General features: G+C 67.0%; 27 protein-coding genes and 1 tRNA gene. 17 read left to right on the top strand and 11 right to left on the bottom strand.

Annotated features, from left to right (window positions below; all coding sequences use genetic code 11):
• From KUG43_RS08735 to psaA, 4 genes are all read right to left on the bottom strand, one after another.
• A partial coding sequence (locus tag KUG43_RS08735; RefSeq protein WP_216908157.1) for an ExeM/NucH family extracellular endonuclease occupies positions 1-6,075 on the bottom strand: 6,075 nt, incomplete at its 3' end.
• 123 nt (positions 6,076-6,198) lie between these two features.
• On the bottom strand, positions 6,199-11,628 hold the full coding sequence (locus KUG43_RS08730; RefSeq protein ID WP_502988596.1) for a choice-of-anchor I domain-containing protein: 5,430 nt from the start codon (positions 11,626-11,628) through the stop codon (positions 6,199-6,201).
• Positions 11,629-11,993: 365 nt separating this feature from the next.
• Positions 11,994-14,222 carry a photosystem I core protein PsaB gene (psaB, locus tag KUG43_RS08725; protein WP_216908153.1) on the bottom strand — a complete coding sequence of 743 codons (2,229 nt, stop codon included), beginning with the start codon at positions 14,220-14,222 and terminating at the stop codon, positions 11,994-11,996.
• A gap of 20 nt (positions 14,223-14,242) precedes the next feature.
• A complete protein-coding gene (gene psaA, locus KUG43_RS08720; protein ID WP_216908150.1) occupies positions 14,243-16,546 on the bottom strand; it encodes a photosystem I core protein PsaA in 2,304 nt (767 codons plus the stop codon).
• Between the two features lie 500 nt (positions 16,547-17,046).
• Between psaA and KUG43_RS08715 the strand changes: the two genes are divergently transcribed.
• Together KUG43_RS08715 and cobJ are read left to right on the top strand one after the other, a co-directional pair.
• Positions 17,047-18,189 (top strand): hypothetical protein, encoded by a 1,143-nt coding sequence (locus KUG43_RS08715; RefSeq protein ID WP_216908148.1) that lies wholly within the window; start codon positions 17,047-17,049, stop codon positions 18,187-18,189.
• A 53-nt stretch (positions 18,190-18,242) separates the two neighbouring features.
• Entirely contained in the window at positions 18,243-19,964 is a 1,722-nt protein-coding gene (gene cobJ, locus KUG43_RS08710; RefSeq protein ID WP_216908165.1) for a precorrin-3B C(17)-methyltransferase, read from the top strand.
• Positions 19,965-19,982: 18 nt separating this feature from the next.
• Here the strand turns inward: cobJ and KUG43_RS08705 are convergent.
• Positions 19,983-20,056: transfer RNA gene (locus tag KUG43_RS08705), tRNA-Pro, on the bottom strand.
• 69 nt (positions 20,057-20,125) lie between these two features.
• On the opposite strand from KUG43_RS08705, the gene lipA reads away from it, so the two are divergent.
• Both lipA and KUG43_RS08695 read left to right on the top strand, forming a co-directional pair.
• Entirely contained in the window at positions 20,126-21,022 is an 897-nt protein-coding gene (lipA, locus tag KUG43_RS08700; protein ID WP_216908146.1) for a lipoyl synthase, read from the top strand.
• 50 nt (positions 21,023-21,072) lie between these two features.
• Positions 21,073-21,414, top strand: a complete 342-nt coding sequence (locus tag KUG43_RS08695) for a hypothetical protein (RefSeq protein WP_216908144.1) — start codon at positions 21,073-21,075, stop codon at positions 21,412-21,414.
• 20 nt (positions 21,415-21,434) lie between these two features.
• Here KUG43_RS08695 and gltB read toward each other — a convergent pair whose 3' ends face one another.
• Positions 21,435-26,039 (bottom strand): glutamate synthase large subunit, encoded by a 4,605-nt coding sequence (gene gltB / locus KUG43_RS08690; protein ID WP_216908142.1) that lies wholly within the window; start codon positions 26,037-26,039, stop codon positions 21,435-21,437.
• A 212-nt stretch (positions 26,040-26,251) separates the two neighbouring features.
• Here gltB and KUG43_RS08685 point away from each other — a divergent pair, with 212 nt between their 5' ends.
• From KUG43_RS08685 to KUG43_RS08645, 9 genes are all read left to right on the top strand, one after another.
• The gene (locus KUG43_RS08685) at positions 26,252-28,114 is read left to right on the top strand and encodes a phosphodiester glycosidase family protein (protein WP_216908140.1); all 1,863 of its coding nucleotides are present in this window, start codon (positions 26,252-26,254) and stop codon (positions 28,112-28,114) included.
• 19 nt (positions 28,115-28,133) lie between these two features.
• On the top strand, positions 28,134-28,469 hold the full coding sequence (locus tag KUG43_RS08680) for an AIR synthase (protein WP_216908138.1): 336 nt from the start codon (positions 28,134-28,136) through the stop codon (positions 28,467-28,469).
• Positions 28,470-28,555: 86 nt separating this feature from the next.
• Positions 28,556-28,930, top strand: coding sequence for a 30S ribosomal protein S12 (gene rpsL, locus KUG43_RS08675; protein ID WP_015109448.1), 375 nt, complete (start codon positions 28,556-28,558; stop codon positions 28,928-28,930).
• Between the two features lie 64 nt (positions 28,931-28,994).
• Positions 28,995-29,465, top strand: coding sequence for a 30S ribosomal protein S7 (rpsG, locus tag KUG43_RS08670; RefSeq protein ID WP_015109449.1), 471 nt, complete (start codon positions 28,995-28,997; stop codon positions 29,463-29,465).
• Between the two features lie 112 nt (positions 29,466-29,577).
• Positions 29,578-31,653, top strand: a complete 2,076-nt coding sequence (gene fusA / locus KUG43_RS08665; RefSeq protein ID WP_216908137.1) for an elongation factor G — start codon at positions 29,578-29,580, stop codon at positions 31,651-31,653.
• Positions 31,654-31,695: 42 nt separating this feature from the next.
• On the top strand, positions 31,696-32,925 hold the full coding sequence (gene tuf, locus KUG43_RS08660) for an elongation factor Tu (protein ID WP_216908134.1): 1,230 nt from the start codon (positions 31,696-31,698) through the stop codon (positions 32,923-32,925).
• Positions 32,926-33,056: 131 nt separating this feature from the next.
• On the top strand, positions 33,057-33,377 hold the full coding sequence (gene rpsJ, locus KUG43_RS08655) for a 30S ribosomal protein S10 (protein ID WP_216908132.1): 321 nt from the start codon (positions 33,057-33,059) through the stop codon (positions 33,375-33,377).
• Between the two features lie 139 nt (positions 33,378-33,516).
• Positions 33,517-34,185, top strand: a complete 669-nt coding sequence (locus KUG43_RS08650) for an LON peptidase substrate-binding domain-containing protein (protein WP_216908130.1) — start codon at positions 33,517-33,519, stop codon at positions 34,183-34,185.
• 3 nt (positions 34,186-34,188) lie between these two features.
• Positions 34,189-35,226 (top strand): methyltransferase domain-containing protein, encoded by a 1,038-nt coding sequence (locus tag KUG43_RS08645; RefSeq protein ID WP_286194568.1) that lies wholly within the window; start codon positions 34,189-34,191, stop codon positions 35,224-35,226.
• On the opposite strand, the gene pheA is transcribed toward KUG43_RS08645, so the two are convergent.
• Positions 35,192-36,037: a prephenate dehydratase gene (gene pheA / locus KUG43_RS08640; protein ID WP_216908128.1), complete on the bottom strand. Its 846-nt coding sequence runs from the start codon at positions 36,035-36,037 to the stop codon at positions 35,192-35,194. The two genes, KUG43_RS08645 and pheA, sit on opposite strands and share 35 nt — an antisense overlap.
• Positions 36,038-36,092: 55 nt before the next feature.
• Here pheA and KUG43_RS08635 point away from each other — a divergent pair, with 55 nt between their 5' ends.
• Complete coding sequence (locus KUG43_RS08635) at positions 36,093-36,605, top strand: DUF1997 domain-containing protein (protein ID WP_216908126.1); 513 nt, start codon at positions 36,093-36,095, stop codon at positions 36,603-36,605.
• Here KUG43_RS08635 and KUG43_RS08630 read toward each other — a convergent pair.
• From KUG43_RS08630 to KUG43_RS08620, 3 genes are all read right to left on the bottom strand, one after another.
• Positions 36,544-37,230 carry a ribonuclease HII gene (locus KUG43_RS08630; protein ID WP_216908163.1) on the bottom strand — a complete coding sequence of 229 codons (687 nt, stop codon included), beginning with the start codon at positions 37,228-37,230 and terminating at the stop codon, positions 36,544-36,546. The two genes, KUG43_RS08635 and KUG43_RS08630, sit on opposite strands and share 62 nt — an antisense overlap.
• A complete protein-coding gene (locus KUG43_RS08625) occupies positions 37,217-39,229 on the bottom strand; it encodes an Rne/Rng family ribonuclease (RefSeq protein WP_216908124.1) in 2,013 nt (670 codons plus the stop codon). The genes KUG43_RS08630 and KUG43_RS08625 overlap by 14 nt, the downstream gene beginning before the upstream one ends.
• Positions 39,230-39,605: 376 nt before the next feature.
• The gene (locus KUG43_RS08620) at positions 39,606-42,251 is read right to left on the bottom strand and encodes a TIGR03960 family B12-binding radical SAM protein (RefSeq protein WP_216908122.1); all 2,646 of its coding nucleotides are present in this window, start codon (positions 42,249-42,251) and stop codon (positions 39,606-39,608) included.
• 93 nt (positions 42,252-42,344) lie between these two features.
• On the opposite strand from KUG43_RS08620, the gene KUG43_RS08615 reads away from it, so the two are divergent.
• On the top strand, positions 42,345-43,571 hold the full coding sequence (locus KUG43_RS08615; protein WP_216908120.1) for an LL-diaminopimelate aminotransferase: 1,227 nt from the start codon (positions 42,345-42,347) through the stop codon (positions 43,569-43,571).
• A gap of 54 nt (positions 43,572-43,625) precedes the next feature.
• Here the strand turns inward: KUG43_RS08615 and KUG43_RS08610 are convergent, their stop codons facing one another.
• On the bottom strand, positions 43,626-45,482 hold the full coding sequence (locus KUG43_RS08610) for a hypothetical protein (RefSeq protein ID WP_216908118.1): 1,857 nt from the start codon (positions 45,480-45,482) through the stop codon (positions 43,626-43,628).
• A gap of 312 nt (positions 45,483-45,794) precedes the next feature.
• On the opposite strand from KUG43_RS08610, the gene clpS reads away from it, so the two are divergent.
• Positions 45,795-46,193 (top strand): ATP-dependent Clp protease adapter ClpS, encoded by a 399-nt coding sequence (gene clpS / locus KUG43_RS08605; protein WP_502988595.1) that lies wholly within the window; start codon positions 45,795-45,797, stop codon positions 46,191-46,193.
• A complete protein-coding gene (locus tag KUG43_RS08600; protein ID WP_353617980.1) occupies positions 46,194-47,021 on the top strand; it encodes a CPBP family intramembrane glutamic endopeptidase in 828 nt (275 codons plus the stop codon).
• Positions 47,022-47,182 lie beyond the last annotated feature (161 nt).

Here is a 47,182-nt window from a genome sequence, read left to right as displayed (position 1 = left end):
GGAGCTGGCGGGACGGCCCGTCAGGGTCGCCCGCAGCACAAGGCTGGCGGCCGCTGCGGTCTTGCTGGGGTCGGCCACCGTGAGGGTGAGTGGATCAACCCGATCAAAGACGGGGTTGAGATCCACTGTCCCCGCCGTGATCGACTGCAGGATCTCGCCATCCGCCGCCGCCCCCTGATCGCCAGCGCCGCCATCGCGCAAGGAGAGGTGCAGAAACTCCGCGGCACCATCGGCGTCAAGGTCATAGAAACGGGCGCCGCCGCCCTGACGTGGGTCGTAGGTCAACGGCGCCATCGCGCCGGTGGCGGGGTTGGTGGAGGAGGCCGTCCAGCGGCTGGTTGGTGTGTCGTTGAAGGGGGCTCCAACGGTGAGGGCGGCGAGCTCGAAGCTGACCGTCGCCTGGGCCAGACCGGGATCGAGATCGATGCCGAAATCAATGGCGCTCTGATCCTCAGGATCCAGTGGGGAGATGGTTGGCACCACCTGGAAGGGCCGATCAGCCTGGAACGTGCCACCGGTGATGTTGACGGCAACCACTTGGCTGTCGCCCCCGGGGGTGATGACCACAACGACCGGATTCCCAGGTTCGGAGGGAGGAATGGCGCCGATCGTCAGCGTCGGCGTAAAGGCGGTGACCGCCTGTCCATCGAAGAACCCCAGCCGCAGATTGAGGCTGGCCAGGTCGGCGGGGCCCAAGCCGGCGGGAGCGGTGATGCTGAGGGTTCTGTGGTCGGCGCGGATCCACGGCGGGCCCTCCAGGACGACCAGCCGCAGACTGTCGCCGTCGGCATCCAGGCCGAAGGCCCCGAGGTTCTGAAGCACCTGGACACCGGGAATCACGGTGAGGCCCGGAGGGGCCGATGGCGTGGCCAGCTCCGGCGCCGCATTGGCCTGGATGCCGGCAGCAGCAAAAGCTTGTTTGATCTGCGCCCAGCTGCCTTGAACCTGAATCCCATCGATCAAGGCCAGATCCTTGCCCACTTCGAAGTCCCTGATCTGCAGCGGCTCGGCTGTCGCCGCGGCGACGGAGCTGTCGATCAGGAACTGATCGGCCTCGTTGTCCGCCAGGGCCGTGGCCGGCGCCAGGCCAGGCGTCCTGGAGGGGTCGACCAGGCTGCCGCCGATGACGACGTCCTTGGCCTGGCTCAGGAAGAACTGGTCGGCTCCCCTGCCGCCCACCAGAACGTTGCCGCCCAGGCTGTCGCTGTTGAAGAACTGGTCGCTGCCGCCCCGGCCCTCGATGCGGGAGCCCACGCCGACGTAGACGCTGTCCGGCGCCTCTGAACCGATCACCGTCACGTTGGCGAGCTGGATGCCCTGCTCGGGCACGGCCCCGTAGGCGGCCGGATCGAGCAGGGTGACGTTGCCACCGTTATCCACCGCCGCGCCGAAGACCAGATCCAGTTCCTTCCAGCCTGGTTGCCAGAGGATCGGCCCGCCCTGCTCGGATGTCAGCGCCAGCTTGAAGTCGGCCGAACCGGTCACCGTCTCGATGGCCCAGGCGGGCTGGGCGGTGATCGGGTCGGTGCCGGAGAGCAGGTGGAACGCGCCGTCGACGCGATCGGTGCTGACGGTGAGATCGAGGAAGCCGCGCCGGTTCACATCGGCGTAGGCCAGTCCGCTGATGTAGCCCATGAACAGACCGTCGAGGCCGTCGACGGCGGGGTAGTTCGCCCGGATGTAGGCATCGGCGCCGGGGAGATACTTCTCCAGCCCGGGCGAGGTGACCCCGGGGGTGGCGAACTCCAGGCCGGCCAGGCTGCCGGCGGGGCCGGTGCCCGCGGTCATCGTGTCCAGCACGCCGGCCCAGGCGTTGTGGGTGTCGCCAGCCAGGCTGATCAGCCGCTTGCCCAGGGCCAGGGCGCTCTGCAGGATCGTTTCCCGCTCCACCCCGTAGCCATCCCAGGCGTCGAGGTTGTAGGGGATCTTGCCGGCTTCGGCGAACAGGGCTTTCTCTGCCGCAGACAGCTGATCGAACGGGGTCCCGGTGGCGAGCTTCTGCAGCGGGGCGGCGTACTTGTCGAGCAGGGCGGGGTTGCCGGCATCCAGCAGCAGCTCCGCCGGCACCGCCATCGACTGCATCAGCACCTGCTGGCCCAGCACCTGCCAGGCGGCGCTGGAGCCGGCCATGCGTTGCTGCAGCCAGGCCATCTGGGTGTCGCCGAGCAGGTCGCGGCTGGGGTCACCCCAGGCCTGCTGCACGGTGGCCAGCACCAGCTGCTGGGTGACCAGGGGTGCCAGGGCGGCGGCAAAGCCCGGGACCGCTCCCGGGGAGGAAGGAGGGGTCAGCCCCAGCTGGCTCGCATAGGCCGCCAGCTGGGCCGGGTCGGCGAGGATCGCGCCGATGCGGGCCTGCACGGCGGCGGCATCGGGGTACTCCAGCTGCTCATCGCGGGCGGTGAGACGGGTTTCGAGGATGTGCAGCGCCAGCACGTCGCCGAAATCGAAGGAGCGGTAGCCCTGGGTGAGCGGAGTGAGGGCGGTGGCGCCGTCCCCGCTCTGGCGCAGGCCGGGCTCCCTGATCGGCAGCCACTCGTGGTAGGCCTTCAGGGCGGCGTCGCGCCGGGCGATCCAGTCGCCCTCGCTGGCGCTCTGGTGGTTCTGGGCGCCACCGGCCCAGCTGTCGTTGGCGGTCTCGTGGTCGTCCCAGATGGCGATCAGTGGCGCCGCCGCCCGCAGGGCCTGCAGATTGACATCGGTGTGGTACTGGGCATAACGGAGCCGGTAGTCGTCGAGGCTGACGATCTCGCGCTCGGGCAGGAAGCCACGGTCGCCGGCGGCGTCCTCCGCCTCATCGAAGCCACCCGGGCCGTACTCGTAGATGTAATCGCCCACATGCACCAGGGCGTCGTAGGGGTTCACCGCATGGACGGCGGCGGCCCGGCCATAGGCGAGGAATTCCTCGGCGGCGGTGAAGTTGGCGCAGGAGAACACCGCCAGCCGCACCGGGCCGCTGCCCACCGGCAAGGTCTTGGTCTGCCCCACCATCGACTGCGCCGCTCCGGCGCGGAAGCGGTAGTGGTAAACGGTGTCGGCATTGAGGCCGTCAGCCTCCACCTTGACGGTCCAGTCGCGGGCGACGCTGGTGGTGAACACACCGCTGTCGACGATCGAACCGGCCTCGAAACCGGCGCTGCGGGACACCTCCCACTGCACGTCCACCAGTCCGGCGAAACCGGCGGGCGGTGTGATCCGGGTCCAGAGGATCACCGAATCGGCGTAGGGATCGCCGGAGGCAACGCCGTGGGAGAAGGCGAGTCCGGCGGGCAGCGCCCGGCCCAGATCCAGGTCCAGCAGCAGGGGGTCGTGGTCGGAGGTGCGGTAGGGATCGGGCGCGAAGAAATCGCGGGACGCCGCATTGCCGTTGCTGTTGGTGTCGAGGTTGTAGTCGCGGAAGGCGCCCTCGGCGGCGTTGATGCTCCAGTCGGAGGCGGCCACGGCCTGGCTGACCAGGGAGGGTGAGATCAGCATGTGATCCAGCGCCCCGCTCATGTCGACCGGGTTGAAGAAGGCGTAGCTCGAGGGGGGCTCGGCCGTGAAGGTGGGCAGGGCGTTGCGGAAGCCCGCCGCTTCCAGCACCCGGATCGGGTCCTCCTTGGCGTAGGCATTGATGTCGCCCAGCACCACCCAGTCACTGTCACCGTTGCCGGTGGGGTCGGTGCCGATCCAGCGCACCAGTTCATTGGCGGCGGCGGTACGGGTGGCATTGAAGGCCGACTGGCCATCCTGCTGATCCAGGTCGAGGCCGGCGGCACCGCCGCTGCCCTTCGACTTGAGGTGGTTGACGACCACATTGAGAACTTCGCCGCTGGCCAGTTCCCGGAAGCCCTGGGCCAGGGCCGGCCGGTTGAGCGGACTGCCGGTGGCGAGGGGGTCGGTGAAACTGGCGGTGTCCAGCACCTGGGCCGGACCGGTGGGGGCCACCGCCCGGCTGTCGTAGATCAGGCCCACCTTGATGGCGTCGCTGCCGATCAGGCCGGTGGGCACGAAGCTGTACAGGCGCCCTGAGCCACCGGGCTGGGCCGCGTTCAGCCGCGCCACGATCGCGGCCAGGGTGGCGTCGTCGGCGTCGTTCTCCAGCTCCATCAGGCCGATCACATCGGCCCTGAGGCCGACCAGCGCGGCGGTGAGCTTGGTGAGCTGGCGCTCCAGCTCCTCGGGCGTGTTGGCCCCGCGGGGGGCCAGACCGGTGTCCGTGAGGGCGCCGCCGGCGTTGAGGGTAGTGAAGGTGTTGAGCACGTTGAAGCTGGCCAGGCGCAGCTGCCCCGCCCCGGCCGGCGCCGGTGCCGGCGGACGGGGGTTGCCGGCCTCGAAGCTGAGGGGCGCCGTGGGCTGCAGCCGGTACTTGCCGAAGTCGAACCCGAGCACCCCCTCCACATCGGTGATGGTGTCGCCGCGGCGCAGCAGCTGGTCGCGCACGGGCGCCGCCGGGGTGGCCGCAGCCGCGGGCCGGTAGGCGCTGTTGCTGCCGTCATCGAGCACCAGCTCGCGGCGGGCGGTGGCCTGCTCGGCCGCAAAGGCCGCCGGTCCCGGCGCCATCACGTTGGTGGGCTGGAGCGGCAGACCGCCGGCACTGAGCTCCACCTCACCGAAGCGGAACTGGCCGAAGAGTCCGTTGACGCTGAGAGTCTCCGGGAAGCGCACCCACATGCCCTCATAGGGCTCCAGATCGAGGGCGCTGCTGCGCTGGGCCAGGAGGTCGGCAATGTCGACCCGCTGCGTGTCGCCGAGGCGGCCCTGTGCTTCCACCGTCAGGGCACTGACGGTGCTGATCACCGTCTGCCCGAAGCGCTCGGCCACCGTGCCGGTGAGCAGCACCCGATCACCGATCACCGCATCGACGTTGGTGCCCGTGAGCGGGTAGGCCACATACAGCCCCTCGGAGGTGAGGCCGCTGGTATCCCAATCCGCCGTCTCCTCCTGCAGAAAGAATCCGCCCAGCTCGGCCGAAGCCTGGAAGTCGGCCACGACCACGGCCCGCAGGGTGACGCTCTGGGCGACCAGCGGGCTGGTGGTGCCGCTGCCCTGCACGGCGGAGATCAGGCTGATGCGGTCGTTGTCGCTGATGCTGATGGCCGCACTGCCGGCTCCGCTGGCGATCGCGTGACCGGTCGGAGCCGTCAGCTCCACGACCAGGGTTTCGTTTCCTTCATCGAGGGCATCGTCGAGAAACTCGATCGCCAGATCCACGCTGCTGGCCCCAGCGGGGATCACAACGGAACCGGGCAGGGGGCTGGAGAGGTCGTTGGCCTCGGCGAGCCCCGCACCAATGACCAGGCTGATCGGCACCTCCAGGGCAGCCAGCGTCGAGCCGGTGCGACTGATCCGCACACTGGCCCCGTCGCCGGATTCGCTCGCCACCGCGTCGATGGCCTGGATCGACACCTCAGTCAGCACAGGCATCTGAGTCAGCGAAATGCTCAGATCGTCGATAGCAAGCCCGTGGTCATTACCGGCATCGTTGGTCTCCACCCAGCGCAGCCAGAGGGTGGCATCAGCCGCCCAGGGGCTGGCCGAGAGATCGAGGCTGCCGCCCAACGCACTCACCCGCCCGGCGCCGTTGCCATCGACCGCGCCCGCCGTGGTCCCGGTCACTGGCGAGGTCCAGTTGAAACCGCCGCCTGGCGTGGCCCAGGTGCTCACCTGCTCGAAGCTGGCGCCGAAGCCCCACTGCAGTTCCATGGTCTGGGCACTCGCGTTGCCGCCGTTGCGCCACTGCTCGCCGCTGAAGGAGAGATCCAGCCGGCCGATGGCGGACCCGCTGGCGTTCGACAGGGCCAGGGCGAACCAGCCGGCCACCGAACCGCCGGAGGGCGACCCGAAATAGGCACCACCGGAACCGAGCCCCCCCAGGGCACGGTCGCTGCTGGCGCTCGACCCGTAACTCACGAAGGCACCGGAGTTGCCGGAGCCACTGTCGGCGTTGTAGGTGGCAAGGGCGACCGGTGCCGCCGCCGGCTGGCGGAAGAGGTGCCAGCCCGGCAAGGTCACATCATTGGACCAGCTGTTCCCGGTTCCGGAGGCCGCCAGGGCGTCAAAGCTCTGGGTGTAGAGGCCTGTGAAAAGCGCTGGCATGGTCCGGATGGGGGTGCTGGTGAAGAAAGAGGCGGGAAAAGCTACGGATAAAACTCAGGGACTTCGCCTTGAAGCCAGAGCAAGCCGATCCCCTGAGAAGGGGAATCGGCCTACAGGAAACACTCAGACCAGGGCGAAGTGGCTCTGGTTGTTGAGCGCTGCGGCACTGATGTTGGTGAAGTGGCCGACGGCTGTTCCGGACACACTCAGCAGCGTGTCGGCTCCCACTTGGGTGAAGCCGAGATCGGCGAATGCCACCCCCCGCAGACCCACCAAGTCCTGGCCGGTGGTGAAGTCCATCACATACTGCTTGGCGGCCGGCAGGTCACCCGGCTCGCTCACTAGCCAGAACTGGTCGGAGCCAGCACCACCATTGAGGTAGTTGGTGCCGGCGCCAGCGAGGATGGTGAAGATGTCATCACCGGCCCCGCCCAGAGCCCGGTTGCCGGTGCTGCCGATGATGAACTCGTCTTCGCCACTCATGCCGCTGAGGCGGTTCTGGCCACCATCGATCGCCCAGATCTGGTCGCTGCCGCTGCCACCGGTGATCACATCGCGGCTGCCGGCATACACCACGTCGGCACCGGATCCGGTGAAGATCGTGTTGTCGAAGCCGCCCGTGATCGCCACATCGACTTCGTCGTTGCCGGTGCCGGTGAACACGGTGTCGAGGCGGCCATCGAAGCCGGGGACTGTGGACAGGCCCGGCAGGGTGGTGTCGTCCCCAGCGGTGCCGAGGCGGACTGGGTCAATCACCGCGTCGCTGCGAACCGCCAGGTTCTGCAGGCGGGTGTCGAGGGCCGCCGGAGTATCGGCCGAGGTGAACGGGTTGGCCGGAGAGTGGTTGGCCGCCAGATACTCGGCCAGGGTGTCCTGCTCGGAACCATTGGCCGCAAAGGTGGCCGTGCCGGTGGGGGGGGCTCCGGTCTCGGTGATGTTCACCCGGTTGGGGTTGGTCAGGCTGGAGAAGGGGTAACCGTCGCCGCCGCTGGCCAGGAAGTCCAGGGTCACCATGCGGATGGAGCGGCTGGGATCCCCCACCAGGGCACCACCACGGACAATGATGTCGAGATCGTTGCCGGCTTCGTCCTGGATCGCCAGGTTCACCACCCGGGAGCCGGCCGGACGGCTGAGGTCGTAGCTGAAGGCCATGCCGCCCACCTGGGGGAAGCGGCCCTGGTTGATGCCGGCAGCGATGCCGTACTCGATCAGCGCCTTCAGCTCAGCGGGTGAGACGCTGACCAGGGACAGGCCGTTGTTGAAGCTGAGGGCATTGGCGATGTCGTTGCGGGAGATGCCGCCCTCCGGCTTGACGACATTGCCCTGGGCATCGAACACCGCTGCGGTGGGCAGCAGTTCCGGGACACCGTTCACCGAGCCCGTGGGAATGATCGACTGGCCGATCGAGTTGCGGATGCCGCCGCCGTTCTTGAGCGACACCACCACGGTGGGATCGATCTGGCGGGCGTAGGCCAGGTTGGCGTCGGCCGTGAGGTTGCCGAGGTTGGTCTCCTCGCTGCGCACACCGGGGTTGCGGTTGCCGTTGAGGAACACCTCGCTGATGCCGAACCATTCCGATTCCTGGGCGACGATCACCTCGCGCAGGTTGTCGACCACCTCCTGCACACGGGCGTCGATGAAGGCTTCGGCATTAAGGGCGGCCACACCCGCGGCATCGGTGCGGAACGCTCCGCTGATGGTGGGGTCGTAGCTGGCGGGGATGATCACCCCCTGGCTGTCGAAATCGAGCACCAGACGGCCCAGATACTTGTAATTGCCGTCGGTGTTCACCACCGCCACCGGCTTGCCATCGGCGCCGGTCTTGACGAGCGGGTAGGGGCCCTGGACGCTGTCGCCGGGGCGGGTCAGATCGTTGCTGTCGAACAGGCGGGTGTTGGAGCCGCCGGCCACGATGATGTCCACGTGCCGCAGGCGCTCGGCCAGGGCCTGCTCGATGCTGATCTGCTGCATGTGGGCCAGCAGAATCACCTTGTTGAGGCCAGGGTTGGCGGCCAGCAGGGCATCCACATCGGCCTGGATCTCCGCAGCCAGGGCATCGAGCTCAGCGGCCGTTGGAGTGCCACCGAAGGGGACGGGGGCCACGCCCACACTGCCCGGGCTGGAGATGGTGCGCAGGGTTGGGGTGGTGGCCCCGACCACACCCACCGTCTGGCCGTTCACATCGAAAACGACACTGGCGGTGATGCTGTTGGGCTGGGGCGCCGGGCCGGCGGGCACCACCAGGCCCGCCAGGTTGGCGTCGGTGGCGAAGTTGAGGTTGCCGCTCAGGTAGGGGAAGGCGGTGCCGGGGTAGCCGGCGGCGGTATTGGCCCGGATCAGGTCGCGCACCACCGCGGTGCCCTGGTCGAACTCGTGGTTGCCGAAGGCGATCGCCTGGACGCCCAGGGCGTTCTGAATCAGCACATCGCCGCGACCGACGGCGCCGTAGGCCTGGGCGGAGGCCCCATAGAAGAGGCCTGGAATCCAGGCGTCGCCGCTGGAAAGGGTGAGCGTGTTGACGAAACCGGGGATGCCGTCGAGATCGATGTCCTGGGCCCGCAGGGCGTTGAGCACCCCGGACAGGCGGGGGGCGTCATCGAGGGCCGCAATGCCGCCCTCCTGATCGGCCAGGTGGAACAGCTGCAGCTTGAAGGCACTGCCGGCCGCCAGGGGTGCCGCCGTGGTGATGCTCACCTTGTCGTTGCCTTCGCTGCTGGCGATCACCCCCGCCGGCGCACCGGCGGCGCTGCGCAGGAAGGTGAGGCCCTCGACGCGCTCGGCGCCGGGGAACACCACCGGATCCACCGCCACCACGTTGTAGGGATCGCTCACATCGAAGACCGCCGCCACACTGGTGGTGGTGCGCTCCAGGGCCACGAAGGCGTAGGTGCGGCCGGCGACGGTGGCGATCTCCACCATCTCGGGCTCGGTGCCCTTGTCATCGTCGCGGTTGGAGGCCATCAGGCCGAGGCTGTTGGCCAGGTCTTCCAAGGCCGCACTGGAATCGAACACCACGTTGCCCTTGGCGTCATAGATGCGCAGGGAGCGGGAGCCGATGCTGAAGGGCTTGTCGATCAGACCGTCGCCGGTGATGTCGCCGTAGTCGTTGAGCAGGTTGAGACGGGTGCGGATGATGCCGGTGGCGGCGGCAAAAGCGTCATTGAGCGCGTCCACACCGGGGTGGTCCCGGAAGGGGGTGCCGTTGACCGCGGTGCTGGCTTCAGCCCGGGTGAGATCGAAGAAGATGTTGCCCCGGTCCGGTTCGTATTCACGGGAATCCCCTTCCCCCACCGCCAGCAGGAAGCTGCGTCCCTGGCCGTCGGTGAAGGTGGCGATGCCGTCCGGCATGGTGAGGCTGTAAAGCGGCAGGCCGGAGATCGGCCGGTACAGATTGCTGTTTGAGAGGCCGTCCCGGTCAGAGCTGTCGAAGCCGGCGCCATCGAAGCCCACCACGGTGAAGGCATTGCCGCTGGCGCCTTCGGTGCCGAAGTCGTTGTCGTAGTTGATCACCAGGGCGCCGTCATCGCGGATGGTGAGGCCTTCCGGCTTGTCGTAGGCCAGGCTGCCGCCGATGGAGGGCAGGTTGAACAGCTCGATCTTGTGGGCCAGGCGGATGCCGGCGTCGGCCAGGGCATCGGCACTGGAGGTGGTGAAGATCTGGGGCGTGGCGGGGTTGCTGTCGTGGTCCACCAGAGTGCGGCGGTTGTCGAGCAACTCGGGGCTGACCTGCCCGATCGCGCCCAGCCAGCCGTCAGTGGCCTGGTTGGCGGCGGTGGTGAGGGGCAGGGTGTCGGTGGCACCACGCAGATCCACCTCAAACACATGCTTGAAGCCGGTGAGGCTGCGGCTGCTGTCGCGCTCCATCACCAGGAACACGCCACGGGCGGCGTCGAAGGCGACATCGCCGATCTTGTCCTGGCCGTCGCGACCGCTTAGCAGGTAGAGGTGCTCCTTCACCGGGGCACCAGTGGCCGGTTCGATGGCCAGGATGCGAGTGAGTTCCGAGCGGCTGCGACCTTCGGTGATGCCGTCCCCGTTGGCATCCACATCCAGGGGGCTCTGCATGAAGGCATAGAGCAGGCCGTCGTTGGGGTTGAAGGCCATGCCCTCGATGCCCCGGTTGCTCCAGCGGTTGCCGTAGATGGCCGGCAGGCTGTCGATCGTTTCGGCGCCGATCGGGGTGGCGCCGCCCACGTTGTGCTGGGCCGCAAGCTGGGCCTTCTGGCCGGCGGGAATGTAGCGCTGGATCAGGTTGCCGCTGAGCGCATCAAAAATCGAGATCTGGCCGCGGTACTCATCGCCGACGGCGAACACCTGGCGGCTGTTGCCGCCGATGGTGAGGCTGAAGCGCGAGACGGTTTCCGAGTCGATGCCGAACGGGTCGTAGCTGAGCGGGGCGTTGGCGGCAGTGATCGGCACGTCATCCTTGATCGCCAGCTGGGGCAGGCCGGTGAGGGGGGTGCCGTCGGGGCGGTTGAGGCCAAGGCGGCCGAGCTCGGTGATGGCGCCGCTGGCGCGATTCATGCCCAGCTTGTAGATGCTGGGCTGGAAGTCGGGATCCAGGAACTGACGCTGACCAGCGATCAGAGCGCCATTGGGACCGCGATCGGTGATGGAGTAGTAAACATCCAACTCCGTGCCATTGACCGTCTCCTTGCCGGCGAAGAACAGACCGGACAGACCGCCGGCCAGCACACCAGCGGGCAGGTTGTCGGCGCCGGCGGCATACTCCAGCTCGTAGGTGAAATTCTCGGCGCTGGCAACGCCGCGGGACCAATCCTTGATGCCAGCGGAGAAGATGGTGCTGATCACCGGGGCGGCACCGGTCAGGTCGACAACGGCGATGGCGTTGTTCTCCTGCAGGGTGATCCAGGCAGTGTTGCCATCGGCACTGAAGGCGATGGCCTCGGGTTCGATGTCCTGGCCCACCGTGGTGGTGACACCGAGGCGCTCTCCGATGCGGATGCCACGGTTAATCAGCTCGGCGCGGCGGTTTTCCCAGGCGTCAAAGCCCACGGTCTGGACATCGGCGGCGGCGGGAGCCACGGGCGTGCTCGCCAGATAGCCGCTGGTGTTGATCAGGGAGATCGATCCGACGGGATCAATGGTGTACAGGGAATTCGGCTCCCCTTCGTTGGTCACCAACAGCTTGCGGCCGTCGCTGCTGAACTTGACCATGTCGGGCAGCGCGCCCACGGTCACGGTGCTGATGTGAACAGGCAGGGCCGGATTGCTCAGTTCGTAGAACTGCACGAAGCCGGGGTCGGTCTTGACCGCGTTCTGCACCGCAATGGCGAGCAGATTGCCGAACACGGCAGCGCTCTGAAGCGTCTCACCATTCCCAGTGGATGTGGCCCTTGCAACAGCCAGGGGACTGGCGGGATTGCGCAGGTCGGAAACAACAATGGCCCCGGATCCACCGCCTACGGTATAGAGATACCCCGTGGTTGGGTTGTAAGCAGAGATTTCAGCATTGGCCCCAAGATCTGCCAGTGAGATCACGCCATTTGACGCCTGGATAAAAGGATCCAGTGCGGAAAAGGTGAGAGCCATTTAAATAAGCTGCATTCACCTTAAATCTGACAGCTATGCCCTCATGCCAGGTTAAGCCCGGGCAAATAGGTGTTGAAGAGGTGGGGGGTGATCCACGGCCCCGTCACCTGTCGACGTATTCAGGGCGACGTGGGTGGTGGTGGACATGAATCGGAGCACCCAGGCGACCGACGGCTGGGAGTGACCAGGAGGGGGTCCACCATCCAGGTGGGCAGAAACACCGTCGCTGCCAAGCGTATGGATGCCGACACGCACAGGCAGCACCCAGGACCCCATGGCCATAAAAAACCCCCGGTGGTGACCGGGGGCAGGGGGTCCCTCGAAGACTCGAGAAGGGGCGTGAACGGTGCTCGGGAGCCGGAGGCTCAGCCGAACTTGCCTGACGTGGACGCGATCAGGAAGGCCGCGTACGTGAGGATGTAGCCGATCGTGAAGTGGGCGAGACCCACGACGCGGGCCTGAACGATCGAGAGGGCGACGGGCTTGTCGCGCCAGCCCACCAGGTTGGCGAGAGGCGTGCGCTGATGCGCCCAGACGATGGTTTCGATCAACTCCTGCCAGTAACCCCGCCAGGAGATCAGGAACATGAACCCGGTGGCCCACACCAGGTGACCGAAGAGGAACATCCAGGCCCAGACGGCAAGGTTGTTGGATCCCATCGGGTTGTACCCGTTGATCAGCTGGGAGCTGTTGAGCCACAGGTAGTCGCGGAACCAGCCCATGAGATAGGTGCTGGATTCGTTGAACTGGGCCACGTTGCCCTGCCAGATGGCGAGGTGCTTCCAGTGCCAGTAGAAGGTGACCCAACCCACGGTGTTCAGGGCCCAGAAGACAGCCAGATAGAAGGCGTCCCAGGCCGAGATGTCGCAGGTGCCGCCACGGCCGGGGCCGTCGCAGGGGAAGGAGTAGCCGAAGTCCTTCTTGTCGGGCATCAGCTTGGAACCGCGGGCATCCAGGGCACCCTTCACCAGGATCAGGGTCGTGGTGTGCAGACCCAGGGCGATGGCGTGGTGGACCAGGAAGTCACCAGGGCCGATCTGCAGGAACAGGGAGTTGTTGCCTGCATTGATGGCATCCAGCCAACCCGGCAGCCAGACGGCGCCGTTGTTGGGCCACGCTGTCGAGGCGATGCTGTCCGAATTGGCCAGCAGCACATCCATGCCGTACAGGGCTTTGCCACTGGCGGCTTGAACGAACTGGGCGAAGACAGGCTCCACCAGGATCTGCTTCTCGGGGGTACCGAAGGCGACCACCACGTCGTTGTGGACGTAGAGACCCAGGGTGTGGAAGCCGAGGAACAGGGAAACCCAGCTGAGATGGCTGATGATGGCTTCCTTGTGCTCAAGCATCCGGGCAAGAACGTTGTTCTTGTTGGCTTCCGGGTCGTAGTCGCGGATGAAGAAGATCGCACCGTGGGCGAAGGCACCGCACATCAGGAAGATGGCGATGTACTGGTGGTGCGTGTAGAGCGCCGCCTGGGTGGTGTAGTCCTTGGCGATGAACGCGTAGGACGGCAGCGCGTACATGTGCTGCGCCACCAGGCTGGTCACAACTCCCAACGACGCCAGGGCAAGACCCAGCTGGAAGTGCAGGGAGTTGTTGATGGTGTCGTAGAGGCCCTTGTGGCCTGCGCCCAAGGCTCCACCAAAGGGAGTGCCCTTCGGCGGGTTGTGGGCTTCCAGGATCTCGCGGATCGAGTGGCCGATACCGAAGTTGGTCCGGTACATGTGGCCGGCGATCACGAAGATGCAGCCGATGGCCAGATGGTGGTGGGCAATGTCCGTGAGCCACAGGGCTTCGGTCTGGGGGTGGAAACCACCCAGGAAGGTGAGGATCGCGGTGCCTGCTCCATCCGACGTACCGAACACCTGATTGGCGGTGTCGGGGTTCTGGGCATAGACGCCCCAGTTACCGGTGAAGAACGGAGCCAGACCGGCAGGGTGAGGCGAGACCGACAGGAAGTTGTCCCACCCGACGTGCTGTCCCCTGGATTCGGGGATGGCGACGTGGACCAGGTGACCGGTCCAGGCGATGGAACTGAAGCCGAACAGCACAGCCAGGTGATGGTTGAGCCGCGATTCAGCGTTCTTGAACCAGGCCAGGGAAGGCAGGAACTTGGGCTGGAGATGGAGCCAGCCAGCGAACAGGGCCCATGCCGAGAGGATCAGCATGAAGATGGAACCCTGGTAGAGCTCCATGTTGGTCGTCATGCCGATCGTGTACCACCAGTGGTACAGACCGGAATAGGCGATGTTCACCGGGGAGGAAGCGCCCGCCTGGGTGAAGGCGTCGATGGCGCCCTGCCCGAAGTGGGGATCCCAGATCGCGTGAGCGATGGGACGTACATGCAGCGGATCGGCGACCCACTGCTCGAAGTTGCCCTGCCAGGCGATATGGAACAGGTTGCCCGAAACCCAGAGGCCGATGATCGCCAGGTGACCGAAGTGGGTGGAGAACAGCTTTTGGTAAAGCCGCTCCTCCGTCATTCCGTCATGGCTCTCGAAGTCGTGAGCCGTGGCGATGCCGTACCAGATACGGCGGGTTGTCGGGTCCTGTGCCAGACCCCGGCTGAACGAAGGAAATTTCGTTGCCATTGGGAAAGGTCAGGTGGAGGTCAGCCGACCGCGATGAGTCGGGACAGGAAGAAGGCCCAGGTTGTCGCGATACCGCCCAGCAGATAGTGGGCGACACCGACGGCACGGCCTTGGGTGATGGAAAGCGCCCGCGGTTGGATGGCGGGAGCCACCTTCAGCTTGTTGTGAGCCCAGACGATGGACTCGATCAGTTCCTGCCAGTAGCCGCGGCCACTGAAGAGGAACATGAGGCTGAAGGCCCAGACGAAGTGGGCACCCAGGAACATCAGACCGTAGGCACTGGAGGACGAGCCGTAGCTGTTCAGCACCTGGGCGGCCTGGGCCCACAGGAAGTCCCGGAGCCAACCATTGATGGTGATGGCGCCTTGGGCGAAGTTGCCGTTGGTGATGTGCTGGACGGTGCCGTCGGCATTGACGGTGCCCCACACGTCGCTCTGCATCTTCCAGCTGAAGTGGAAAATGACGATCGACAGGGAGTTGTACATCCAGAACAGGCCAAGGAACACGTGGTCCCAGGCCGACACCTGACAGGTACCGCCACGGCCGGGGCCGTCGCAGGGGAAGCGGAAGCCCAGGTTCGCCTTGTCGGGGACGAGGCGGGAGCTGCGCGCGTAGAGCACACCCTTCAGCAGGATCAGCACGGTGACGTGGATCGTGAAGGCGTGGATGTGGTGGACCATGAAGTCGGCCGTTCCCAGGGGGATCGGCGCGGCGGCGACCTTGCCGCCAACGGCGACGATGGTGCCGTTGAACACTTCGCTCACACCAGCCAGCGCATTAGGAGCGGTGGTGCCGGCGGCAGCGGCGTGCAGACCCTGGATCCATTGCGCGAAGACGGGCTTCAGCTGGATCGCAGTGTCACTGAACATGTCCTGGGGACGTCCCAGGGCACTCATGGTGTCGTTGTGGATGTAGAGGCCGAAGCTGTGGAAGCCCAGGAAAATGCACACCCAGTTGAGGTGGCTGATCAGGGCATCACGGGCTTTCAGCACCCGATCCAGCACGTTGTCGATGTTCTTGGCCGGGTCGTAATCGCGGATGAGTGCGATGGCCGAGTGGGCACCGGCTCCGACGATCAGGAAGCCGCCGATCCACATGTGGTGGGTGAACAGCGACAGCTGGGTCGGGTAGTCGATACCGATGTAGGGATACGGCGGCATCGCATACATGTGGTGCGCCACGATGATCGTGAGCGAACCCAGGAGTGCGAGGTTCAGACCCAGCTGGGCGTGCCAGGAGGTGGTGAGGAATTCGTAGAGCCCATCGTGACCTTTGGGCGCGGGGAACAGCAGGGGATCGCCCTTCTGGCCCTCGAGAATTTCCTTGATGCTGTGGCCGATGCCCCAGTTGGTGCGATACATGTGGCCAGCCACGATGAACAGCACCGCGATCGCCAGATGGTGATGGGCGATGTCGGTCATCCAGAGGCTGCCGGTCACAGGATTCAGACCACCTTTGAAGGTGAGGAAATCGCTGTAGGCGGCCCAGTTGCCGGTGAAGAAGGCGGAGATCCCCGCGCCGAAGCCGGGGAACAACTGGGTCAGCAGATCCTGGTTGAGAAACTCGTGGGGGAGCGGGATGTCGGCCACCGAAGCGATGGTCTTGCCGTTCAACACCAGCGGGCTGCCGGCGTCGATGGCATCCATCAACTGGGTGGTGGGCAGCGACACGTGCAGCAGGTGGCCTGTCCAGGACAGGGACCCGAGCCCGAGCAGGCCGGCCAGGTGGTGGTTGAGCATGGACTCAACGTTCTGGAACCACTCCAGCTTCGGCGCTGCCTTGTGGTAGTGGAAAACACCGGCGTTGAGCATCAGGCCGGCCATCACCAGGGCACCGATGGCGGTGCACAGGAGCTGGAACTCACTGGTGAAACCCCAGGCTCTCCACACGTGGAAGAGGCCGGAGGTGATCTGGATGCCGTGGAAGCCGGCACCCACATCGCCATTGAGAATTTCCTGGCCGAAGATCGGCCAGACCACCTGGGCACTGGGTTTGACGTGCAGGGGGTCGGCCAGCCAGCCGGTGTAGTTGGAGAAGCGGGCTCCGTGATAGAAGGCGCCGCTCAACCAGATGAAGATGACGGCCAGATGGCCGAAGTGAGCGCTGAAGATCTTCCGGGAGACCTCTTCAAGATCGCTCGTGTGGCTGTCGAAATCGTGAGCGTTGGCGTGGAGGTTCCAAACCCAGGTGGTGGTTTTGGGACCTTTGGCGAGGGAGCGATCGAAGTGCCCGGGCTTGCCGAGAACATCGAAGTCGACGGGAACGGGGTTCCGGTCAACCATGTCCTTCGCCTTTTTCCCACGCTCTGGTGGGCTGATGGTCATCGAGACGTTCCTCGAGGGACGGGGTCGAGGTGGAGGTCCACCCCTTCGACGGACGCCGGAGACAGGTCATGCGACCGTTCCGGCCCCATCGGTGGGCCCCATGGCAGGGAAGACCCGACCATGGGCACCAGTCGTGAGGTGGGGGAAACCCCTTGCCACGACTGGGGCTTTGGGCCCCGAAAGGGGACCGCTGGCGGAAGTATAGGGGTCGAAAACAAGGCGAATCGGCCGCCAGTTACAAAGGTTTAATCCCAGCGGTTCCAAGGCTGCGACAGCGGTCTGGCCGCATGTTGTCAACAACGTAACAATCAGAAAATCCTTGGGTTTCTATAACCGCTTTCTGCATTGTTTGGCCATTTCGACAGCTGATCCGCCCCGTTCGGGCCCCGAAGCAGAATGGCGCCACTGTTGAGGCAGCCCGCGTGAGCGACAGGGGTCACAGGCAAGGAGCCACAGAGCGAGGGGCCGGGAGGGCCTGCCTCTGGGCCGGCCTGCTGACGATGGTGCTGCTGCTGGTGCTGAGCGTGGCACCGCCGGCCGCCCTGGCGTTCAACCTGCCGGGCCGCCGCACCCCGGCTGCGGACGCCACCCCCCTGGCGGTGGGGCGTTCCAGCCAGCAGGAGGTGGCGCCACCTCTGGCGGTGCAGCAGCTGCAGGAGGCCCTGGACGGGCGGCGGCCCCAGGTGGAGATCCTCTCCCCCGCCGACGGTGCCCTGCTGCCGGCCGGTCCCTGGACCCTGCAGTTGAAGGTGGAGGACTGGCCCCTGGTGGACGCCGGCCCCCTCGGCCTCGGCCCCCACCTGGTGGTGCAGCTGGATGGGGATCCACCTCTGACGCTCACAGACACCAGCACCACCATGCGGCCCCTGGAGCCGGGCAGCCATCGGCTCACCGTCTATGCCGCCAGGCCCTGGGGCGAGGCGGTCAAGGGCCCCGGGGCCCAGCGCCAGATCCGGTTGCACAGGGTCGCGGCCAACCCCTTGAGCCAACCCGCCCCGGGCAGCCCCCAGCTGATCGCCGTCAGCCCCCGGGGGACGGCGGCCGGCACGCCGCTGCTGCTCGACTGGCTGTTGCTGGAAGCCCCCCTGCAGAACCTGCGCAGCGGTGACGCCAGCTGGCGGCTGCGGGTCAGCCTCAATGGCGACAGCTTCCTGGTGGATCAACAGACGCCCCTGTGGCTGGAGGGCTGGCGCAGCGGCAGCAATGCGATCCAGCTCGACCTGCTCGATGGCCTCGGCGAGCCGCTCAACCCGCCGTTCAACAGCCTGGTATCGGAAGTGATCCTGGAGGCCGGCGCCGAAGCCCCCCGCTGGCAGGGGGGCCGACTGCAGCCCGCTGAGCTGGCCATCTTGCTGGGCGAGGCCCCACCGCCTGCCGCGCCGGAGCCGGAGCCGGAGACCGAGACCATGCCCGAACCAGCGCCAGAGCCAGAGACGGCGCCGGAATCTGCCCCCGACGTGGAGACCGAGGCCCAGATGGGAGCTGGGCCAGACCCCACAACCGGGCTGGGAAACGAGGTCCAGGAAGAGGGCGAGAACCCGGCCGAGATCGGTACGGCGACAGCGGACCATCCCAACCTATCGGTGCCCCCAACCATTGCTGAGCTGGCCGAGCCTCCCCTGGATGGGAGCGTGGAGCCGTGAACATCAGCCAAACCGCGATCATCGGCCTCGGCTTCGGGCCGACGGCCACACCGATGCTGCAACAGCTCACCGATGCCGGCATCTTGCGGACCGTACGCGGCCCGGAGGATGGGGCGGCGGCCGTCTGGCTGGCGGAGCACTGGGGGACCGCCGAAGCGGTGGTGGCCGTTGGGGCCTGCGGTCTGGTGACCCGGCTGATCGCTCCCCTGATCAGCGACAAGGACAGTGATCCGGCCGTGCTGGTGGTCGATCCCAACGGCCGTTTCGTGGTGCCGCTGCTGGGGGGCCATGCCGCCGGTGGCGATCGGCTCAGCCAGACGATCGCCGCCCTGGTCGGCGGCGAGGCCGTGCTCACCGGCGCCAGCGCCGCCCGAGGCCAGCTGCCCCTGGATGCCTTCGGCCAGGCCTGGGGCTGGCGCCGGGGCGGGGGCGACTGGCGCGGCCTGATGGTGGAATCGGCCCGCGGCAACCGGATCAGCCTGCGGCAGGAGAGCGGCAACAGCCTCTGGCAGACGTTGGAGGCCGCCGGCAGCACAGAGACGGCCGGCCCGGCAGACCTGGTGATCAGCCCCCACGGTGGCGATGGCTGCCGCTGGCATCCCCCCGCCCTCTGGCTGGGCCTCGGCTGCGAGCGGGACACGAGTCTGGCGGTGCTGGAGCGCCTCGTGTCGGAGGGACTGGCGCAGCAAGGGCTGGTCCCCGAGGCCGTGGCCGGCCTGGCCAGCATCGATCGCAAGGGGGATGAGCCCGCCCTGCTGGCCCTGGCGGAGCAGCGGGGCTGGCCCCTGCGGCTCTATGGCGCCCACACCCTGGCGGGGGTGACCGTCCCCCATCCCTCTGAGGCGGTGGCCAGGGAGATGGGCACGCCGAGCGTGGCCGAAGCCGCCGCCCTCCAGGCGGCGTCCCAGGCGGGGGGAGCGCCCCGCCTGCTGCTGGAGAAGACCATCGGGCGCGCCGGGGCCGGGGAGCGGGGTGCCGCCACCCTGGCGGTGGCCCTGGCTGGACGCCAGTGGGCCCCGCAGCGGGGCAGTCTGCACTTGGTGGGCAGCGGTCCGGGCGCGATCGCCCTGCTCAGTGGCGAAGCCCGCCAGGCGTTGGCCGCCACGACGGTGTGGGTGGGCTACGGGCTCTACCTCGACCTGCTTGAACCGCTCAGGCGACCCGACCAGCTACGCCGCGAGGGCCGCCTGACCGAGGAGACGGCCCGTTGTGCCGAGGCCCTCGACCTGGCCCGCCAGGGCCTCGACGTGGCGCTGATCTCCTCAGGAGACAGCGGCATCTACGGCATGGCGGGGCTGGCCCTGGAGCTCTGGCTGCAGCTACCCGTCCTCGACCGACCCGCCTTCACGGTGCACCCGGGACTGTCGGCCCTGCAGCTGGCCGCCGCCCGGGCAGGCGCACCGCTGATGCACGATTTCTGCACGATCAGCCTCAGCGACCGCCTCACCCCCTGGGAGGTGATCGAACGGCGACTGAGGGGCGCCGCCAGCGGCGATTTCGTCGTGGCCCTCTACAACCCCCGTTCCCTGGGCAGGCCCTGGCAGCTGGGCCGGGCCATCGAACTGCTGGGCGAAGGGCGACAGGCCAGCACGCCGGTGCTGCTGGCCCGTCAGCTGGGACGGGCTGAAGAGACGCTCAGCCTGCACACCCTGGGCTCCCTGCCCCAGGAGCAGGTGGACATGCTCACCCTGGTCCTGGTCGGCAACAGCTCGACCCGAGTCCAGGACGGCCGCATGGTGACCCCCCGGGGCTACCCGGGGGCGGCTCTGGCCTGAGGGCAGGCGTCAAAAAAATCGGGATGACAGGATTCGAACCTGCGGCCCCTTCGTCCCGAACGAAGTGCGCTACCAAGCTGCGCCACATCCCGATGGCCAAACTTTAGGGGATGGAGCGCAGCGACAGCCCTGCCTACAGTCCGCCCAGCCCAGCGACCCCCGTGACCCTCAGCGACCCCAGGCCCGCCCCTGCCAAGCCCCCCTGGTTGCGGGTCAAGGCGCCGCAGCGGGAGCGGATCGGGGCGGTGGCGGACCTGCTGGTCGACCTCAAGCTGAACACGGTCTGCCAGGAGGCCAGCTGCCCGAACATCGGCGAGTGCTTCGCCGGCGGCACCGCCACCTTCCTGATCATGGGGCCGGGCTGCACCCGGGCCTGTCCCTACTGCGACATCGACTTCGACCGCAGCGTGCGGGCGCTGGATCCCACCGAGCCCGAGCGGCTGGGGGAAGCGGTGCGGCGCCTGGGCCTGAGCCATGTGGTGATCACCTCGGTCAACCGGGACGACCTGGCCGATGGCGGGGCCAGCCAGTTCGTGGCCTGCATCGAGGCCGTGCGCCGCAACGCGCCCCTAACCACGATCGAGGTGCTGCTGCCGGATCTCTGCGGCACCTGGGAGGCCCTGGCGCTGGTGATGGCGTCGGCGCCGGAGGTGCTCAACCACAACATCGAAACCGTGCCCCGGCTCTACCGGCAGGTGCGGCCCCAGGGGGTGTACGAACGCTCGCTGGAGCTGCTGCGCCGGGTGCGGGAGGGCTGGCCGCGCACCTACACCAAATCAGGGTTGATGGTGGGTCTGGGGGAAAACGACGCCGAGGTGCAGGAGGTGATGGCCGATCTGCGCGCCCACGCCGTCGACATCGTCACGATCGGCCAGTACCTCTCCCCCGGTCCCAAACACCTGCCGGTGCAGCGCTTCGTCTCCCCTGAGGTGTTCGAAGACTTCCGCCGCCACGGCGAAACCGAGCTGGGCTTCCTGCAGGTGGTGAGCAGTCCGCTCACACGAAGCAGCTACCACGCCGGCGAGGTGCGACGCCTGATGCGCGAGCACCCCCGCTGATCAGAGCCCCCGATGCAGGATTGGGACATCGCCCGCCCCCTGGTTCGGTCATGAGCAAACTCGCCTCCCTCGGCCTGCTGGTGGGCCTGCTCGCACCAGGGGAGCCTGCCCTGGCTGTTCCGCACGTGTATTCGGACGTGGTGTTAGGGGTGAACGACCTGATGGCCTGCGTGGACAACGCCAAGAAGGTGGCCAGCAAGAACGGTTTCACCGACGATGTCCAGGTGATCGGCACCGGCAAGAGCCGTTCCATCTACGCCGACCACGCCAGCCTTCCCATGGCCCTCTCGATCAGCTGCAGCACCCATCTGGGTGCCGCATCGATTGCTGTGGCCGGCATGAACAACGACGACACCGTTGCGTCGTTCAAGCAGGTCTACGACGACTTCTGAGCCTGACCCGCAGCCCCGACTCAGGCCGCCACCGCTTCCCGTTCGGCCAGCCCCACGGCGGCCTTCTCGCTGGGGGGCACCAGCACCTGGAAGCGTCCCTTCCAGGTGGGCCAGTCGGCCAGGATCGCCGCCGCCCTGGTGCTGCCGGTGGCCTGAAGGTGGTCCTCCAACAGGGGCCGCAGCAGCGCTTCCTGCTCGGGGGTGGTGAGGGGCACCAGCTCCACCGACTCCGGATTGAGGCGGGCCGCCAGGCCACCGCTCTCATCGAGCAGGAAGGCCACGCCGCCGGTCATGCCGGCGGCCACGTTGCGGCCGGTGCCGCCCAGGACCACCACCACGCCGCCGGTCATGTACTCACAGCAGTGGTCGCCAACCCCCTCCACCACGGTGCGGGCACCGCTGTTGCGCACGGCAAAGCGTTCGCCGGCCCGGCCGAGGGCGAACAGCTCGCCGCCGGTGGCGCCATACAGACAGGTGTTGCCCAGGATCACCTGGTCACCGGGATCGGTGACACCGGCCGGAGGCACCACGGTGATGCGGCCGCCGTTGATGCCCTTGCCCACGTAATCGTTGGCCTCCCCCACCAGGCGCAGGTCCATGCCCTGGAGCACGAAGGCACCGAAGCTCTGGCCGGCTGCGCCGTGGAAGGTGAGGGCCAGCCCCCCCTGGAAGCCGGTGTTGCCGTGCAGGGCGGCGATCTCGCCGGCCAGGCGGGCGCCCACGCTGCGGTCGGTGTTGACGATCGGCAGCTGGCGCACCACATGGCCGTGGGCGTCGATCGCCGCGCGCACCTCCGGATCGGCGAGCAGCCCGTCCTCAAGCACCGGGCCGTTGTCGTGGGCGACGTCGTCGTGGCGAAGCCAGGAGCGGTCGGCGGCCGCAGGAATCGGATCGAGCAGGCAGGAGAGATCCAGGGCGCTGGTTTTGGTGAGGCGGACGGCGCGGTGCGCCAGCAGATCGGTACGGCCGATCAGATCCTCGAGGCGGGCCACGCCGAGCACGCTGAGCAGCTGGCGCACCTCCTCGGCCACGAAGACGAAGAAATTGACGACATGCTCCGGCAGGCCGGTGAAGCGCTTGCGCAGGGCTTCCTTCTGGGTGGCGACCCCCACCGGGCAGTTGTTGGTGTGGCAGACGCGGGCCATGATGCAGCCCTCGGCGATCATGGCGACCGAGCCAAAGCCGTACTCCTCAGCCCCCAGCAGGGCGGCGATCAGCACGTCCCAGCCGCTCTTGAGGCCCCCATCAGCCCGCAGCAGCACCCGGTCCCGCAGGCCGTTCTCCAGCAGGCTGCGGTGCACCTCGGTTAGCCCCAGCTCCCAGGGACTGCCGGCGTGCTTGATCGAACTCAGCGGCGAGGCTCCAGTGCCACCGTCGTGGCCGGAAATCTGGATCACGTCGGCGTTGGCCTTGGCCACACCGGCGGCGATCGTGCCGATGCCGATCTCGGCCACCAGCTTCACCGAGACCCGGGCGGCGGGATTCACCTGGTGCAGGTCGTGGATCAGCTGGGCCAGATCCTCGATCGAATAGATGTCGTGGTGCGGCGGCGGTGAGATCAGCGCCACGCCGGGCTTGCTGTTGCGCAGCCAGGCGATGTAGGCGTCCACCTTGGGGCCAGGCAGCTGGCCGCCTTCGCCGGGTTTGGCGCCCTGGGCCACCTTGATCTCCAGCTGGCGGCCGCTGCGCAGGTAGGCCGGGGTGACGCCGAAACGCCCCGAGGCGATCTGCTTGATGGCGGAGCAGGCGCTGTCGCCGTTCTGCAGCCCGCGCAAGGTGGGGAGGGTGGGGGAATGGCCCTCACCGTCGACGTCGTGGAGGGGGTGGTAGCGGGCCGGATCCTCGCCGCCTTCACCGCAGTTGCTCTTGCCGCCGATGCGGTTCATCGCCACCGCCAGCACCTCGTGGGCCTCGCGGGAGAGGGCCCCCAGGCTCATGCCGCCGGTGCAGAAGCGGCTGCAGATGCTCTCGACACTCTCCACCTGCTCGATCGGCAGGGGCACCGGGGCCGGCCTGAGTTCAAGCAGGTCGCGCAGGGCCGTCACCGGCCGGTTTTCCAGCAGGGTGCGGTAGGTGGAGAAATGGTCGTAGCCGGGGCCCGCCGCCACAGCGGCGTGCAGGGCCTTGGACATGTCCGGGTTGTTGAGGTGGAACTCCCCACCGGTGCGGTACTGCACAAAGCCCATGAACTCCAGCTTGGTGCGGTTCAGCTCCGGGTAGGCCTTGGCATGGAAGGCCAGGGTCTCGCTGGCCAGGTCGTGCAGGCTGAGGCCGGCCACCCGGCTGGTGGTGCCGGTGAAGGCCAGATCGATCAGATCGGCGCCGATGCCGATGGCCTCGAAGATCTGGGCGCCGTGGTAGCTGGCGAGCAGGGAGATGCCGATCTTGGAGAGGATCTTGCGCAAGCCCTCCTCGAGGGCCTTGCGCACGTTGGCCTGGGCCTTGTCGGCGTCGAGGGGAGGCAGTTTGCCCCGCTCGATCATCGACTGGGTGCGGGGGTGGGCCAGCCAGTGGCGGGTGGTCTCCCAGGTGAGCCACGGGCAGACGGCACTGGCGCCATAACCGATCAGGCAGGCCAGGTGGTGGGTGCTCCAGCACTGGGCGGTGTCCACCACCAGGGAACACTGCAGGCGCAGGCCGAGCCGCAGCAGGTGGTGGTGCACGGCGCCAACCCCCAGCAGGGGAGGAATGGCCGTGGTGCCTGCGCTGATACCGCCGTCTGTGCGGTCGGAAAGGACCAGGATCTGGATGCCGCTGCGCACGGCCGCTTCCGCCTCGAAGCAGAGACGGTGCAGGGCCTGCTCCAGTCCGTCAGGGCCGCTGGCCACCGGCAGGAGCGTGGAGAGGGTGGTGAGCCCGAGGCCAAAGGAGCCGAGTTCGTGCAGTTCGGCCTCGTTGAGCACCGGGGACGTGAGGTGCAGCACCGCGGCGCCGGAGGCATCGGGGCGCAGGGCCGAACCGCGCCGGCCCAGGTGCATCTCCAGGCTCATGACCAGCTTCTCGCGCAGCGGGTCGATGGGGGGGTTGGTGACCTGGGCGAAGCGCTGCTTGAAGTAGTCGTAGAGGAGGTGGGGCTTCGAGGAGAGCACCGCCAGGGGGATGTCATCCCCCATGCAATAGGTGGGTTCCTTGCCCTGGCCAGCCATGTCCTCGATCACCAGATCCAGGTCCTCGGCCGTGAAGCCGGAGGCGGTCTGCTGCTGCAACAGCTCCAGGTCGCCCAGGGAGTGCTGCGCCTGCCAGGCGCCGGGGGGAAGGCTGCGGCGATGGTCGAGCAGCCAGCCGGCGTAGGGCAGCCGCGCCGCGGTCTCCTCTTTCACATCCCAGTTGCGCAGCAGCCGGTGCTGCTCCAGATCCACGGCCAGCATCTGGCCAGGGCCGAGGCGCCCTTTCTCGATGATGCGGGATTCCTCCAGCTCCACCACGCCCGTCTCCGAGCCCATCACCACGTAGCCGTCGCTGGTGATGCAGTAGCGGGCGGGACGAAGGCCATTGCGATCGAGGGTGGCCCCGACCATGCGGCCGTCGCTGAAGACCAGCAGGGCGGGGCCGTCCCAGGGTTCCTGCAGGCAGGCGCTGTATTCGTAGAAGGCCTTGATCGCCGGCCGCTCGTCGAGCTCGGGCTGGTCGCGGAAGGCCTCCGGCACCAGGGTGAGCAGGCTGTCGGTGATCGGCCGACCACTGCGCACCATCAGTTCGAGGGTGGCATCCAGGTTGGCCGAATCGCTGAAGGCGGCGTTGACCAGGGGCCGCAGGTCCCGGGCGGCATCGCCCCAGACGGCCTCGAGATGGGATTCCGCCGCCCTGGCCCAGTTGATGTTGCCCAGCAGCGTGTTGATCTCGCCGTTGTGGCCCAGCAGGCGCATCGGCTGGGCCAGGGGCCAGCGGGGCAGGGTGTTGGTGCTGAAGCGGCGGTGGTACACCGCGAAGGCGACGCTGAAGCGTTCGTCCCGCAGGTCGGCGTAGAAGGCATCGAGCACCTCCGAACGCACCATGCCCTTGTAAACGACGGTGCGGCCACTGATCGAGGCGAAATAGAGGTCGGTGGTGTCGGCCCCCCAAACCTCCCGCACCCGATCGACGGCGCGGCGCCGCAGGCGGAACAGCAGCGATTCGAGGGCGTCCACATCAGCCATGACGCCGGGCACGGCATCGGGGGCCGCCAGCAGCCACTGCTCGATGGCCGGGGCGTTCTCCCGGGCCAGGGGCCCGAGCACCTCGGGGACGATGGGGACCTCCCGCCAGCCGAGGCTCAGCAGCCCGAGGCGCTCGGCCTCCTCGTCGCAGATCCGCCGGGCCTGGTCGCGCCGTTCTGCGTCGGCGGGCAGAAACAGCATCCCCAGTCCCCGCACCATGGCCGTGGAGGCGGAGGCCGCCGGCCAGACAGATTCCAGATAGCTCCAGGGGATCGCGGTGAGCAGCCCGGCCCCGTCGCCGGAATCTCCATCCCCGCCGCAGCCGCCCCGGTGCTCCATGCAACGCAGGCCGCGCAGGGCCTGCTGCAGCACCCAGTGGTTGGGCACCCCATCAAGGTGGGCCAGGAAGCCCACACCACACGCGTCCGTTTCTCCAGGGCCTGGGGACGAGCTGTCGCGATGGGGCCAGAGCGGAGCGGAGGAGGACATAGGCCGGGTTGGTGCTGCTGAAACGGAGCTGGAGATGGCTTGAAAGCAACAAGCCTAAAGAGGCCGGCAGGAAGGGCCCGCCGGGGAGCTGCCGTGTCACCCGTGCAGCAGCCGTGTCCGCGACGACAGGGCGAGCTGCCGATCCTAGGCAGCCGCCGCTGCCCCAAAGCAGCGGGACTAACTTTTTCCATGCAGCGGCAGGACCCCAATCCATGGCCAGGACCCTTCCGATCACCCTGGTCCTGCTGGCCCTGATCGGAGGCCCGCGGGTCACCGAGGCCGCCCCCCCGCCGGTGCCGCCGGCCCTGCCGGAGCTGGATCCCCCGTCGCGCCGCCGGCCGGAGCCGGTGCGGCTGGCCCCCTCGGCGGAGATCGGCGGCACCCGGCTGGAGCTCAACGGCCGCCGTCAGCAGGCCGCCTGGCGTTGGGGGGGCCAGGACCCACGCCAGCCCCAGGCGTTGTGGCTGCCCCTGGAAGTGCTGGAAGGCCAGCTGGGCTTCAGCAGCCGATCCAGGCCCGATGGCGCATTGACGCTGGAATGGTTCGGGCGGGAGCTGGTGGTGCCCGCCAGCCAGCAGCGCTCGCTGGCGGATGAGGTGGCCGTCGACGTGGCGGCGATCCTTCAGAACGTCGGAGTGGCGGTGGAGCGTCGCGGCGACCTGCTGCATCTGCGCCTGCCGGCTCCCCGCCTGCTCCAGGTGCGCAGCTCGGAGCAAGCCGGCTTCCGGCGGGTGGTCCTCGACCTTGATGGCCCCACCCTGGTACGCAGCAGCAGCGACGGCGGCGTCCAGCTGGCCCTGCTCAGCCGGGCCGACCAGCTGGCCCAGCTCACCGCCCGGGGCCTGCGCAGCGGTGCCGATGGAGCGGACCTGAACCTGAGCGTTCCTGGCGGCACCGCCCCCCTGCGCCTGTTCACCCTGGGGGAGCCCGCCCGGGTGGTCATCGACCTGCCCCTGAGCGGCACCACCGGCACGGCAGCGACGCCACCGACGGCTCCGGCGCCGATCGATCCGCGGCTGCTGGCGCTGCTGGGGCCCCAGCTGCGCTGGGACCAGCAGGTGCGCGCCGTGGGGGGGACCAGGGTCCAGATCAATGCCGTCAGGGTCGATCCCCGCAGCGGGCCGCTGGAACTGCGGACCCTCAGCCGGCCCGATGGCATGGCGGGCCTGAGCTCCCTGGCGGCCCTGGCCCAGCGCCAGGACGCCCTGGTGGCGATCAACGGCGGCTTCTTCAACCGGGTGCGCCGCCTGCCGCTCGGTGCCCTGCGGGACCAGGGCCGCTGGCTGTCCGGGCCGATCCTCAACCGCGGCGTCGTGGGCTGGGATCCCCGCAGCCTGCCCCGCTTCGGGCGCCTGCGGCTGGACGAATGGATCAGCGATGACCGTGGCCAGCGCTGGCCGCTGCTGACCGTCAACAGCGGTTACGCCCAGCGGGGCCTGAGCCGCTACACCGCCGACTGGGGCCGGCTCTACCAGGCCCTGACCGGCTCGGAAACGGGCGTGATGCTGAGCGGTGGCCGCGTGCAGCGGCGGATCGGCAGCCAGGAGCTGGCGGCGGGGGTGCCGCTGCGGCCGGAGGACACCCTGGTGGTGGCCCGTGCCGGGGCCGTCCTGCCCTGGAATGAAGGGGAGTCGTTGCGCCTGGAGAGCCGCCCCAGCGACCCGGTGGGCAACGCCGGCTCCGTGATGGGCGGAGGGCCGTTGCTGCTGCAGAACGGCCGCATCGTGCTCAACGGCAGCGCTGAAGGATTCGGGGACGCCTTCCTGCGGCAAGGGGCCCCCCGCACGGTGGTGGGCAGCGATGGCACCCTGTTGTGGCTGGTGACCCTGGAAGGCGCCGGGGGTGGCGCCGGGCCCACCCTTGCCGAGACCGCCTGGCTGCTGCAGCAACTGGGCCTGGTCGATGCCCTCAACCTCGATGGCGGCAGTTCCACCGGCCTGGTGATGGGCGGCAGCCACCGGGTCAAGGGCCGGGGTGTGGCCGGCTCGGTTCACAACGGCCTGGGGCTGGTGCCGGTCGGGGGCGGCGCGGCGACCACCGGCCTGGGCCCCACCAGCCAACGGCTGGCAAACTGATGCGATCCGCCACTGCACCGTGCCCCGGGGCCACAGCCTTCGCCTCACCCCCGCCGCCGCCGCCGAGCTGTGCCGCCAGGCGGCCGTGGCGGGCACCCCGGGGCTGATGCACCTGGAGCTTCTGGAGGGCGCCTGCGAAGCCTGGGCGATCCGGCTGCGCCCCGGTCACCTGGCCGGCACCCCCGTGGCCCGGGCCGACGGCATCACCCTCTATTCCCCAGCTGGGCAACTGCCGCTGCTGCAGGGCCTGCAGCTCGACTATCGGGGCGACCTCAGCGGCGGCGGGTTTCTGGTGCGTCCCGGGCCGGGCGTGCGCAGCTGTGCCTGCGGGGCCGCCTTCAGTCGCGAGACCTGAGGGGGGACGGCGACGAAGTAAGGTGTCGGATTGTCGAAACGGTCGGACAACCGACCTGTCCACACCGAGCAGCACCCCGGCCTTCGATGCCCACTATTCAGCAGCTGATCCGCACCGAGCGGCAGCGTCTCACCCGCAAGACGAAGTCGCCCGCCCTGCGCGCCTGCCCAGAGCGGCGTGGCGTCTGCACCCGGGTGTACACCTCCACCCCGAAGAAGCCCAACTCGGCGCTGCGCAAGGTGGCCCGTGTGCGCCTCACCTCCGGGTTCGAGGTGACGGCTTACATCCCCGGCATCGGCCACAACCTTCAGGAGCACTCGGTGGTTCTGATCCGCGGCGGCCGCGTCAAGGACCTGCCCGGTGTCCGCTACCACATCATCCGCGGCACCCTCGACACCTCCGGAGTCAAGGATCGGCGGCAGTCCCGCTCCAAGTACGGCGCCAAGACACCGAAGGCCTGAGCCTTTGTTCTCCCGGCTCTTCGCGGCCGGCCCAGCTCTCTCCCGCTTTTTCTCCCCCCGTTCCATGTCCCGCCGCAACGCCGCCGAGAAACGCCCGGTTCTCCCGGACCCCCAGTTCAACAGCCGCCTGGCCTCGATGATCGTGGCCCGGCTGATGAAGCACGGCAAGAAGTCCACGGCCCAGCGCATCCTGTCCGATGCCTTCACCCTGATCAACGAGCGCACCGGTGCCGATCCGCTCGACCTGTTCGAAACGGCGGTCCGCAACGCCACCCCCCTGGTGGAAGTGCGCGCTCGCCGGGTTGGGGGCGCCACCTACCAGGTGCCGATGGAAGTGCGTCAGGAGCGGGGCACCGCCATGGCGCTGCGCTGGCTGGTCAACTTCTCCCGGGCCCGCAACGGCCGGAGCATGGCCCAGAAGCTGGCCGGTGAGCTGATGGATGCGGCCAATGAGGCCGGCAGTGCCGTCCGCAAGCGGGAGGAGACCCACAAGATGGCCGAAGCCAACAAGGCCTTCGCCCACTACCGCTACTGAGCCGCCCAGAGGGGCCGGATCCCTGGGCTGATCCGGTTCCTGCAGATCGAACCAACGTCGTTCTGTAAAGTTACGCCCGCTTTTCGTCGACCCACCCCCGGAGAACTTTCCCGTGGCCCGCGCCTACCCCCTGGAACGCGTCAGAAATATCGGTATCGCCGCTCACATCGACGCGGGCAAGACCACCACGACCGAACGGATTCTGTTTTATTCCGGCGTGGTCCACAAGATGGGTGAGGTGCACGATGGCGCCGCCGTCACCGACTGGATGGAGCAGGAGCGCGAGCGGGGGATCACCATCACCGCCGCCGCCATCTCCACCAGCTGGAAGGACAACCGGATCAACATCATCGACACCCCTGGCCACGTCGATTTCACCATCGAGGTGGAACGCTCGATGCGGGTGCTCGACGGTGTCGTCGCGGTGTTCTGTGCCGTCGGTGGCGTGCAGCCCCAGTCGGAAACCGTCTGGCGTCAGGCCGATCGCTACAACGTGCCCCGGATCGTGTTCGTCAACAAGATGGACCGGACCGGCGCCAACTTCCTGAAGGTCTACGACCAGATCAAGGATCGCCTCAAGGCCAACGCCGTGCCGATCCAGCTGCCGATCGGTGCCGAGGGTGACCTCAAAGGCATCATCGATCTGGTGCGAAACAAGGCGATCATCTACACCAATGATCTCGGCACCGACATCCTCGAAGAGGAGATTCCGGCCGACATGAAGGACGAGGCGGCCGAGTGGCGCCAGAAGCTGATGGAGTCGGTGGCCGAAACTGATGAAGAGCTGATCGAAGCCTTCCTCGAGAACGGTGAGCTCACCCAGGAGCAGCTGATGCGTGGCATCCGCCTCGGGGTGCTGCAACACGGCATGGTGCCGATCCTCTGCGGTTCCGCCTTCAAGAACAAGGGTGTCCAGCTGGTGCTCGATGCGGTGGTCGACTACCTGCCCGCCCCCGTTGATGTGCCGCCGATCCATGGCCTCCTGGCCGACGGCAGCGAAGCCACCCGTGCCTGCGACGACAGCGCTCCCTTCAGTGCCCTGGCCTTCAAGGTCATGGCCGACCCCTACGGCAAGCTCACCTTCGTCCGCATGTACAGCGGCGTGCTGCAGAAGGGCAGCTACGTGCTCAACTCCACCAAGGACAAAAAAGAGCGCATCTCACGCCTGATCCTGCTCAAGGCCGATGAACGCGAGGAGGTGGACGAGCTGCGGGCCGGCGACCTGGGCGCCGTGCTCGGCCTCAAGGACACCACCACGGGCGACACGCTCTGCGTCGACTCCGACCCGATCATTCTGGAATCCCTGTTCATCCCCGAACCGGTGATCTCCGTGGCCGTGGAGCCCAAGACCAAGGGCGACATGGAGAAACTCGGCAAGGCCCTGCAGTCCCTCTCCGAGGAAGACCCCACCTTCCGGGTCTCCACCGATCCGGAAACCAACCAGACCGTGATCGCCGGCATGGGCGAACTGCACCTGGAGATCCTGGTCGACCGCATGCTGCGGGAGTTCAAGGTGGAGGCCAACATCGGTGCCCCCCAGGTGTCCTACCGGGAAACCATCCGCGGCAGCGCCAAGGGTGAGGGCAAGTTCGCCCGCCAGACGGGAGGTAAGGGCCAGTACGGCCATGTGGTGATCGAAATGCAGCCCGGCGAGCCGGGTTCAGGGTTCGAGTTCGTCAACAAGATTGTTGGCGGCATTGTTCCCAAGGAGTACATCGGTCCGGCGGAAGCCGGCATGAAGGAAACCTGCCAGTCCGGTGTGATTGCCGGTTTCCCCATGATCGATGTCCGGGTCACCATGGTGGACGGCTCCTATCACGACGTCGACTCTTCGGAGATGGCGTTCAAGATCGCCGGTTCCTTGGCCTTCAAAGATGGCGTCAAGAAGTGCAATCCCGTACTTCTTGAGCCGATGATGAAGGTTGAGGTCGAGGTCCCCGAGGATTACCTCGGTTCGGTCATCGGCGACCTTTCCTCCCGCCGCGGTCAGGTCGAAGGACAGTCCGTCGACAACGGACAGTCCAAAGTCCAGTCCAAAGTGCCTCTGGCCGAAATGTTCGGCTACGCCACCCAGCTCCGATCCATGACCCAGGGTCGGGGTATCTTCTCGATGGAGTTCAGCCATTACGAGGAAGTCCCTCGCAATGTGGCGGAAGCCATCATCTCCAAGAATCAGGGCAATTCCTGATCTTTCTTTCCATCCAACCCACCCCCCCGATTCTTTCCTTCCATGGCACGCGAGAAGTTCGAGAGGAACAAGCCTCACGTCAACATCGGCACCATCGGTCACGTTGACCACGGCAAGACCACCCTCACCGCCGCCATCACCAACGTGCTGGCGTCGCAGGGCATGGCCAAGGCCCAGGCCTACGACGAGATCGACGGCGCCCCTGAAGAGAAGGAGCGGGGGATCACGATCAACACAGCTCACGTCGAGTACGAGACCAACAAGCGTCATTACGCCCACGTCGACTGCCCCGGCCACGCTGACTACGTCAAGAACATGATCACCGGTGCCGCCCAGATGGACGGCGCCATCCTGGTGGTGGCCGCCACCGACGGCCCCATGGCCCAGACCAAGGAGCACATCCTTCTGGCCAAGCAGGTGGGCGTGCCCGCGCTGGTGGTGTTCCTGAACAAGAAGGACATGGTCGACGACGAGGAAATCCTCGAGCTCGTCGAACTGGAGATGCGCGAGCTGCTGAGCAGCTACGACTTCCCTGGCGACGACATCCCCGTGATCGCGGGTTCCGCCCTCAAGGCTCTTGAGTACATCCAGGCCGGCAAGAAAGCCGTGCGTGGCGAAGACGAGTGGGTCGACAAAATCCTCGACCTCATGGATGCGGTCGACGAGGCGATCCCCGAACCCGAGCGTGAGATCGACAAGCCCTTCCTGATGGCCGTCGAAGACGTCTTCTCGATCACCGGCCGCGGCACCGTCGCCACCGGCCGTATCGAGCGCGGCAAAGTGAAAGTGGGCGAAACCGTCCAGATCGTTGGTATCCGCGACACGCGCGAAACCACCGTCACCGGCGTGGAGATGTTCCGCAAGCTGCTCGACGAGGGCATGGCAGGCGACAACGTCGGTCTGCTCCTGCGCGGCGTCCAGAAAGAGGACATCGAGCGTGGCATGGTGCTGGTGAAGCCCAACTCCATCAAGCCCCACACCAAGTTCGAAGGTGAGGTCTACGTGCTCAAGAAGGAAGAGGGTGGTCGTCACACCCCCTTCTTCGCTGGCTACCGCCCGCAGTTCTACATCCGCACCACCGACGTGACCGGCCAGATCACGGCCTTCACCGCCGATGACGGCACCAACGTGGAGATGGTGATGCCCGGCGACCGCATCAAGATGAGCGCCGAGCTGATCTGCCCGGTCGCCATCGAGCAGGGCATGCGCTTCGCCATCCGCGAGGGCGGCCGCACCATCGGTGCTGGCGTGGTCTCCAAGATCGTTCTGTGAGGCTGATCTAGCCCTCTGGGGGGAGCGTCTCCTGAGAGAAGCTCCCCTTTTCGGAACCACCGGTTCCCCGTGCACCTCGACAATCCGTTTCAGCGGCGCTGCCGCCGCCCTTCGCCCGCGCTTCCCTTCCGATGACCGCTTCCATCCCCCAGCAGAAGATCCGCATCCGCCTGAAGGCCTTCGATCGCCGCATGCTGGATCTGTCCTGCGAAAAAATCATCGAGACTGCCGATCACACCGCTGCCACGGCGGTCGGTCCGATCCCCCTGCCCACCAAGCGCAAGATCTACTGCGTGCTGCGCTCGCCTCACGTCGACAAGGATTCCCGTGAGCACTTCGAGACCCGCACCCACCGCCGGATCATCGACATTTACAGCCCCAGCTCCAAGACCATCGACGCCCTGATGAAGCTCGACCTGCCCAGTGGTGTGGACATCGAGGTCAAGCTCTGATGCTGATGGGGCCATGCGGCCATCGCCCGGCGGGTCGGTGTTTCTAGGATCGATTCAAACTTGAGATGCTCTGGTTGATCCTTTCGTTGCCGTCCCCCGATCGCCCCTCTCCCCCTGCCGCCAGCGGCAACATCCGCGCGTGACTGATCTGGCCGTCAGGGAATTGCCCCTGTTTCCCCTGCCTGATGTGGTGCTCTTCCCCCAGGAGGTGTTGCCGCTTCACATCTTTGAGCCGCGGTATCGCATGATGCTGCGCACGGCGATGTCCGAGGATCGGCGCTTCGGCGTGGTGCGCTGGGACCCCCAGAGCAAACGCATGGCGGAAGTCGGCTGTTGCGCCGAGATCCTCCACTGCCAGGTCCAGGACGACGACCGCAGCAACATCGTCACGATGGGCCAGCAGCGCTTCCGGGTCCTCGACATCGTGCGCGATACGCCCTTCCGGGTGGGCATGGTCAGCTGGATCGAGGACACCGTGAGCGAGAGCCACGAGGAGCTCGAGACGCTCACCAGCACGGTCACCCGGGCCCTCAGGGACGTCGTCGACCTCACCGGCAAGCTGATCGGCAAGCCCTCGTCGCTGCCCGCCGACCTGCCTGATCTGCCGCGGGAACTCTCCTTCTGGATCGGCGCCCACCTCGGCGGGCCGGTGGCCGATCACCAGCAGGCCCTGCTGGAGATCACCGACACCGGCGAACGCCTGCGCCAGGAATACGAACTGCTGGACCAGACCCGACGGCAACTGGCGGCCCGCACCGTCCTCAAGGACACCTTCTCCAACCTCGGCGACGACGACAACGAGGCCTGAACCATGGCGAGTCTGTTCCCGGGCGGCGTCCTGCTGCCCCTCCTGGTGACGGGGGGTGTGCTTGTTGGGGTCCTGGTGGCCCGGCTCTGGCAGCGCCGCTCAAGGGCCTACCTGTCAGCGGCCAGCGTTGCCGCCGCCTACGACCGCTGGACGGACGACCGGCTGCTGGAGCGTCTGTGGGGCGAGCACGTGCATCTGGGGCATTACGGCGATCCCGCCGAACCACGGGATTTCCGGGCCGCCAAGGCCGCCTTTGTGCACGAACTGGTCCGCTGGAGCGGCCTCGACCGTCTGCCCCCCGGCAGCCGGGTGCTGGATGTGGGCTGCGGCATCGGCGGCAGCGCCCGTATCCTGGCCCGGGACTACGGCTTCCAGGTGCTGGGCATCAGCATCAGTCCGGCCCAGATCGCCAGGGCACGGGAGCTCACGCCCGCCGACCTGCCGGACTGCCGCTTCGCCGTCATGGACGCCCTGGCCCTGGATCTGCCGGACGGAGCTGCCGATGCGGGCTTTGACGCGGTCTGGAGCGTGGAGGCCGGCCCCCACATGCCCGACAAGCAGCGCTACGCCGATGAGATGCTGCGCGTGCTGCGGCCGGGGGGCTGCCTGGCGGTGGCCGACTGGAACCGCCGCGATCCGGCCGTCGCCCCCATGAACCGGCTGGAGCGTTGGGTGATGCGCCAACTGCTCGACCAGTGGGCCCATCCGGAATTCGCCAGCATTCCTTCCCTGAGGAGGAACCTCGAGACCAGCCCCTGGAACCGCGGTCTGCCGATCAGCACCGCCGACTGGACCGCGGCCACCCTGCCTTCATGGGTGGATTCCATCGTTGAGGGGGTGCGCCGCCCCGGGGCAGTGCTGGGTCTGGGGCCGCGGGCCGTGGTTCAGGGCCTGCGGGAAACCCCGACACTGCTGTTGATGGACTGGGCCTTCCGCACCGGTCTGATGCAGTTCGGCGTCTTCCGCGGCCCCTTGCCGCCCAGCGATGCTGACCAAGCCCCAGCGCTCAGGGCGTCTTCTCTTCGGCGGCGAGGTTGCTGAGGGGGTAGGCGCCGAACAGGGCCAGGTGTTCACAGAGGGGGGTCAGATCGGCGATCGCCCCCTCCAACGGGGAGGCTCCCTCGGGAAGTTCGAGATCGACGAAGAAGATGTACTCGCCCATTTCCCGCTTCGAGGGGCGTGACTCGATGCGGCTCATGTTCAGCCCCTGCCGGGCGAAACAGCCCAGCGACTCCAACAGGGCCCCGGGGCGGTTGGAGTGGAGCGAGAACGCCAAGCTGGCGTAGGGACCCCGTTGGGAGCGTTCCCCGCGCCGCAGCAACAGGAAGCGGGTGCAGTTGCCAGGTACGTCATTGATCGGGTAGGCCAGCACCTCCAGGCCATGCTCGGCGGCCGCCTCCAGCGAGGCGATGGCGCCCCGGAAGCGGCTGCCCCGCACCAATCGCGCCGCCTCGGCGGTGGAGCTGGTGGGCAGCTGCAACGCCTGGGGCAGCTGTTCCCCCAGCCACAGGCTGCACTGGGCCAGGGCCTGGGGGTGGGAGAGCACCTCACTGATCCCCTCCAGCGGACCACTCCCCAGCAGCGCATGGCGGATGGGCAGCACCAGGGCCCGGGCCACCGCCAGGTCCGGGTGCTCCCAAAGGGCATCCAGACAGCTGGTGACACCCCCCTCGACGGAGTTCTCCACCGGCACCACCGCCAGTTCGCAATCCCCTTCGGCCAGGGCCCGGATCACAGCGCGGATACCCTGCTGGGGCACGAACGCGACGCCTTCCAGGCCCTCCAGGCCCGCCAGTCGCTGCGCCGCCTGCTCGCCGTAGGTGCCGACGGGACCGAGAAAGGCAAGACGCATGGCGGGGGGCGGTCTGGGGTGATCGGTAGGATCATGGCCTGCCGGCCCGCAGGCCATGTCTCTGGCCTTCAGCGCCAGCCAGCAACTTGACCTTCCAGTGATCAGTGAAGCGGATCGCTTGCCCGCCTATCTGGACGACGAGCAGCGGGTGGTGCAGGCCCTGCTCGACCCCAGCCAGCTCGAACCCCTCGGCCCCGGCCGCTACCGCTACACCGTGAGCCAGGTGAAGGTGTTCCAGCTCCGGATTCAGCCCGTGGTGGAGCTGCAGGTCGTGCGCCGCAACGGGCGCCTGGAGCTGGAGGCCCTCGACTGCCAGCTCGAGGGGCTGGGACTGGTGGAGGATTTCCGCCTTGGCCTCTGCTCCTGGCTTGCCGCGGCCGACGGCGGCCTCACCGGCGAAGCCAGCCTCTCGGTGACCGTGAGCCGCCCCACCCTGCTGCAACTGATCCCCCCCAAGGTGCTGGAGGCCACGGGCCGCTCGGTGCTCGGCGGCATCCTGCTGGGCATCAGGACCCGGGTGAGTCAGCAGCTGCTGGGGGACTTCCAGCGCTGGTGTCGATCGAGCTGAGAAAACTGCGGCGGTGCAGGGGGGTGGGACCCAGTCGCAGGATCGCCTCCCGGTGCTGGGGCGTCCCATAGCCGGCATGGCGCTCCAGTCCGTAGCCGGGATGGCGCAGGGCCAGTCGAGCCAGCAGGGCATCCCGTTCCTGCTTGGCCAGCACACTGGCGGCGGCGATCGCCGCGCAGCGGCCATCACCCCGCACCAGGGTGGTCTGGGGTGCGGGCCACGGCCTCAGGGGCAGCACCCCATCCACCAGCAGCAGCAGGGGCGGCCGGGGCAGCCGCTGCAACGCCCGCAGCATCGCCCATTCGGTGGCCAGGCGCAGACCCCAGCGGTCGATTTCACTGGCGCTGGCCTGCCCCAGGGCCCAGGCCAGCGCGTGCTGCCGCAGCAGGGGAACCAGGGCCTGCCGGCGTCTGGCAGACAGTGCCTTGCTGTCGTTCAGACCCGCCGCCACCAGGGGAGCGAGGGCCGCCGCCGGCAGCACCACGGCCGCCGCGAACACAGGCCCGAACAGGCTGCCCCGGCCGACTTCGTCGACCCCGGCGCAGGAGGAGGGATCAAGCCCTCCCCAGACCGACGCCTCGGGGCTCCCGAGGGCGTCAGGACCGTGCGGATCAGTCCGAGGCAGAGGAACGGCGCCGGCGACGACGCGGTTCGCCGGCCTCACTGGTGGCCGCCTCGGCGGCGGCCACCGGAACCGGGGCCGCGACCGGTGTGGCCCTGCCAGGGGAACGACGTCTGGGCAGCGCCACGCTGACGAGCTCAGCGGGCTCGGCGACGGCTTCGGATTCGAACGGTGCCGGGGTGATCGCCAGAATGGGAATCACCTCGTGGTGATCGGGAGCCTCTGAGGCGTCGGAGACGTCGGGGGCGTCGAAGACCTCGGCAGCCTCCGAAGCTTCGCCGGTACCACTGCGGCCTTCGCCGTTCCTGCCGCGGCGGCGGCGACGGGAGCCGCTGGCGGCCAGCTGCTGGCGGGCTTCCTCGATGACGGCCTCCGGATCAGCGTCCGGGCGGACGACGCGCACCATCAGGCTCTCCCCCGTGGGGATCGGATCCAGCAACAGCGCCGGACTCAGGCCCATCCAGCCATAGACCAGCTCCTGCTCCGCGTCCATCGGCACGGCCAGCACTTCGGGCTCCTGGCGGCGCTGGGGTGCATCGGTGGAGGGGAGGGTCTCCTGGGAGACAGGCACGGCGGCGACACCGTTGCCAACGCCCTCGGCGAAACCACTCGCCACCGGGGCCTCAGCCCCGTCGGAACCGCGGCCGCCACGACCGCCACGCCGCCTCCGGCCACTGCCGCCGACCTCACCCCCCCCATTGGCGGGGCTGGCCACTTCAGCCCGGGCTGAAGCCGCCGAGCGCACCAGGCCGGAGACCGTGGCCAGGGGCTGGAGGGTGTCCTTGCCGGGAAGCACGGCCACATGGCCCAGGCCCCCACAACTGGGGCAGGCCCGCCCGAACAGTTCGTAGATGTTCTGACCCTGGCGCTTGCGGGTCAGCTCCACCAGGCCGAGTTCGGTGAGCTGGGCGATCTGGGGACGGGCCGTGTCGTCGCGGGAGGCCTGGGTGAAGTGCTCCAGCAACTGCAGCTGGTCGCGGCGGGACTCCATGTCGATGAAGTCGATGATCACCACGCCGCCGATGTTGCGCAGCTTCAACTGGCGGGCGATCTCCACCGCCGCCTCGCAGTTGGTCCACAGCACCGTCTCGCGGGCGTTGGCCGAGCGGGTGAACGATCCGGAGTTGACGTCGATGACCGTCAGGGCCTCGGTGGGCTCGATGATCACGTAGCCGCCGGAGGGGAGATCCACCCGGGGCTTGAGGGCATCCCGGATGGCCGCGTTGACCCGGTAGTGCTCGAGGATCTCGGTGGATTCGCCGTGGTGCTCCACCAGGAGATTGGCCTGGTCGGAGCCGAGGAACGCATTGACCCGCGCCACCGCATCGGCGCTGTCGACCACCACCCGCAGCACATCGGGGCTGTAGAGGTCGCGCAGCACCCGGTGGATGAAGTCCTCGTCGCGGTTGAGCAGCACCGGCGGCGAGGCCGTCTCGGCGGCCTGCTGGATCGACTCCCACTGACGCAGCAGGCCCTCGAGGTCGTCGATCAGCATGTCTTCGCTGACGTCCTCGGCCTCGGTGCGGATCAGCAGGCCGGCCCCGGGGGGCTTGATCAGCACACCAAGGGCCCGCAACCGGTTGCGCTCGTTCTCGCCGTTGATGCGCCGGGAGATGTTGACACCCTGGCCGTGGGGCTGGAGCACCAGGAAGCGGCCCGGCAAGGAGAGATTGCCGGTGAGCCGCGGCCCCTTGGTGCCCGTGGGCTCCTTCATCACCTGGACGAGCACCTTCTGCCTGGGCTCGAGCAACTCGGTGATGCCGGCACCTCCCTTCCTCAGGCGCAGCGGGCCTAGGTCGGTGATGTGGATGAAGCCGTTCTTCTCGCTTTCGCCGATGTTGACGAACGCCGCATCAATCCCGGGCAACACGTTTTCAACGGTGCCGAGGTAGACGTCGCCGATCTGATAGCGACCCTGGGCGACGATCAGTTCATCGACGCGTTCGTCGTTGAGCACTGCGGCGATCCGCAACTGCTCAGCGATGACGATCTGCTGGGGCATGGAAGAGATGGTGGGCTCGGTGGAGCCCTGCCAGAGGGCAGGTGGAGGGAAGGAATCGGACGCCGACCGTGACGGTCGCGCAGCCACTGGAAAGGAACAGACCGGACTCCGGTAACAATGGAATCGGCTGTTTGCCTGGTACAAACTCCTGAAACCAGGAGCCTGAGAAGGGATAAGACGTCGTCGGGCCGGCAGCGTGGCGGAAGGGATGACGTCCCTTCCCGATGCGAAGCAACGAAGACCGAACCAAGCAGTGTTGACTTAAATCGCGCTTACGCGGAGGAGCTTCTAGAAAGCATCCCTGTTGCAGAAGCGTCTGGGCAGAGCAGGACGAAGGGGAGGATCCCTGCGATTCCTGTATCTGTCTAGGGCGAACTTAGCATGCGTCCAGCCGAAGGCAACGGCGCTGGACCGGCCCCAGGACCAGGGGCCGGCCCAGCGACTCGCCCAGCCAATGGCGCAGATGTTCGGGCCGCAGGCTGCGGCCCTGGGAATCCACGGCGGCCTCCAGATCCAGCACCAACCCCGGCCCTCCCGGCAACTGGTCCTCCAGAGGCACCGCCCGGAGGGCGAGCAGGTAGGGGCGGCAGTCCCGCTGGCGGGGGCGGCCCTTCTTGTCCTGGTCCTGCCAGGGCAGGGTGGTGGCCTCCAGCAGCGCAGCGATGGCAGCCGACCACTGGGACGGCACCGGAGCCGGCAGACCGGGCGCCGGCAGCAGGGCCATCCGCCAGTGGGCGGCGCGGATCTGCTGGGCCAGGCCAGGGGTCGCCAGGGGCATGGCCTGGACCGAATGCAAGCTCAGCTCGTCGCTGAGTTCCCCCTGCAGGCGCTGGCGGGCCGTCTCCGGATCGATCGGGGCGGCGAAGTCGAGGTCGAGCCACTCGCCCAGGCCCTCCACCCCCAGGGGCAGGGGCAGCGCCACCTGCAGCCGCGGCAGGGGGTGGAATCCGCCCGTGAAGCTCACCGGCAGGCCGCTGCGCCTCAGGGCTCGCTCCAGCAGGCGCAGCGTGTCCAGGTGGCTGATCAGGGCCAGGGAGCCGGTCTTGGCGAAGCCGAAGCGCAGCCGGCAGACCCTTTCGCTGGCCGGGGCCCGTGGCGGGATCGGCGGCGGAACCGGGGGCGCCGGGATCACCACGTTGTGGCCCAGCTCAGGGCCGCAGACGCCGCAGCTGCTGCAGCCCTCGAAGGAACAATCCGGCACCACCGCCGCCGCCAGGGCCCGACGGAGGTCCTCCGCCAGCCAGGTCTTGTCGACGCCGGAATCGATGTGGTCCCAGGGGAGCGGCTGACGGCAGAAGGCCTCGAGATCGCCGGCGGCGAAGGCCTCCGCCGCACTCCAGCCGCCCATTTCCAGGGCGCGGTAGGAGCCCCCCAGGCCAGCCGCCTCGATGGCGCCGGTCCAGGCGGCATGGGTGCGCTCGGCCGATTCGAACCAGGCATCCAGACCGGCTCCCGCCCGCCAGGCCGCCTCGATCACCGGCGCCAGCCGCCGGTCACCGCGGCCGACGAAGTCCTCCACCGCCGACAGCCGCACATCGGTGTAGTTGGTCTTGATGCCCCGCAGCGGCCTCAGGGCGTCGCGCAACAGCTGCTGCCGGCGCCGGAACTCCGCCGTGGACACGCTGTGCCACTGGAACGGCGTGTGGGGCTTGGGGGTGAAATTGCTGATCGTCAGGTTGAGCTGCAGCCGGCCCAGATCACGGCACTGATGCTGCAACGCGCGGCAGGTGTCGACGATGCCGAGCACGTCGGCGTCGGTCTCGCCCGGCAGGCCGATCATGAAATAGAGCTTCACCCGGGTGTAGCCGTTCTCCATGGCGGTGCGGAGGCCGCGCAGCAGTTCCGCATCGGTGAGTCCCTTGTTGACGATGTCCCGCAGGCGCTGGGTGCCTGCTTCGGGGGCGAAGGTGAGCCCGGCCCGGCGGGTGCCGCCAAGGATGTGGGCGATGGAATCGTCAAAGCGGTCGACCCGCTGGCTGGGCAGGGTGAGGCTGACGTTGTGTTCCGCCAGCCGGTTGCGCAGCTCCACCCCCACCGCCGGCAGGGACAGGTAATCGCTGCAGCTGAGGGAGAGCAGGGAGAAGTCGCTGTAGCCGGTGCGCAGCATGCCCTCCTCCACCGCCTCGATGACCGCCTCGGGCTCCACATCCCGGGCCGGGCGCGTCAGCATCCCCGGCTGGCAGAAGCGGCAGCCACGGGTGCAGCCGCGGCGGATCTCCACGGTGAGCCGGTCGTGGACGGTTTCGATGTGGGGAACCAGGCCCATGGCGTAGTGGGGCATGGGGGTGGCGGTGCGCCGCTGGATCCGGGGGGTCAGGCCGGGCTCCAGCGGCAGCAGGCTCACCCCATCGGGCCCTGGCGCATACAGGGACGGGACGTAGACCCCCGGCACCTCGGCCAGATCCCGCAGCAGGGCCCGGCGGCCCAGGCCGGCAGCGCGACCCTCGGCCACCACCAGGCCGATCTCGGGCAGCAGCTCCTCGCCGTCCCCCAGGGCCAGGAAATCGAAGAACGGCGCGAAGGGCTCGGGGTTACCGGTGGCGGTGGGTCCGCCGGCGAAGATCAGTGGCGGTGCCTCAGGATCGTCCAGGGGAAGGTCGCCCCGGTCGGCGGCACGGATCGGGATGCCGGCCAGATCCAGCATCTCGAGGATGTTGGTGCCGCCGAGTTCGTAGCTGAGGCTGAAGCCGAGGATGTCGAAGGCGGCCAGGGGGCGGTGGCTTTCCACCGCGAACAGGGGCGCGTTCCGCTCCCGCAGCCGGACCGCCAGATCGGGCGCCGGCAGGTAGGCGCGATCGCAGAGCTGGCCGGGGACGGCGTTGAGGATGGAATAGAGCAGTACGTGGCCGAGGTTGCTGGCGCCGACCTCGTAGACCTCCGGATAGGTGAGGGCCCAGCGCACCCGGGCGGCCGACCAGTCCCGGGGCTCCACCCCCCGCTCGTTGCCCAGATAGCGGGCCGGGCGGGAGATGCTGCTGTCCACCAGCGCGGCGAAGTCGATCGGCGCAACGGTCAAGGCCATGGCCTGCGGGCTGGAAACCGATGGTAGGCAGGCCGCACCGCGCCATAGGAAGATGCCGCCACGCCCAGCCGCCACGCCTTCCGCTTCCCTCCCATGGTTCAGGTCAACGACAGCTATCTCAAGCTCAAGGCGGGCTATCTGTTCCCCGAGATCGCCCGACGCGTCAAGGCCTTCAGCGAGGCCCATCCCGAGGCTCCCGTGATCCGCCTGGGCATCGGCGACGTCACCGAACCGCTGCCGGCGGCCTGCCGCGAGGCGATGAAGCAGGCCATTGAGGCCATGGGCACCAGGGAGGGCTTCCACGGCTACGGTCCCGAGCAGGGCTACGCCTGGCTGCGGGAGGCCATCGCCCGCCACGACTTCCAGTCCCGCGGCTGCGAGGTGAGCGCCGAGGAGATCTTCGTCTCCGACGGCTCCAAGTGCGACAGCAGCAACATCCTCGACATCCTCGGGGCCGGCAACCGCATCGCCGTCACCGATCCGGTCTACCCGGTGTACGTGGACAGCAACGTGATGGCGGGCCGCACCGGCGAGGCCGACGCCGGCGGACGCTATGGGGGACTCACCTACCTGCCGATCACCGCCGCCAACGGTTTTGTCGCCCCCCTGCCGGAGCAGCCGGTCGACCTGATCTACCTCTGCTTCCCCAACAATCCGACCGGTGCCGTTGCCACCCAGGAGCAGCTGAAGCAATGGGTGGACTATGCCCTGGCCCACGACGCCCTGATCCTGTTTGACGCCGCCTACGAGGCGTTCATCACCGATCCCGAGCTGCCCCACTCCATCTACGAGATCGAAGGGGCGCGACGCTGCGCGATCGAGTTCCGCTCCTTCTCCAAGAACGCCGGCTTCACCGGCACCCGCTGCGCCTTCACCGTGGTGCCCCGGGGGCTCACCGGCCGATCGGCGGCCGGCGAGCCGGTGGAGCTGTGGGGTCTGTGGAACCGGCGCCAGAGCACCAAGTTCAACGGGGTGAGCTACATCGTGCAGCGGGGGGCCGAGGCGGTGTACTCCCCGAAAGGCCAGGAACAGGTGCGGGCCCTGGTTGGGTTCTACATGGAGAATGCGGCCATCATCCGCCGTGAACTGGCGGCCGCCGGGCTGCAGGTTTACGGCGGCGAGCAGGCCCCCTACGTGTGGATCAAGACCCCCGACGGACTGGATTCCTGGGGCTTCTTCGACCATCTGCTCGGCAAGGCCCATGTGGTGGGCACCCCAGGCAGCGGCTTCGGGGCCGCCGGAGAAGGCTATTTCCGCCTGTCGGCGTTCAACTCCCGCGCCAACGTCGACGAGGCGATGCGCCGGATCCGGGAGCTTTGAGATTCAGAAGATACCAGTTCAAAGCTACACTTCGGGCATCGATTGAAAGCATAATCAATTCGAGCTACGAATCCCTCGGAAAGCTTTCAGTTGGACTCCCGCACACTCATCTCCAACATTCGAGTCGGAGGCAGATCGCGCGGAAGAGAAGCATGTCAGATGAAATCCCCTGGAAGTTGGAGATAGTCTGTAAATCTCTGAAGTCCTCATTCTCCATCCGATACGCTGCAGCTCTCTAGACAGCATTCCGGCCTCGGCCTCTACTTCATCAGCGGAGAGCACAAGAATGGGCCTATCCCCTGAACGGGAAAGCAAGACGTGCCGTACCAACGTTTCAAGACTCGTAAAGTATTGACTCTTGGCAAGACTTTGTTTGGGCAGGGCGCGATGGTCTTCGTAGAAAGATCCAGCGGCATGCGGCTTCTTCCATTGTTCTCTCGCAGGAGAGTAAGATGAGAACGATTTGTTCAAGGACGAGCCAAACGCACTTCGCAAGACGATCTCTGCCGTGAATCGGTCGGGCATCATCACAACCACTTTTGACGGCCCTGTGGAGCTGATACGGAAAGGTGGATTCTCTGAATTCAGGCCAGCAAGACCGAGAAGCGTCATCTGATAAAGGCTTTGCTCATCTGCATACCGGAAACAACTTCTCAAGCACTGATCTCTGCTGAAAGCATAATCTCGCGCACAACGAATACAAGATTCTGGAAAGGTCGGAGGAGCAAGGAGGACGAATACATCTTTTACCACGCTCGCCACGCTTACTAACGAAAGAATCAACCAGGGAAAGACCCCCGTCACTGGGAAGCGCGCCGCCGACGGGGAAGCGCCAGCTTTATCAATACCAACAACTAGTGTTGTCGCAACAAGAGCCAACCAGAATCCGTCGCTACAAGGACTGTGCCTTTCAGCAGGCAGTAAGTCTCCTCTGCTCGCATAGATTAAAATGGAGCCAATCAAGGAAAAAGCGGCCAGACCTCCCCATAAGGAAGAAACTTCCGAGTGATTCGCTCTGAACAGCTTCACCAGGTTGCATACAAGGAGACCAAACGCAGCCAAGGAGAGCATGATCGAGACCTTGTCCCAAAGACCTGTCGTGCCCATAAATCTTCGCGACAGAAAGAATGACACAAATCGCGTCATCGCGGCGAGTATCTTTATCGGCAGATACACCAGATCTGCGCGAAGATTCTGAACGTTCCCAGAAGATCCTTGCAAGGGCCAGACTTTTAGCGCAGAGAGGCTCTTCTGAATCAACAACGGATGAGCGTACCAATAGAGGAACAGGCACCCAGCCAACGCCCAAAGCAGTAGGTATTCAGGCTTTCTATACTTAGGGAATCCCAAGGCCATGATGGGAGTGGCGACCCAAACTCCAAGGCCCAACCCCAGCGATAAGCAAGAAAGTATCGCAAGACAAATCAACAGGAGAAGTGAAAACCATCCACCGGAAGATCTCGATATGACAACCGCTGAAACCAGCAAGAAAAGGAAACTAAGAGAATAGGTCGAAAAGTAGTAATCAATCCAGCCTTGTTGGTGGTAGAGAGTGAACAAGATCAGCGAAAAGAGCAGCATCGCCAACGACCTCACATTGGGCGTCAGATGCACGCCTGGAAGACCGGCAGGAGAGAAGAGAATCCACAACAGACAAAGGTTGATAACCGCAACAAACCAAGTCGTCAGATTCAGGATAAATAGACAATGACCACTTAGATAGACAGAAGCGACAGCCAGCATGCGGATCAGCGCAGGCCGATGCCCCTCGTAGAACATGAGATAGTCTTCAATTTGCAAGTCATTGGTTCGAGCCTTGATGACCAGGTAAGTCGTATCCCACCATTGATCCCCTACTGGGATAGGCAATCCCCGCACCAGCACGAACCACAGAGCCAGACCAGCCGGCATCAGTGCCAAGCAGCCGAGCAGCCCAGGCTTTATTCGAAGACGGCTGAGTTGCATAACGCCTAGATTCGCAATGATTAGCAATCAATTAAGCCTCTCCATCTTGAGCGGCCAGTTGGGACATGAATACCACACAATGTTAGGCATCTCTCTCTAAGGGGGAATGTCATGGGTAGGGTTGACCATGTTCCAGAGGAGAAAACCGATGAAATGCGCTCCCGTAGCATTGCCTCTGGCTTTGCTCCGATGGGCATGAGGAGTCCATCCTTGCTGGGTTGCTCCCTAAACTTGAAAACCTTTCTGACGGCTCCGTCCATGTCCGTCCTTCAGCCCTGTCGCCAACCTCCCCACGCTTCGTGGCTCCTGAGCCCCCGCTCCGGGTTCCTGAACGAAAACCCGGCGGCGACCGAAACCCCCACCCGATCCCCGGGGGGCGCCGCCGTGATCGAGAAGGCGCCGGAGCGGGTGCGCAAGACCTCGCCCCGCTACAAGGTGCTGCTTCACAACGATCCCGTGAACAGCATGGAATACGTGGTGAATACCCTGCGCCAGGTGGTGCCCTCCCTGAGCGAGCAGGATGCCATCGCCGTGATGCTGGAAGCCCATAACACCGGCGTGGGACTGGTGATCGTCTGCGATCTGGAGCCGGCGGAGTTCTACAGCGAAACCCTCAAGGCCAAGGGCCTCACCAGCACGATCGAACCGGAGGCCTGAGTGCGCCCCCGCTGGATTGGCACCCTGCTTTACGTGCCGATGCTTTACGGGTTGGGCTGGCTGTTGGTGCAGCCGCTGGGGCTGCTGACACCAGCGATCCCTCGCGATCGGCTGGATCTGGTCGGCACAGCACTGGCGCTGCTGCTGTTGCTGCTCAGCCTGCCCCTGCGCATCCAGCGGGTCTGGGCAGAGAGAAGACCGTGGCGCCGGCTTGGGGTCACGGCGGCCCCCGCCTTGGTTGCGCAGGCTTTCCTGCGGGGGCTGCTCAAGGCAGGCCTGCTGCTGGCCCTGGTGACCGTTGTCCTTCTGACCAGCGGTCAGGCGTTCTGGCACGGATCACTCAGCGCACCCCAACTGCTCAATGGGATGGCCCTGTTACTCGGTGTGGGATTCGCCGAGGAGTTGCTGTTCCGCGGCTGGCTCTGGGGGGAACTGGAACTGCATCTGGGCACCAGCCCTGCCCTGTGGGGCCAGGCTCTGGTCTTCAGCCTTGTGCACACCCGCTTCAACTTGGGTCCCGTCGGTGCCGTGGGGCTGCTGGGCGGCCTGACGATGCTGGGGCTGGCCCTGGCCCTGCAACGGCGCGCCGATGGCGGTGTGCTGTGGGGGGCTGTGGGCTTGCACGGAGGCCTGGTGGGAGGCTGGTTTCTGCTGCAGGGCGGCTTGCTGGACCTGGCCCCAACGGCTTCTGCCTGGCTGGCGGGTCCGGGTGGTGCCCATCCCAACCCCATCGGTGGGGTGGTGGGTTGGCTGGGGCTGGGGGCTTTGCTGTGGGTTCTCAGCAAGGGGCCACAACTAAATACCACCCGGCGACAATACAATGAGTGAATGAATGGCTGAAGACAAGAATAACTATGCCGGGCCTAGCTCACACAATGACAGGACCTAAAGAGCCGATCAAACTATCCCCGTTGAGATCAAGACCAAAGGACGATTCCAGAGCCAATGCACCCGAGGAGTTAATTGCCACCACGGGATTACTGCTACTC

Source organism: Synechococcus sp. CCY 0621, from assembly GCF_019038465.1.
Taxonomy (GTDB): domain Bacteria; phylum Cyanobacteriota; class Cyanobacteriia; order PCC-6307; family Cyanobiaceae; genus Cyanobium.
Note: the sequence above shows the minus strand (reverse complement) of the source record. Positions and strands in the feature narration are given on the sequence as shown.

Bases quoted from the DNA above. Each gene is read 5' to 3' on its own strand.
- KUG43_RS08730 (WP_502988596.1), bottom strand. From the start codon at position 11,628: ATGGCTCTCACCTTTTCCGCACTGGATCCTTTTATCCAGGCGTCAAAT.
- psaB (WP_216908153.1), bottom strand. From the start codon at position 14,222: ATGGCAACGAAATTTCCTTCGTTCAGCCGGGGTCTGGCACAGGACCCG.
- psaA (WP_216908150.1), bottom strand. From the start codon at position 16,546: ATGACCATCAGCCCACCAGAGCGTGGGAAAAAGGCGAAGGACATGGTT.
- KUG43_RS08715 (WP_216908148.1), top strand. From the start codon at position 17,047: ATGGTGCTGCTGCTGGTGCTGAGCGTGGCACCGCCGGCCGCCCTGGCG.
- cobJ (WP_216908165.1), top strand. From the start codon at position 18,243: ATGCTGCAACAGCTCACCGATGCCGGCATCTTGCGGACCGTACGCGGC.
- KUG43_RS08695 (WP_216908144.1), top strand. From the start codon at position 21,073: ATGAGCAAACTCGCCTCCCTCGGCCTGCTGGTGGGCCTGCTCGCACCA.
- gltB (WP_216908142.1), bottom strand. From the start codon at position 26,039: ATGTCCTCCTCCGCTCCGCTCTGGCCCCATCGCGACAGCTCGTCCCCA.
- KUG43_RS08685 (WP_216908140.1), top strand. From the start codon at position 26,252: ATGGCCAGGACCCTTCCGATCACCCTGGTCCTGCTGGCCCTGATCGGA.
- rpsL (WP_015109448.1), top strand. From the start codon at position 28,556: ATGCCCACTATTCAGCAGCTGATCCGCACCGAGCGGCAGCGTCTCACC.
- rpsG (WP_015109449.1), top strand. From the start codon at position 28,995: ATGTCCCGCCGCAACGCCGCCGAGAAACGCCCGGTTCTCCCGGACCCC.
- tuf (WP_216908134.1), top strand. From the start codon at position 31,696: ATGGCACGCGAGAAGTTCGAGAGGAACAAGCCTCACGTCAACATCGGC.
- rpsJ (WP_216908132.1), top strand. From the start codon at position 33,057: ATGACCGCTTCCATCCCCCAGCAGAAGATCCGCATCCGCCTGAAGGCC.
- KUG43_RS08645 (WP_286194568.1), top strand. From the start codon at position 34,189: ATGGCGAGTCTGTTCCCGGGCGGCGTCCTGCTGCCCCTCCTGGTGACG.
- pheA (WP_216908128.1), bottom strand. From the start codon at position 36,037: ATGCGTCTTGCCTTTCTCGGTCCCGTCGGCACCTACGGCGAGCAGGCG.
- KUG43_RS08635 (WP_216908126.1), top strand. From the start codon at position 36,093: ATGTCTCTGGCCTTCAGCGCCAGCCAGCAACTTGACCTTCCAGTGATC.
- KUG43_RS08625 (WP_216908124.1), bottom strand. From the start codon at position 39,229: ATGCCCCAGCAGATCGTCATCGCTGAGCAGTTGCGGATCGCCGCAGTG.
- KUG43_RS08620 (WP_216908122.1), bottom strand. From the start codon at position 42,251: ATGGCCTTGACCGTTGCGCCGATCGACTTCGCCGCGCTGGTGGACAGC.
- KUG43_RS08615 (WP_216908120.1), top strand. From the start codon at position 42,345: ATGGTTCAGGTCAACGACAGCTATCTCAAGCTCAAGGCGGGCTATCTG.
- KUG43_RS08610 (WP_216908118.1), bottom strand. From the start codon at position 45,482: ATGCCGGCTGGTCTGGCTCTGTGGTTCGTGCTGGTGCGGGGATTGCCT.
- clpS (WP_502988595.1), top strand. From the start codon at position 45,795: ATGTCCGTCCTTCAGCCCTGTCGCCAACCTCCCCACGCTTCGTGGCTC.